Source organism: Mycolicibacterium llatzerense, assembly GCF_025331195.1.
Classification (GTDB): Bacteria; Actinomycetota; Actinomycetes; order Mycobacteriales; family Mycobacteriaceae; genus Mycobacterium; species Mycobacterium llatzerense.
Genome location: NZ_LXOV01000001.1, coordinates 551,536 through 607,202 on the forward strand (window position 1 = coordinate 551,536; position 55,667 = coordinate 607,202).

At 66.9% G+C, this 55,667-nt stretch carries 60 protein-coding genes and 4 tRNA genes (2 of these 64 only partly in view); 32 read left to right on the forward strand and 32 right to left on the reverse strand.

Annotated features, from left to right (window positions below):
- The 5 genes from A7G45_RS03020 to A7G45_RS03040 form a co-directional block, all read right to left on the reverse strand.
- Positions 1–452: the 5' portion of an aspartate/glutamate racemase family protein gene (locus A7G45_RS03020; RefSeq protein ID WP_260933510.1), read on the reverse strand. It extends 271 nt beyond the left edge of the window; only the first 452 of its 723 coding nucleotides appear in the window; its start codon is at positions 450–452; its stop codon lies beyond the left edge, outside the window.
- On the reverse strand, positions 449–1,996 hold the full coding sequence (locus tag A7G45_RS03025; protein WP_260933513.1) for an NCS1 family nucleobase:cation symporter-1: 1,548 nt from the start codon (positions 1,994–1,996) through the stop codon (positions 449–451). The genes A7G45_RS03020 and A7G45_RS03025 overlap by 4 nt, the downstream gene beginning before the upstream one ends.
- A gap of 84 nt (positions 1,997–2,080) precedes the next feature.
- Entirely contained in the window at positions 2,081–2,782 is a 702-nt protein-coding gene (locus A7G45_RS03030) for a GntR family transcriptional regulator (protein WP_260933515.1), read from the reverse strand.
- Positions 2,783–2,848: 66 nt separating this feature from the next.
- Positions 2,849–4,399, reverse strand: a complete 1,551-nt coding sequence (locus A7G45_RS03035; RefSeq protein WP_260933518.1) for a phytoene desaturase family protein — start codon at positions 4,397–4,399, stop codon at positions 2,849–2,851.
- 63 nt (positions 4,400–4,462) lie between these two features.
- Entirely contained in the window at positions 4,463–5,047 is a 585-nt protein-coding gene (locus tag A7G45_RS03040) for a TetR/AcrR family transcriptional regulator (protein ID WP_260933520.1), read from the reverse strand.
- Positions 5,048–5,117: 70 nt separating this feature from the next.
- Here A7G45_RS03040 and A7G45_RS03045 point away from each other — a divergent pair, with 70 nt between their 5' ends.
- Complete coding sequence (locus A7G45_RS03045) at positions 5,118–5,618, forward strand: DUF2834 domain-containing protein (protein ID WP_260933523.1); 501 nt, start codon at positions 5,118–5,120, stop codon at positions 5,616–5,618.
- A gap of 11 nt (positions 5,619–5,629) precedes the next feature.
- Positions 5,630–6,790 carry a pyridoxal phosphate-dependent aminotransferase gene (locus A7G45_RS03050; protein ID WP_260937923.1) on the forward strand — a complete coding sequence of 387 codons (1,161 nt, stop codon included), beginning with the start codon at positions 5,630–5,632 and terminating at the stop codon, positions 6,788–6,790.
- Between the two features lie 52 nt (positions 6,791–6,842).
- Here the strand turns inward: A7G45_RS03050 and A7G45_RS03055 are convergent, their stop codons facing one another.
- From A7G45_RS03055 to A7G45_RS03080, 6 genes are all read right to left on the reverse strand, one after another.
- Positions 6,843–7,550 carry a GntR family transcriptional regulator gene (locus A7G45_RS03055; protein ID WP_260933525.1) on the reverse strand — a complete coding sequence of 236 codons (708 nt, stop codon included), beginning with the start codon at positions 7,548–7,550 and terminating at the stop codon, positions 6,843–6,845.
- Between the two features lie 27 nt (positions 7,551–7,577).
- Complete coding sequence (locus A7G45_RS03060) at positions 7,578–8,015, reverse strand: SRPBCC family protein (protein ID WP_260933528.1); 438 nt, start codon at positions 8,013–8,015, stop codon at positions 7,578–7,580.
- Between the two features lie 64 nt (positions 8,016–8,079).
- On the reverse strand, positions 8,080–9,159 hold the full coding sequence (locus A7G45_RS03065; RefSeq protein WP_043390476.1) for a CaiB/BaiF CoA transferase family protein: 1,080 nt from the start codon (positions 9,157–9,159) through the stop codon (positions 8,080–8,082).
- A 47-nt stretch (positions 9,160–9,206) separates the two neighbouring features.
- Positions 9,207–9,647 carry an SRPBCC family protein gene (locus tag A7G45_RS03070; protein WP_043390474.1) on the reverse strand — a complete coding sequence of 147 codons (441 nt, stop codon included), beginning with the start codon at positions 9,645–9,647 and terminating at the stop codon, positions 9,207–9,209.
- Positions 9,648–9,714: 67 nt separating this feature from the next.
- On the reverse strand, positions 9,715–10,413 hold the full coding sequence (locus A7G45_RS03075; protein WP_260933537.1) for a sensor domain-containing protein: 699 nt from the start codon (positions 10,411–10,413) through the stop codon (positions 9,715–9,717).
- Between the two features lie 25 nt (positions 10,414–10,438).
- The gene (locus tag A7G45_RS03080; RefSeq protein ID WP_043988261.1) at positions 10,439–10,966 is read right to left on the reverse strand and encodes an Rv2240c family protein; all 528 of its coding nucleotides are present in this window, start codon (positions 10,964–10,966) and stop codon (positions 10,439–10,441) included.
- A 417-nt stretch (positions 10,967–11,383) separates the two neighbouring features.
- On the opposite strand from A7G45_RS03080, the gene A7G45_RS03085 reads away from it, so the two are divergent.
- The 5 genes from A7G45_RS03085 to A7G45_RS03105 all read left to right on the forward strand — a co-directional run bounded on the left by A7G45_RS03085 (position 11,384) and on the right by A7G45_RS03105 (position 17,036).
- Positions 11,384–12,070, forward strand: a complete 687-nt coding sequence (locus A7G45_RS03085; protein ID WP_377042105.1) for an MspA family porin — start codon at positions 11,384–11,386, stop codon at positions 12,068–12,070.
- A gap of 250 nt (positions 12,071–12,320) precedes the next feature.
- Entirely contained in the window at positions 12,321–12,992 is a 672-nt protein-coding gene (locus A7G45_RS03090) for an MspA family porin (RefSeq protein WP_260933547.1), read from the forward strand.
- 59 nt (positions 12,993–13,051) lie between these two features.
- Positions 13,052–13,699: a hypothetical protein gene (locus A7G45_RS03095; protein WP_260938197.1), complete on the forward strand. Its 648-nt coding sequence runs from the start codon at positions 13,052–13,054 to the stop codon at positions 13,697–13,699.
- Between the two features lie 143 nt (positions 13,700–13,842).
- Entirely contained in the window at positions 13,843–16,362 is a 2,520-nt protein-coding gene (locus A7G45_RS03100; protein WP_260933550.1) for a cellulase family glycosylhydrolase, read from the forward strand.
- A gap of 26 nt (positions 16,363–16,388) precedes the next feature.
- Positions 16,389–17,036, forward strand: a complete 648-nt coding sequence (locus A7G45_RS03105) for a pyridoxamine 5'-phosphate oxidase family protein (protein WP_260933553.1) — start codon at positions 16,389–16,391, stop codon at positions 17,034–17,036.
- On the opposite strand, the gene A7G45_RS03110 is transcribed toward A7G45_RS03105, so the two are convergent.
- On the reverse strand, positions 16,994–18,022 hold the full coding sequence (locus tag A7G45_RS03110) for a hypothetical protein (protein WP_260933556.1): 1,029 nt from the start codon (positions 18,020–18,022) through the stop codon (positions 16,994–16,996). The two genes, A7G45_RS03105 and A7G45_RS03110, sit on opposite strands and share 43 nt — an antisense overlap.
- A gap of 506 nt (positions 18,023–18,528) precedes the next feature.
- On the opposite strand from A7G45_RS03110, the gene A7G45_RS03115 reads away from it, so the two are divergent.
- Entirely contained in the window at positions 18,529–18,657 is a 129-nt protein-coding gene (locus A7G45_RS03115; protein ID WP_260933559.1) for a hypothetical protein, read from the forward strand.
- Between the two features lie 94 nt (positions 18,658–18,751).
- The gene (locus tag A7G45_RS03120; protein WP_260933562.1) at positions 18,752–19,438 is read left to right on the forward strand and encodes a hypothetical protein; all 687 of its coding nucleotides are present in this window, start codon (positions 18,752–18,754) and stop codon (positions 19,436–19,438) included.
- Between the two features lie 477 nt (positions 19,439–19,915).
- Here A7G45_RS03120 and A7G45_RS03125 read toward each other — a convergent pair.
- From A7G45_RS03125 to A7G45_RS03135, 3 genes are all read right to left on the reverse strand, one after another.
- Positions 19,916–19,989: transfer RNA gene (locus A7G45_RS03125), tRNA-Phe, on the reverse strand.
- A 25-nt stretch (positions 19,990–20,014) separates the two neighbouring features.
- Positions 20,015–20,091: transfer RNA gene (locus A7G45_RS03130), tRNA-Asp, on the reverse strand.
- Between the two features lie 34 nt (positions 20,092–20,125).
- Positions 20,126–20,198: transfer RNA gene (locus A7G45_RS03135), tRNA-Glu, on the reverse strand.
- Positions 20,199–20,362: 164 nt separating this feature from the next.
- Here A7G45_RS03135 and A7G45_RS03140 point away from each other — a divergent pair.
- Both A7G45_RS03140 and A7G45_RS03145 read left to right on the forward strand, forming a co-directional pair.
- Positions 20,363–20,438 (forward strand) — tRNA-Lys (locus A7G45_RS03140).
- A gap of 61 nt (positions 20,439–20,499) precedes the next feature.
- Positions 20,500–20,964 carry a PaaI family thioesterase gene (locus A7G45_RS03145; protein ID WP_260933565.1) on the forward strand — a complete coding sequence of 155 codons (465 nt, stop codon included), beginning with the start codon at positions 20,500–20,502 and terminating at the stop codon, positions 20,962–20,964.
- Positions 20,965–20,974: 10 nt separating this feature from the next.
- Here the strand turns inward: A7G45_RS03145 and A7G45_RS03150 are convergent, their stop codons facing one another.
- A complete protein-coding gene (locus A7G45_RS03150) occupies positions 20,975–21,697 on the reverse strand; it encodes a MerR family transcriptional regulator (RefSeq protein ID WP_260933568.1) in 723 nt (240 codons plus the stop codon).
- An 80-nt stretch (positions 21,698–21,777) separates the two neighbouring features.
- Here A7G45_RS03150 and A7G45_RS03155 point away from each other — a divergent pair, with 80 nt between their 5' ends.
- From A7G45_RS03155 to A7G45_RS03165, 3 genes are read left to right on the forward strand one after another with little or no spacing between them, the layout of a single operon-like run.
- Complete coding sequence (locus A7G45_RS03155; protein WP_260933571.1) at positions 21,778–22,569, forward strand: SDR family NAD(P)-dependent oxidoreductase; 792 nt, start codon at positions 21,778–21,780, stop codon at positions 22,567–22,569.
- A 32-nt stretch (positions 22,570–22,601) separates the two neighbouring features.
- On the forward strand, positions 22,602–23,591 hold the full coding sequence (locus tag A7G45_RS03160) for an SDR family NAD(P)-dependent oxidoreductase (protein WP_260933574.1): 990 nt from the start codon (positions 22,602–22,604) through the stop codon (positions 23,589–23,591).
- A gap of 13 nt (positions 23,592–23,604) precedes the next feature.
- Positions 23,605–25,227, forward strand: coding sequence for an AMP-binding protein (locus A7G45_RS03165; RefSeq protein WP_260933577.1), 1,623 nt, complete (start codon positions 23,605–23,607; stop codon positions 25,225–25,227).
- A gap of 15 nt (positions 25,228–25,242) precedes the next feature.
- Here the strand turns inward: A7G45_RS03165 and A7G45_RS03170 are convergent, their stop codons facing one another.
- The 3 genes from A7G45_RS03170 to A7G45_RS03180 are packed head-to-tail and all read right to left on the reverse strand — an operon-like array spanning position 25,243 to position 27,136.
- Positions 25,243–25,902, reverse strand: a complete 660-nt coding sequence (locus A7G45_RS03170) for a cation efflux transmembrane domain-containing protein (protein ID WP_260933579.1) — start codon at positions 25,900–25,902, stop codon at positions 25,243–25,245.
- The gene (locus tag A7G45_RS03175) at positions 25,899–26,240 is read right to left on the reverse strand and encodes an ArsR/SmtB family transcription factor (RefSeq protein ID WP_043390440.1); all 342 of its coding nucleotides are present in this window, start codon (positions 26,238–26,240) and stop codon (positions 25,899–25,901) included. The genes A7G45_RS03170 and A7G45_RS03175 overlap by 4 nt, the downstream gene beginning before the upstream one ends.
- Before the next feature lie 53 nt (positions 26,241–26,293).
- A complete protein-coding gene (locus A7G45_RS03180; RefSeq protein ID WP_260933581.1) occupies positions 26,294–27,136 on the reverse strand; it encodes a MarR family transcriptional regulator in 843 nt (280 codons plus the stop codon).
- 82 nt (positions 27,137–27,218) lie between these two features.
- On the opposite strand from A7G45_RS03180, the gene A7G45_RS03185 reads away from it, so the two are divergent.
- Together A7G45_RS03185 and A7G45_RS03190 are read left to right on the forward strand one after the other, a co-directional pair.
- On the forward strand, positions 27,219–27,545 hold the full coding sequence (locus A7G45_RS03185) for a putative quinol monooxygenase (protein WP_260933584.1): 327 nt from the start codon (positions 27,219–27,221) through the stop codon (positions 27,543–27,545).
- Between the two features lie 3 nt (positions 27,546–27,548).
- Positions 27,549–28,166 carry an NADPH-dependent F420 reductase gene (locus A7G45_RS03190; protein ID WP_260933587.1) on the forward strand — a complete coding sequence of 206 codons (618 nt, stop codon included), beginning with the start codon at positions 27,549–27,551 and terminating at the stop codon, positions 28,164–28,166.
- Positions 28,167–28,203: 37 nt separating this feature from the next.
- Here A7G45_RS03190 and A7G45_RS03195 read toward each other — a convergent pair whose 3' ends face one another.
- Together A7G45_RS03195 and A7G45_RS03200 are read right to left on the reverse strand one after the other, a co-directional pair.
- Positions 28,204–29,352, reverse strand: a complete 1,149-nt coding sequence (locus tag A7G45_RS03195) for a serine/threonine-protein kinase (RefSeq protein ID WP_260933590.1) — start codon at positions 29,350–29,352, stop codon at positions 28,204–28,206.
- An 88-nt stretch (positions 29,353–29,440) separates the two neighbouring features.
- The gene (locus A7G45_RS03200; RefSeq protein ID WP_260933591.1) at positions 29,441–30,451 is read right to left on the reverse strand and encodes an oxygenase MpaB family protein; all 1,011 of its coding nucleotides are present in this window, start codon (positions 30,449–30,451) and stop codon (positions 29,441–29,443) included.
- Positions 30,452–30,514: 63 nt separating this feature from the next.
- Here A7G45_RS03200 and A7G45_RS03205 point away from each other — a divergent pair, with 63 nt between their 5' ends.
- The 5 genes from A7G45_RS03205 (at position 30,515) to phoU (ending at position 36,260) form a co-directional block, all read left to right on the forward strand.
- Positions 30,515–31,102 (forward strand): TetR/AcrR family transcriptional regulator, encoded by a 588-nt coding sequence (locus A7G45_RS03205; RefSeq protein ID WP_043988313.1) that lies wholly within the window; start codon positions 30,515–30,517, stop codon positions 31,100–31,102.
- 126 nt (positions 31,103–31,228) lie between these two features.
- Positions 31,229–32,230, forward strand: a complete 1,002-nt coding sequence (locus tag A7G45_RS03210) for an acyl-ACP desaturase (RefSeq protein WP_071289376.1) — start codon at positions 31,229–31,231, stop codon at positions 32,228–32,230.
- Positions 32,218–33,399, forward strand: coding sequence for a tRNA dihydrouridine synthase DusB (dusB, locus tag A7G45_RS03215; RefSeq protein ID WP_260937925.1), 1,182 nt, complete (start codon positions 32,218–32,220; stop codon positions 33,397–33,399). Before A7G45_RS03210 ends, dusB begins: the two co-directional genes overlap by 13 nt.
- Positions 33,400–33,401: 2 nt before the next feature.
- Complete coding sequence (locus A7G45_RS03220; RefSeq protein WP_260933600.1) at positions 33,402–35,510, forward strand: LCP family protein; 2,109 nt, start codon at positions 33,402–33,404, stop codon at positions 35,508–35,510.
- Between the two features lie 78 nt (positions 35,511–35,588).
- On the forward strand, positions 35,589–36,260 hold the full coding sequence (gene phoU, locus A7G45_RS03225; protein WP_133762372.1) for a phosphate signaling complex protein PhoU: 672 nt from the start codon (positions 35,589–35,591) through the stop codon (positions 36,258–36,260).
- A gap of 3 nt (positions 36,261–36,263) precedes the next feature.
- On the opposite strand, the gene A7G45_RS03230 is transcribed toward phoU, so the two are convergent.
- Entirely contained in the window at positions 36,264–36,776 is a 513-nt protein-coding gene (locus tag A7G45_RS03230; protein ID WP_260933602.1) for a MarR family winged helix-turn-helix transcriptional regulator, read from the reverse strand.
- 75 nt (positions 36,777–36,851) lie between these two features.
- Here A7G45_RS03230 and A7G45_RS03235 point away from each other — a divergent pair, with 75 nt between their 5' ends.
- The gene (locus tag A7G45_RS03235; RefSeq protein WP_260933606.1) at positions 36,852–37,826 is read left to right on the forward strand and encodes a quinone oxidoreductase family protein; all 975 of its coding nucleotides are present in this window, start codon (positions 36,852–36,854) and stop codon (positions 37,824–37,826) included.
- A gap of 346 nt (positions 37,827–38,172) precedes the next feature.
- On the opposite strand, the gene pstB is transcribed toward A7G45_RS03235, so the two are convergent.
- From pstB to A7G45_RS03265, 6 genes are all read right to left on the reverse strand, one after another.
- A complete protein-coding gene (gene pstB / locus A7G45_RS03240; RefSeq protein ID WP_043987936.1) occupies positions 38,173–38,949 on the reverse strand; it encodes a phosphate ABC transporter ATP-binding protein PstB in 777 nt (258 codons plus the stop codon).
- Between the two features lie 16 nt (positions 38,950–38,965).
- The gene (pstA, locus tag A7G45_RS03245) at positions 38,966–39,880 is read right to left on the reverse strand and encodes a phosphate ABC transporter permease PstA (protein WP_260937927.1); all 915 of its coding nucleotides are present in this window, start codon (positions 39,878–39,880) and stop codon (positions 38,966–38,968) included.
- Positions 39,881–39,888: 8 nt separating this feature from the next.
- Positions 39,889–40,920, reverse strand: coding sequence for a phosphate ABC transporter permease subunit PstC (gene pstC / locus A7G45_RS03250; RefSeq protein ID WP_260933610.1), 1,032 nt, complete (start codon positions 40,918–40,920; stop codon positions 39,889–39,891).
- A 75-nt stretch (positions 40,921–40,995) separates the two neighbouring features.
- Positions 40,996–42,105 carry a phosphate ABC transporter substrate-binding protein PstS gene (gene pstS / locus A7G45_RS03255; RefSeq protein WP_260933612.1) on the reverse strand — a complete coding sequence of 370 codons (1,110 nt, stop codon included), beginning with the start codon at positions 42,103–42,105 and terminating at the stop codon, positions 40,996–40,998.
- A gap of 147 nt (positions 42,106–42,252) precedes the next feature.
- Positions 42,253–43,143: a mycothiol synthase gene (gene mshD / locus A7G45_RS03260; RefSeq protein WP_260933615.1), complete on the reverse strand. Its 891-nt coding sequence runs from the start codon at positions 43,141–43,143 to the stop codon at positions 42,253–42,255.
- Positions 43,140–43,916 (reverse strand): winged helix-turn-helix transcriptional regulator, encoded by a 777-nt coding sequence (locus A7G45_RS03265; protein WP_043390405.1) that lies wholly within the window; start codon positions 43,914–43,916, stop codon positions 43,140–43,142. Before A7G45_RS03265 ends, mshD begins: the two co-directional genes overlap by 4 nt.
- Before the next feature lie 208 nt (positions 43,917–44,124).
- Between A7G45_RS03265 and lmeA the strand changes: the two genes are divergently transcribed.
- The 7 genes from lmeA to A7G45_RS03295 all read left to right on the forward strand — a co-directional run bounded on the left by lmeA (position 44,125) and on the right by A7G45_RS03295 (position 48,145).
- Positions 44,125–44,922, forward strand: coding sequence for a mannan chain length control protein LmeA (gene lmeA / locus A7G45_RS03270; RefSeq protein ID WP_260933622.1), 798 nt, complete (start codon positions 44,125–44,127; stop codon positions 44,920–44,922).
- Positions 44,919–45,344 (forward strand): thioredoxin family protein, encoded by a 426-nt coding sequence (locus A7G45_RS03275; protein WP_260933626.1) that lies wholly within the window; start codon positions 44,919–44,921, stop codon positions 45,342–45,344. Before lmeA ends, A7G45_RS03275 begins: the two co-directional genes overlap by 4 nt.
- A 29-nt stretch (positions 45,345–45,373) precedes the next feature.
- Positions 45,374–45,466, forward strand: coding sequence for an Ms5788A family Cys-rich leader peptide (locus tag A7G45_RS32660; protein ID WP_366663813.1), 93 nt, complete (start codon positions 45,374–45,376; stop codon positions 45,464–45,466).
- Positions 45,467–45,569: 103 nt separating this feature from the next.
- On the forward strand, positions 45,570–46,037 hold the full coding sequence (locus A7G45_RS03280; protein ID WP_260933629.1) for a DUF4395 domain-containing protein: 468 nt from the start codon (positions 45,570–45,572) through the stop codon (positions 46,035–46,037).
- A gap of 38 nt (positions 46,038–46,075) precedes the next feature.
- Positions 46,076–46,912, forward strand: coding sequence for a sulfurtransferase (locus A7G45_RS03285; RefSeq protein WP_043390397.1), 837 nt, complete (start codon positions 46,076–46,078; stop codon positions 46,910–46,912).
- A 1-nt stretch (position 46,913) separates the two neighbouring features.
- Positions 46,914–47,216 (forward strand): DUF1416 domain-containing protein, encoded by a 303-nt coding sequence (locus A7G45_RS03290; protein ID WP_020098804.1) that lies wholly within the window; start codon positions 46,914–46,916, stop codon positions 47,214–47,216.
- Between the two features lie 287 nt (positions 47,217–47,503).
- Positions 47,504–48,145 carry a heme-binding beta-barrel domain-containing protein gene (locus tag A7G45_RS03295; protein ID WP_260937930.1) on the forward strand — a complete coding sequence of 214 codons (642 nt, stop codon included), beginning with the start codon at positions 47,504–47,506 and terminating at the stop codon, positions 48,143–48,145.
- A gap of 268 nt (positions 48,146–48,413) precedes the next feature.
- Here the strand turns inward: A7G45_RS03295 and A7G45_RS03300 are convergent, their stop codons facing one another.
- Entirely contained in the window at positions 48,414–49,217 is an 804-nt protein-coding gene (locus A7G45_RS03300; RefSeq protein ID WP_260933650.1) for an aminodeoxychorismate lyase, read from the reverse strand.
- 42 nt (positions 49,218–49,259) lie between these two features.
- Between A7G45_RS03300 and ygfZ the strand changes: the two genes are divergently transcribed.
- On the forward strand, positions 49,260–50,324 hold the full coding sequence (gene ygfZ / locus A7G45_RS03305) for a CAF17-like 4Fe-4S cluster assembly/insertion protein YgfZ (protein WP_260933652.1): 1,065 nt from the start codon (positions 49,260–49,262) through the stop codon (positions 50,322–50,324).
- Between the two features lie 16 nt (positions 50,325–50,340).
- Here ygfZ and A7G45_RS03310 read toward each other — a convergent pair whose 3' ends face one another.
- The 3 genes from A7G45_RS03310 to A7G45_RS03320 form a co-directional block, all read right to left on the reverse strand.
- Positions 50,341–51,819 (reverse strand): APC family permease, encoded by a 1,479-nt coding sequence (locus A7G45_RS03310; protein ID WP_260933655.1) that lies wholly within the window; start codon positions 51,817–51,819, stop codon positions 50,341–50,343.
- A 73-nt stretch (positions 51,820–51,892) separates the two neighbouring features.
- Positions 51,893–53,359, reverse strand: coding sequence for an aldehyde dehydrogenase family protein (locus tag A7G45_RS03315; protein ID WP_260933658.1), 1,467 nt, complete (start codon positions 53,357–53,359; stop codon positions 51,893–51,895).
- A 171-nt stretch (positions 53,360–53,530) separates the two neighbouring features.
- Entirely contained in the window at positions 53,531–54,055 is a 525-nt protein-coding gene (locus A7G45_RS03320; protein ID WP_036419968.1) for an Lrp/AsnC family transcriptional regulator, read from the reverse strand.
- 288 nt (positions 54,056–54,343) lie between these two features.
- On the opposite strand from A7G45_RS03320, the gene A7G45_RS03325 reads away from it, so the two are divergent.
- Both A7G45_RS03325 and A7G45_RS03330 read left to right on the forward strand, forming a co-directional pair.
- Positions 54,344–55,219 (forward strand): transketolase, encoded by an 876-nt coding sequence (locus A7G45_RS03325; RefSeq protein ID WP_260933667.1) that lies wholly within the window; start codon positions 54,344–54,346, stop codon positions 55,217–55,219.
- A protein-coding gene (locus tag A7G45_RS03330) for a transketolase family protein (RefSeq protein WP_260933670.1) crosses the window boundary here: on the forward strand, positions 55,216–55,667 show its start. The gene runs 565 nt beyond the window's last position; the window shows 452 of its 1,017 coding nt (coding positions 1–452); it begins with the start codon at positions 55,216–55,218; its stop codon lies beyond the right edge, outside the window. The genes A7G45_RS03325 and A7G45_RS03330 overlap by 4 nt, the downstream gene beginning before the upstream one ends.

Sequence of the window (55,667 nt, forward strand, 5' to 3'; positions counted from 1 at the left end):
AGATCGAGCACCGGAATGTCGCAGGCGTGTATACCCAGGCAGAACCGTTGCATCCCATAGCGTTCCGCCAGATCGGCGGCTCGTCCCATGGTCCGGGACAGCGTCGTCACCACCGAGAATCCCCGGCCCAGATGGCTGGCGGTCTGCATCGCGGCCTCGGCGATGCCGATGACCGGGCCGGTGGCGATCTCGCGGGCCGCGTCCAGACCGGGATCCCCGAAGCACGCGATCACGTACCCGTCCACCCCGGCGTCCTCACCGCGCCGGATCATCTCGAGCAGACCCGGCACACTCATGGCCTCGTCGTAGTGACTTTCGATCGAGGGCGGACCCCATTCGGACGTCACGGCAACGACGTCAACGCCGGGACCGGCCACTGCCTGTGCGCAGCGGCCGATCCCGACGGTCATGGATTCGGTGGTGTTCGGGTTGATCACCCAAATCCGGCTCACGACAACGACTTTGCGACGAACCGGTCGCGGGCAGCCAGTAGACGGTAGAGGCCGAATGCCGCGCCGCAGCCGATGAACCAGCTGTACTGAGCGGCGGTGTACATGCCGTAGACGGTACCCGCGAGGAGCACCGGAAGCGCGGCGAGCACCGCGCCGACCACGGTGGCGATGACCGCGACCTTGTTGTATCCGTTGGTGTACCAGTACTTCCCGGACTCATTCATGGTGAACAGGTCGTCGACGATCACCTTCTGCTTGCGGACCAGGTAGAAATCGGCCAGCAGCACGCCGAACAGTGGGCCGATGAAGGCGCCCAGGGTCTCCAGCGTGTAGTGGATCACCTCCGGGTTGTTGTAGAGGTTCCACGGGGTGATCAGTACCGAGCCGACCGCGGCGATCATGCCGCCGGCACGCCAGCTGATGCGCTGCGGGCTGACATTGGAGAAGTCGAATGCCGGGCTGATGAAGTTGGCGACGATGTTGATGCCGATGGTCGCGATCGTGAAGGTCAACGCTCCCAACACAATTGCGAACGTGCTGTCGATGCGGGCCACGGTTTGCACCGGGTCGGTGAGCAGTTCGCCGAACACCGGCAGCGTCAGCGACGCGGTGACCACCACCAGCACCGAGAACACCAGGAAGTTGACCGGTAGCCCGAGGAAGTTGCCCTTCTTGACCGCGGCGAACGACTTGCCGTAGCGGGAGAAGTCGCCGAAGTTGAGCATCGGACCAGAGAAGTAGGACACCACCAGCGCGATCGCGCCGAGCATCACCGGAATCGAATCGAGGCCCGTGTACTTGACCGCGCCGAGGTTGAGATCGATTGCGCCCCAACCCGCTTTGTAGATCAGGTAACCGCACAGAATGAACATGACGACGTAGACAGCGGGGCCACAGAAGTCGATGAACCGGCGGATGGCCTCCATGCCGCGCCAGAACACGCAGGCCTGCAACACCCACAGCAAAAGGAAGCTGGCCCAGCCCAGTACCGGCAAGCCGAGGAAGCCGTGGGTGCCTAGGTCCGCATACGGCGCCAGCCCGGGAAAGAGCTTGAGCAGCACCACATCCAGGGCGGCCGACGCCAGGTAGGTCTGGATGCCGTACCAGGCCACCGCGATCAGGCCACGGATGACGGCCGGGACGTTCGCCCCCAGCACACCGAACGCGGTGCGACAGATCACCGGATACGGCACACCGGCAACCTGGCTCGGCTTGGCGACCAGGTTGCACAGGAAGTAGACGAGGGTGATGCCGATCAGCAACGCCACCAGCACCTGCCAACTGGCCAGGCCCAGCGCGAACAGGCTGCCCGCGGTCACGTAGCCGCCGACACTGTGCACGTCGGACATCCAGAACGCGAAGATGTTGTAGGAGCCCCAACTCTGTTTACCCAACGGGGCCAGATCCTCATTGGTCAACCGCGGGTCGTACTCCGGTTTGATGACGCCGCCACCGATTGGGTGGCCGGCGGCCTCGACGAGGTCACCTGCGCCGACCACCGCGCCCGGTGGGATGATTTCCTTGGGAACGAGGGTGTCAGTCATGCTGGAAAACGCTAGAAATGCAACGTTTCCCTGCTGTTTCACCTGAGATATGCGGCAATTGCGGAAAAGATATATGTTTCGCGGCTACGCCAGCAGCCCGGTGTCTGTCGGCAATTTGGCGATCACCGCGTTGAGCCGGACGGCGTGGTCCGCCGCGACCGCGATCAGGCGCTCGGCATCGCCGGCGACGAAGGCGTCGACCATCGCGCAATGATCGGCATGCAGGCCCGCCCGGTCGTCATGGCTGACATGCACCATCGACTGCACCGGTTCGGTGACATTCCACGCCGCCTCCAGCATGTGCAGCAGCCGGTGCATGCGCGACGGGCGGGTGAGGGCGGCATGCAACTCACGGCTCTGCCGGTGGTAGGCGCCCGCGTCATCGTCGCGGATCGCCTGCTGCAGCCTGACATTGACCGCGACCGCAGCCGCGCGGTCCGCAGCGGAGGCGTTGGCCACGGCGACTGCCAGCGACGCTGACTCCAAAGCCTCACGCACGATGTACATTTCGCGCAGTTCCTGCGGTGTCAACAGGGCCACCGTGTAGCCGAAATTGAGCCGGTGCTCTACCAGCCCCTCCCCGATCAGGGTTTTGAGCGCCTCCCGCACCGGAATCTGGCTGACGCCGAACACGTCGGCCACGTCGGCCAACGGGATGGGCGTGCCGGGCGCCACACCGCCGTCGAGGAGCGCACGGCGCAGTTCGTTCAACACCCCCTGCTGTGATGGCGCAGCCCGGTCTGCGACCAGCTGTCCGAGCAGGACTGAACGCCGGTGGGGCCGCATACCCGCAGACTAGGTCGCCGTTGTTCCCGAACCCGTTTCGGCGAAGTTTCCACCTTGTTAGCGGCGTCAGGTGTTGAGCACGGCGTGGGCGGCGTTGTAGCCCGGGATGAAGTTGACGGCCGGGCCACCGTGGCAGCCGGCGCCGCCCAGGTACAGCCCTTCGACCGGCAGCTCCTGGTCGAGGTAGCCGCGCGGACCGGGCCGGTTCGGGCCCATCTGTTCGGGGTGGATCAGGCCGTGGCAGTAGTCGCCTCCGGGGGCACCGAACATTCGCTCCATGTGCCGTGGGGTGAAGGTGGTGTGGCGCAGGATCAGCTGCTCGAAGTTGGGTGCCACGCGGGTGATCTTGTCGATGACCCGTTGTCCCATCTCACGTTTCATCGTGCCGTAGTCGCCGTCGCCTTCGACCGGGAACCACAGCGCGAACGCCGACGACGCATGCTTGCCCGGCGGCGCCAGCCCGGGATCCTGCACCGACGGAATCTGCCAGGCGATGGACGGATCGGCCGGCACGATACCCCGGCGACTGTCCTCCCACTGCTGCTGCAGCTCCTCCGGAGTGCTGAAAAGTCCGATGGTGCCCTGCAATTCGGGGTTGTTCAAAATTTCGTAGGGCTCGTCGAACTCCGGGATGCCGTCGAGCGCGAAGTGCATCTGCAGGTAGCTACCCCGGTGGTCGACGCGCGTGTAGCGGGCCCGCACGTCGTCGGGCACGGCGCCGCCGAGCAGCCGGTCCACGGTGTACGACGGTGCGAGTGACGAAACCACCACGGGCGCAGTGATTTCCGTGCCGTCTTCGAGCCGGACGCCGGTGACTCGGCCGTCGTCGACGGTGACGGCGGCGACGGCACTGCGCAACCGGACCTCACCGCCGTGCGCGACGAACGTGTCCTCGAGGTGCTTGGACAGTGCCCCGATGCCGCCCTTGAGCTTTCTCATGAGCGACGCACCGTCGGTGGGGATGGCCAGCCCGAACGCCAGTGCGGCAGCGCTGCCCGGAGTGGCCGGGCCGCGGTAGGTGGTGTTGCACGCCAGTACCGACAGCATGCCGCGGATGGCGCCGTGCTTGTCCTTGTCCGGCAGGTAGCGGTCCAGCACGTCGGTCACCGAACCGAACAGCATGTCGGTGATGGCCGAGCGCTCGAATTCGTTTGTGGCGCAGGCGTACATCTCGTCGTAGGTCTTGGGCGGCAGCCCCGCGTCGAACCGGCCGAGGGCCCGGGCGGGCGCCATGCTCCAGGCCATCAGCCCGGCCATGCCGTTGACGGCCTCGGCGCCGTGCAGCTCGTTCATGTGGGTGAGCAGCTTCATCGGATCGGAGTAGAAGAGGAACGGCTCGTCGCCGATCCCCCGCATGTTGACCGACATGACCTCCTGCTCGACGCTGGGCACTTCGTCGAGGCCCAGCTCCTGGCTCACCTTGAGAGATGTCGGGAACTGCTCGGACCCGGCGATCTCGAACTTGAAGCCGTCGAACAGCTCGACGGTCGAGGCCATGCCGCCGGAGTAGAGCTTGGACTCCAGACACAGCGTGCGCAGTCCCGCCTTCTGCAGCATCACCGCCGAAGCCAGCCCGTTGTGCCCCGCTCCCACCACGATCGCGTCGAATTGCGCCATGTCCGCAGACTCGCACCGTCGGACCAGTTGTGTCAATAGTGACAAAACTTTGACCGACGGGACTCAGACCGGTCCGGCCGCCAGCTGATCCAACGCCTGGTGACACATGCGCGCCAGATCGGCCAGCGACCGCTCCGCGCCCAGCATCCACACCTCCATCGCGCCGAACACCGCGGCCGCGATGGTCCGCGAGGTCACCGCGATACGCAGCCGGTCCTCGGAGCCGCCGCGCCGAGCCAGGTGCTCGGCGATGGCGTCCGCGAAGTCCGCCTCGACCTGGCGGATGTGGCTGACGATCCGATCGGCGTCGAGTTCCTGTTCGCGCAGCGCCGCAATCTTGGTGACGGCGCCAAAGTCGTACGGAAAGGCAAAGATCGCGGCTTGCACGGCCACCAGTACCGGCTCGTCGGCGGGCCGTCCGGCCAGCGCCGTCCGGAACCAGTGCAGGCCGGCGTCGTAGTCGGCGAACAGCAGCTCGTGCTTGGAGGTGAAATGCCGGTAGAACGTGCGCAGGGACACCCCCGCATCCGCGGCGATCTCCTCGGCGGTGGTGCCCTCCACGCCCTGCGCCAGGAAGCGGACCAACGCCGCCTGTTGCAACGCCTCACGCGTGCGCTCACTACGAACGGTCTGCGGCGGGCGTGGCATCCCAGTACGGTACCGCAGAATGTTTTGTCATGATTGACAAAACATTGGGCGGCGAGCAGACTCCGCTGGCATGGTCTCGCTCATCGTCCACGGCCTCCTCGGACTGATCACCATCGCGTTCATCGTCAAGCTCAATCCGGCGGTATTTCGCAAGCCCGCCGACGGACCTGCGTTCTCGGCACTCGAGGTGGCCTACTACGTGATCGGCGTCGCCTCGATCGCGCTCGGCTACTACTTCAACACCAAGTTCGTGATGGATTACCAACCGCCGAACGGCAATCCGATCACCGGGCCGGGCAGCTGGTCGGACTACATCCGGCTGATGTTCGTCAACCCCGCGGCGTCCTCTGCCGGCCAGGACTACACGATCATCAATGTGATCCTGCTGCCGTTGTTCACCATCGCGGACGGCCTGCGGCGCGGCATCCGGCATCCGTGGCTGTTCTTCGTCAGCAGCCTGTTCACCAGTTGCGCCTTCGCGCTGGCGTTCTACTTCGCGGTCATCGCACGGCAGCAGCGGCATCAGGGTGCGGCCGACAACGTCAGGGGTTCTGCGACAATCTCGGGGTGACGCCCCCGAGGATGGTCGCCCGCCTGCGGCCCTACGCCTCCACCATCTTCGCCGAGATGTCGGCGCTGGCCGCGCGGGTCGGCGCCGTCAACCTCGGCCAAGGTTTTCCCGACGAGGACGGCCCGGTGCCGATGCTCGCGGTGGCGCAGCAAGCCATCGCGGACGGCGTCAACCAGTACCCGCCGGGCCCGGGCATCCCCGCGCTGCGCCACGCCATCGCCGCCCAGCGAAAACGGCACTACGGCATCGAATACGACCCGGACACCGAGGTACTGGTCACCGTCGGCGGCACCGAGGCCATCGCGTCGGCCGTGATCGGACTGGTCGAGCCGGGGTCCGACATCCTGATCATCGCGCCGTTCTACGACTCGTACTCCCCGGTGATCGCCATGGCGGGTTGCCGCCGGGTCGTCGTCCCGCTGGCACCGGACAACCACGGCTTCGCCATCGACATCGACCGGCTCCGCGCCGCGATCACCCCGCAGACCCGCGCCCTGATCCTCAACTCACCGCACAACCCCACGGGCATGGTCGCCAGTCACGACGAGCTGACGGCCATCGCCGCACTCGCCATCGAGCACGACCTGCTGGTGATCACCGACGAGGTCTACGAGCAGCTGACGTTCGACGGCCATCAGCACCGACCGCTCGCGGGTTACCCCGGCATGGCCGAGCGCACCGTCACCATCTCCAGCGCCGCGAAGATGTTCAACTGCACCGGCTGGAAGATCGGCTGGGCCTGCGGGCCCGCCGACCTGATCGCCGGCGTCCGCGCCGCCAAGCAGTACCTGACATACGTCGGGGGCGCGCCGTTCCAGCCGGCCGTCGCGCACGCGCTCGACCACGAGGACGCCTGGGTCGCGGCGCTGCGAAAGTCCTACCGCGGCAAGCGGGACCGGCTGGCGGGCGCCCTGACCGACATCGGATTCGATGTGCACGACAGCTTCGGCACCTACTTCCTGTGCGCCGATCCCCGGCCGCTGGGCTACGACGACAGCACGGCGTTCTGCGCGCAACTACCCGAACGGGTCGGCGTCGCCGCCATCCCCATGTCGGCGTTCCTGGATCCCGGTTCACCTGACTCGGCGGGCTGGAATCACCTGGTGCGCTTCGCCTTCTGCAAGCGCGACGACACCCTCGATGAGGCCATCAGCCGGCTACGCACCCTGTGATTTGTGCACGAAAATCCGCGCTCGCCGCGGAAAATCGTGCACAAATCACCCGCTACTCGTCGTGGAGTAGTCCGGTATCGGTGGGCAGGGTGCCGATCGCGGCGTCGACGCTGTCGTTGTGCCGCTGCGCCACCGCATTGAGCCGCTCGGTGTCCCGGGCCAGGAAGGCCTCGAGCATCTCGTCGTGATCGTGGTTGAGCTTGGCCCGGTCGTCCGGGGTCACGTGCATCATCGCCTGCACGGGTTCGATCATGTTCCACGACATCTCGAGAATGTGCAGCAGCCGATGCATGCCCGACGGACGCACCAGCGCCATGTGGAAGTTGCGGCTCTCCCGTTGGAACGCCGCGCCGTCGGAGTCCTGAATCGCCTGCGCCATGCGGTCATTGGCCTCGACGGCGACGGCCCGCTCGTAGTCGGTGGCCCGCTCCGCGGCCACCGCGAGCGCCGCGCCCTCCAGCGCGGCACGCACGACGTACATCTCGTGCAGCTCCTGCTTCGTCATCCGCGAGACGGCGTACCCCGAGTTCGGCCGGTGGGTCACCAGGCCTTCACTGATCAGCGTCTTGAGCGCCTCCCGGACGGGAATGTGGCTAACACCGAACAGCTCGGCAACCTCGGTCAGCGGCACCGGCGTTCCGGGCGGCGCGTCACCGCGCAGGATCACCCGACGCAGTTCTGTCACCACGGTCTGCTGCGGCCCACCGTGCCGCACCACCACCAGCTTCTCCAACAGCGGAGAAGGTGGGCGGTCTGCCATACAAGCTCCCTACCGACAGAGTGTGGACTAGCCGTAGAGCCGAGTCACCCGGGCCCGCAGCCGGTCGACCGCAGCATCGAGCACCAGTTTGCGGGCTCGGCGCAACAAGAACTCCGGAATGGGGGCAACCAGGTCCACGATGATGTCGAACCGCACCCGGGTCCGATCGCCCTCACGAGTCAATTTGTACTCGGCATGCTGACTGCGTTGTTGGAACGTGTCGGCCGCGTCCCACACCATCCAGTCATCACCCCAGTGGTATTCCAGGAGCTCCTTGTCGGTGATGCCCATGATCTTCACGGTCGCTTTGACGTGGTGCGGACGACCGTCGGGATATCGATCTACTACCTTTAGTTCCCGGTGCAAGCTGCGCCATTGCGACGCCTCGTCCATATCGGCCAGCGCATCCATGATGGCTTCGGGCGAGGCGTCGATCACCAGCTCTCGGGACGCCATAACTGCCATAAGAGCAAATTTAGTCCTCTACACCGGCCTCGGGTAGGGAATACGTCAGCTAACTTCGCAACCGTTACCAACCGACCTCGTCGATCGGCGTGGTCTGCTGCGGCGGGGCACCGACCGGGCCGGACGGTGTGCGCGAGAACCGCGGCGCCGGTGCGGCCTGGTCGACGCCGTCGACGGTGACGATGGTCGACCTGGCCCGGAGGTGGTCACCGGCCGCGGCCTCGGTCCAGTTGAGCACGGGAGTGACGCAGGCGTCGGTGCCGGCAAAGGTCTCGGCCCACTCGGCGCGGGTCCGGCTCGCGAACCGGGCAGCAAAGATGTCGCGCATCTCGTCGTAGCGCGCGAGGTCGAACTGGTTCGGTACCTCGGCCGGATCCAGGCCGAGGCCCACAAGTAGCTGGGCGAAGAACTGCGGCTCGATCGAGCCGACCGCCATGTAGCCGCCGTCGGAGGTCTCGTACACGCGGTAGTACGGGGCGCCGCCGTCGAGCAGGAACGACTCGCGCTGGTCCTTCATCACGCCGGTGGACTTCATGGTCCACATCATCTGGGCGAGCATGCTGACACCGTCGACCATCGCCGCGTCGACCACCTGGCCGCGGCCGGACTGTTCGCGTTCGTACAGTGCCGTCACGATGCCGATCAGCACCAGCATCGAACCGCCGCCGAAGTCGGCGACCAGGTTCAGGGGTGCCACCGGCGGGCGGTCGCGGTAGCCGATGGCCGACAGCGCGCCGGTCTGCGACAGGTAGTTGATGTCATGGCCCGCGGTCTGCGCGAGCGGTCCGTCCTGCCCCCAGCCGGTGATCCGGGCGAAGATCAGCCGCGGGTTGACGGCCTCGCACTCGGCCGGCCCGATGCCGAGGCGCTCACAGGTGCCGGGGCGGAAACAGTCAAGCAGCACATCAGCTTTCGCGGCCAGCGCGAGCAGCGCGGCCGGGTCGGACTTCACGTCCAGGTCGACGATCCGCTTGCCGCGGTGCAGCAGGTCGACGTTCTCGGCAGGCATGGTCAGACCGCCGGGGCGACGGACCCGCACCACGTCGGCGCCGAGGTCGGCCAGCATCATGGCGGTGTGCGGCCCGGGGCCGATCCCGCCGAGTTCGATCACCTTGACACCGGCCAGTGGCCCCGCATTCGTCATCCCGCGACGTTAGCCCATGGGTCGACGAGGCTGAATCCCGGTGCGCGTCAGCCCTTCTTGTTCTTCGCCATGAACTTTTTCAGCCCCTCGGTGGCGGTCTCTGCGCCGCCGCTGACGCTGCGCTTCAACAGGAATCCGGGGATCGGCACCACCGGGTCGACGGTGATCTCGAACTTCACCTTGGTCTTGTTGCCCGCCGGGGTCAGCGTGTAGCGCGCTTCCTGCTTCTTCAGCGACGACGACCTGATCAGCACCCAGCTGCCCGTCAGATCGGTCCAGGTGTATTCCAGGATCTGATCGTCGGCCATGCCGGCAGCCTTGATGGTCATCTTGGCCTGCTTCGGCCGGCCGTTGTCGTAGGTGGCCAGCACCTCGGCCTTGGTGTACTGCGGCGACCACACAGGTGTCTGCGCCAGGTCGGCGATGACATCCATGATCTCTTCTGGGGTTGCCTCGATGGTCACTTCGTGCGACGCGCTGACTGCCATGGCGCGACGATAGACCACAGTGGCGAGCGTCGTGGCCGGGATGGTGCAACCAGCGGGACGATCTCCGCTAGTGGATACCGGCCTGGATCTTCGTGGCGATATCCGCGGCCGCCGTCACCGGCGCCTTGGGAGTGCATGCCTCGACGTCGATGATCAGGTTGGCGACCAGCTGCAAAACATGTTGGCACCAACGGGTTTCGGGTCCGGTGCCACGGGTGATGGGCATCGCGAGTTTGGTGTCGGTGCGCTCCAGGTCGCCGGACAGCCACTTCGGCAGCGGCTTGTCGTTGAGCCGGATGTTCACGTGGTGGTTGGTGCATTTGGACCACCGCTCGGCCGAGAGGTTGAAGAAGTTACGGGCCGCCGCGGACGTCGGGTAGTAGACGACCGACTGTGCCGCCAGGTAGTTCCACTGATCGACGTCGGGCGTCCGCAGCATCTGCTGCCGCATGACCTTCCAGTCCTGGCCGCTCTTGACGTCCTTGCCGTCCTTCGAATAGATGACGGCCTCGTTGATCTGCCAGACGCCGAGGCAATTCAGGTTCGGCAGCATGTTGCGGTGATCGTCCATCACATCAGTCGGCGGCTGGCCGACCAGGCCGGTGGTGCCCATCGTCTTGTTCAGCTCGGCCGGGGTCAGCAACAGATCGCTGATGCTCGACTCGGCAACCGCCGACGGGGTGGCGGGCGTCGGCGTCCCGGTCTTACCGCCGCAGGCAGCCAAGGCCAGGCACAGCACGGCAACGCCCAAGGCGTGTCGCTTCACGTGTTCCTTATATACCGGCGCGCGCTCAGGCGTGGGTACCGGCCGCGGCGCACCCGCGCTGGACGGCCTCGGCGTTGGTGTTGACCTCGGTGGCGGTGCTGTCGAGGCTGCCGCCTGTCATCCCGATGCCCATCTTCACCAGCAGCTTGGCGGCACCCACCGACCACGACCGCATGGGGCCGGCGATGTCCGGCGCCAGGCCGGGCGTGTTCGCCGCATCCATCGCAACCGCCGCGGACTGACGCAGGCTGGTCCGGCCCGCCACATTGCTCTGGTGGACGTACGGGTCGTTTGCGTCGAGGCTGTCGGCGAAGCCCTCGTAACCGGAGGCCGCGCCGTCAAGCGCAGACGCGAACTGCGAGCACGCCACCACCGCGGCCGGGTCGGCGTTCGACGACGTGACACCGGAAGCCTGCACACCAGCGCCGGCATCAATAGGACCGATCGGACCCGCTTCGTCGTCGGCCGCCGCCGCGGGCAGGTACATCGCCCCGGCGCCGAATACGACAGCAGACGCGGCAACCAGCCGTACCCAGGTGCGTGAAGACTTCACCGTTTCCTCCAAGTCATTCGGTGTGACCGCCGCATCCTCCGGAGACGATCGCCTCCGGCAATGACGGACGCTCGGCGTTCGACCCTCTCACGGTCAGGCGTCTACATGGCCAGTTGGTTAACGACAGACAAACCAGCGCTTGCCAATCTCCGTCGGTTGCATTTCATTGGCGGTCGAATGACCTAGATCACAGTCGCTGAACTGCGCATTCTTTAGTCGGCTACCACGACAAATGATTCCAGCAATACACGCATATTCCCGCTTCGCCCAGTAGTTGATAACGCAGGGGCAAGTTTTTGCAGTCCGTTAACCGTCCGGCAACCCAGCCAGTAGATGCTCCGCAGCGACACAAATTCAGCAACGCTCAGCGATCCGCAGCGACGCTGATTACCCGATACGAGAGGCGCGCTCATCACCATGTCGAACCGTTATGCCATGTTGGCAGCCCTTTGCGTGGTGCTCCCGGTCGGCACCGCGCCGCTGGCACTCGCTGACCCGCCCGCCGATCCGGCCGTGCAGCCGGCCGGCAACCCGGGTCCCCCGCCTCCGGGCGAAGGCGCCGTACCGTCGGGCCCCGCCGGAATCCTGGACACCCCGGACGGCTGGCGCCTGTCGGTCGTCGGCACCAACGAGACCCAGCTGCCCGTCGCCCCGCTGACCACCGCGATCTCCTCGCGCGAGTACTGGGTCGCCGGCACCTTCACCGGCACCGTCACCGGTGGCGGAAAGACCAAGCTGGCTGGTGGAACGCTGGAAGCCGGAGAGCAGATCGGCTGCGGCATCATCTCCGACGAGGCCGAGATCAACCCGGGCGCGAGCTTCACGCCCGGTATCAAGATCCCGTTCGCCGGCACCGACCCCAGCCTGGGTACCGGTATCAGCTTGCAGGGCAAGGTCTACCTGAAGCCCGGCACCGTGACCACCGTCGCGATCGACAAGAAGTCGTTCAAGGGCACCACGGCCCGCGTCACCATCACCGGTGTCCGGATCAAGACCGACCAGTGCGCCGGCCAGTCCTTCATCCGGTCGTACGCCACCCTGACCAGCTCGACCGACAACACCGACGACGTCATCACCTACCTCGGGGTGACCAAGTCCGTCTGACCCTGATGTCCGGTGCGGGCAAAGCAGCTCACCAGGAGCCCGTCCGCACCGGGCACAGACACCGGACGTGAATTTAATCAGTCAGAACAAAAATATTGTCACTGATTAAAGAATTTGATCGTCACGCATCACAGAGCCAGTTCCGAGTAATTGGCCAGTTGTTCACCAATTCGAAATACGACTATTGAATGCTCCGGGAATCGAAATTGTTCCGTTCTCGGATTCCAACCACGAGAGGCGCCGTAACCCCATGTTGAACCGACTTGCCACATTGGCTGCCGCAGCAGGCGTGCTGCTGTCGGCGACCGTTACGCCGCTCGCCCTGGCCGACCCGGTTGATCCTGCCGGCTTCGACGGCCCGCCGCCGGACACCGGCATCGTGGCCTCCGACGAGCCGGCGCGCATCACCAGCCCGGACGGCTGGAACCTGGAGGTCGTCGCCAAGAACGAGACCCAGCTCCCGGTCGCCCCGCTGACCACCGCGGTCAGCTCGCGCGAGTACCTGGTGGGCGGCACGTTCAGCGGCACCGTCACCGGCAACGGCAAGACCAAACTGGCCGGCGGAACGCTGGAGGCCGGCTACCAGATCGGCTGCGGTATCGAGCTGGGCCAGGTCCGTCTGATCGGTCAGATCGGTATCAGCACCTCCGGGTCCACCCTGGCCGGCCTGCTGCCCACCGGCATCAGCGTCCCGATGTCGGGCACCATCGAGATTCACGCCAAGCCGGGCACCGTGACCCAGGTGCCGGTCGACAAGAAGACCTTCAAGTCGGCGCCGGTGCGTGTCACCCTCAAGGACACCCACATCAAGATCGACGGCTGCGTCGGACAGTCCTTCCTGCGGTCCTACGCGGTGCTGACCAGCTCGACCACCGACACCGACGACATCGTCGCCTACTACGGCATCACCAAGTCGGTCTGATGCACCGCATTACACGCGGAGTTGTCACCGCCGCAGCGGTTTTCGCTGCGGCGGCGGCAATGACGCAGACAGACATCGCATCAGCGGATCCCGTGCCCACGCCGGTCCCGGCGCCCGGCCCCGCCTTGCCGCCACCGGCCCCCGTCGCAGCCGACGGTCCGGGGGCGAACCTGGCGGTGCCGATCGCGGGTGCGAACCTGGGCCCGCAGGGTCTGAACGTCCTGGGACAGACCAGCGACGTCAACCCGCTCGCCGCCGCGCTGGGCGCACCGTCGGACCTGACCGGTCTGGACCGCGGCTCCGTTCTCGGCCAGTACGCCGCACCCTCGGCTCCTGGCACGGGCGGGCCCGTCACCGCACCCAACCTGCGCGCATTCAACAACGGCTATGGCCCGCAGCAGTGCCTCAAGCCGTCGGCCCCCGGCAAGTGCGAGCAGTTCGGCGTCGAAGCCGGCCAGGAGAACGAGGACGTCACCGGACGTCAGTGGCTGGGCCGCTACATCGACATGTACCGCGACGGTCGCCTCAAGGGCGGCCTGCTCGGACAGATGCCGCGCGAACAGCTCGGCGAATCCCTGCCCGGTACCGCTCCGCCGCCGGGCACCAACATCCCGCCGGGCCTGGTCGAGTTCCGACCGGACCCCGCCGATGTCCCGCCCCCGCCAGGGGCACCGGTGCCGCCGGTTCCTCCGGCCCCGGCCAACTGAATACGCGATTTGGGCCCGTCAACTCCGGTTGACGGGCCCAAATCGTATGTGCCGGACCGCTCCCGACGGTCGGAACATTCTGCAATTCGGACAGCCTCGCCAATTAAGCCGCAACACGAGCAGCCGTCACGTATACACAGACGATGACGGTAAGCGCCGGTCTATGGGGCATCGGCGGACTGGCAGCGGCCATCATCGGGGTAGGACTCACCACCGGGACAGCCGTCGCATCGGCCGACACCGAATCCGGCCACGACACTGCCGGCGGTCCCGCCGCTTCGGCCGTCAGCTCCACCGCGCACGCCAGCAGTAACCGCGCGGCCCCACGCGCGAGTGGCAGCCGATCCCCCGCCAGCATCAAACCCGCGACGAAGTCGGCTGGTAAGCAGTCGCCCGGAGCGGCCACATCAACCACCGGCGCATCCTCGTCGCGACCCCGCGCCACGTCGAATCCCCTTGTCACCAAGCCCAAGCCACCAGCCAGGGTTTCGGCCGTAACCCCGACCGACACCAGCACTACGCCTGCCGCGGTCGCCGCTGCGCTCCCCTCGACGACGACCCAGAACGCCGTGCCGGCGCCGCCCAACAACCCGGCCGGTTGGATGCGTGCGCTGATCTACAACCCGCTGCACACCGGCATCGAAGGCTGGATCAACAGTCCCCTCGGGCAGGGCGTCGACGGCGTCATCAACAGGCTGGCCGGCACCTACGTGATCGGGAACGGCCGAACCGGCACCGCTTCCGCACCGAATGGCACGGCCGGCGGATGGCTGCTCGGCGACGGCGGGGCCGGCTGGGACAGCACCGAGGCCGCGGTCTCCGGAGGCAACGGCGGCGCAGCGGGCATGGTCGGCAACGGCGGGCGGGGCGGGATCGGCGGCGCCGGAGCGTCCGGCGGCACCGGTGGCGCCGGCGGCTTCCTGATGGGCATTGGCGGTCACGGCGGAAACGGCGGTGCGATGTCCGGGGGCACCGGCGGAGCGGGTGGACGGGGCGGCCAGGGTAAGGGCCTGCTGTTCGGCGCCGGTGGCGGTGGCGGCCGAGGCGGCGACGGGGCCGACGGCGGCCGCGGTGGGAATGGCGGCTCCGGCGCCTTCATTCTGGGCATCGGCGGTGCCGGCGGAGATGCCGGAAACAGCGGCGTCGGCGCCGTGTCCACCGGGTTGCCGGCGCTCGGCGGAGCAGGCGGCAACGCGGGCCTGCTGGGCAACCACGGCTCGGTCGGTAAGTCCGGTACCGGAGCCGCGCTCGTCCAGACAGGTGCCAACGGCTCCATGCTGTCCGTGACGTCCACTGGTGTCTGGTTGACCAACAGCGACGGGCAGGTTGTCCTGCTGCACGGATTCAACGAGGTGTACAAGCTCGCGCCGTACGAACCGTCGGCCAGCGGATTCAGCGAGGACGACGCTGCATTCCTGGCGGCCAACGGCTTCAATGTGGTGCGGCTGGGTGTCATCTGGGCCGGGGTGGAGCCCGAGCCCGGGGTGTACAACGCCGCTTACGTCGCGTCGATCCAGCAGACCGTCCAGATGCTCGCCGCACACGGCATCTACACGATCATCGACATGCACCAGGACCTGTACAGCTCATCACTCGGCGGCGAGGGCGCCCCCGAGTGGGCCACGCAGACCGGTGGACTGCCCAACCAGGGATTCGGCTTCCCCGGCAGCTACTACCTGAACCCCGCCGAAACCGCGGCGTGGGACGCATTCTGGAACAACTCGAACGCCTCCAACGGAATCGGGCTCCAGGACAACTACGCCAAGGCCTGGGAAACGGTCGCTGCCGCAATGGCGGGCAACAACAGCGTCATCGGGTACGACATCATGAACGAGCCCTTCCCGGGCACCTCCTGGCTGCCGACCCTGCTGGGCAGCCCGTTCTACGCGGAGCAACAGCTGACCCCGATGTACAACCAAGTGGCAGCTGCCATCCGGGCCGTGGATCCGAACACCGCGCTGTTCGTCGAGCCCGCCAACCCCGCGGTCTCCGAAATACCCGCGATCCTCGGCGCGCCGATCCAGCTGGGCACCATCGACGACACGAATGTCGTTCTGGCGTTTCATGATTACTGCGCCGGGTCGGCCACCAGCAGCATCTGCGGGTGGCTGGCGAGGCAGCAGGCCAGCACCGCGAACGCCTACGGGAAGGCCCACAACGTCCCGGTGTTCATGAACGAGTTCGGCGCCTCCAACCTGCCATCGGATCTGAAAGCCGAGATGAGCGCCGCCGACCAATACCTGATGAGCTGGTCCGAGTGGGCCTACTCCGGTGTCGGCGACATCACCACCAGCGGCAGCACCGACGGCGAGTCAGTGGTCTACGACCCGGCCCTGCCACCGACCGGCGGCAACGTCAACATGGGCAGCCTGCAGGTGCTGGCGTCTCCGTATCCGCAGGCGATTTCCGGAACCCCGCTCAAGCTCTCAAATGCCAAGGGCACCTTCACCTTCAGCTACTCGACGGCGGAGGCGGATGGTTCAGGTAACTTCGCGGTCGGTTCACAGAGCACCATTTCGGTGCCCGCCGTCGCATACCCGAACGGATACACGGTCACCGTCACCGGCGGCCACGTGGTCTCAGCCGCGAACGCACCGGCATTGGTGATCGCATCGGACACCGACACTGGCGTCGTTCAGGTCGTGGCGACCGCCGCGCCCTGACGCGCCGCGGGCGTAGCGTGGCCGTTGTGTCGACCGAGCCGAACAACCACTATCACCACCTGGCATTCGGCCCCGATGCGCTGAATCGTCAGCAGCACAACGGCAGCTATCTGGCCTATGGCCGGCACACCGAACGCGCCGACGACGGCCCCCAGCGCCTCGACGACCGTGAGCTGCTGATGATCCGGCGGGCGGACCAGTTCTGCTTGGCCACCGTCACCCCCAACGGCTGGCCCTATCTCCAATACCGCAGCGGCCCAGCCGGATTCGTCCGGTACCTGCCCGAGACTGGCCGGCTGCGGTTCATCGATCTGCCGGGCAACAACCAGTTCGTCACCCTCGGCAACCTGGCGGCCGACGACCGGCTGGCGATGTTCTTCGTCGACTACCCGCGGCGCAGCAGGCTCAAGGTCTTCGGCCGCGGAACAGTCGTCGAAGACGGGCCGCAGCGGGAGATCGAGATCGCGGTCGAGGCCTTCGACTGGAACTGCTCGCGCTCCATCATCCCGCGCTTCGATCGCGAGTACCTGCGTGAGCTGGGTGAGGCGTACCAAGCCAAGTTCGACGGGCGAGAAGCCGAGCTGCAGGCCGAGATCGACGCGCTCAGGGCGCGAGTGGCGGAGTTGGAGGCTCAGCCGCCCGCCAACGCCTCCCGGAACTCATCCGAGACGTAGAACGGGATGAGCCGACGGCGCAGTACCGACTCCAGATAGCCCCGCTCGTCGAGCAAGGCGATGACCGGAGGGCCGAAACGGAGGGCTTCCTCGATCATGTCCTCCCGCCCCACTCCGAGATCGAGCAGCAGCTCGTAAAGGCTTACCTCGCCGTACTTTTCGAAGACGTGGTCGATGCCCTCGTCGAGCAGCGCCCGGAAGTAGTCGGTGTCGCGAAAGGTGCGCCAGAATTCGTAGACCGGCACGACCGCGTCCTCGACGTCGCGAGCGGAAATCGCCGATGCCGCCGACGACAGCGGGGTGTCGAGGTTACTGCGCCACAGCTCGTTGACCGCATCGGCGAGCACGTTCTCGTCCGCATGCGTGTGCGCGAGGAGAAAGCGGGCGCCACGGCGCGCCAGGCCCTCTGCCCGAAGCTCCAGCCGTTCGACCGCAGACTGCGGCATCCGGGCGCCGAGTCCGCCAATGATGCGGCCCACCCGGCCGCGGGCCAATGACTTGCCACCCTCCGTGACAGATTCCGCGAGCGAGTGCTGAACCAGCGTCACGCAGAATTCCGCGAACGCCTCGCTGCTCAGGATTCGCTCCAGCACGCGCTGGGTGACCCCCATCTCGACCACCATCGCGCTGAGCTCACCGAAACGCCGCCCGTCGATGACGTCGCCGAAGCTGGTGTCCGTGGTCGCGGTGAGCTGATACAGCCGCAAGGCAACCTCACTGACCAGTTCCGCGATGCCGCCTTCCACCGGCACCTGCACGGCGTACTTCGCGGCAACATTCTTGATCATGGTGGGCGTGACGGCGTCAGACAGCGTGATCTCCGACGCCTCCAGCAGGGCGTGCTCGATCTCGTCGAGCACCAAGCTGTGGTAGTTCTCGCCGCGCAGCTGCTGCATGGCGAACGCCACCTGCGCGTCGAGGAGGCGGGCGGCGACCGGTTCGAGCTGCGGCTCGAGGTCGTCGACCGGCTCAGGGAAATTGGTCATCACCAGCACCTTACCCAGCTGAACTCAGCGGCCGCGGGTTGCAAGACCGGCCGGCACCTCGATACTCAGCGACGCACCGCCGGACTGTGCCCCACCCCGGACTGCGGCACCGACATGGGCGGACGGTTCTGCCTCATACTCAGGCAAGCGCCCAGGCCGCCGCCTACACATGGCACACCGTTGATGGTCGGTACCGGTCCACCTGATCGGTTCCCGGTTGGATCGAAAGCAGCGTCGGCCGCCGCGGGCGATGCAAGGCCGATCGCCAGTGCCCCGCATGCCGCCAGGTACGTGCCCATCCGAAAGAGACCGGCCATCATCGCCACGCTTTCACCCGTTCAGTAACCAACGTAGCCCGACGCCCACGGTTAGAGGTACACCCGCGAGTTGACTGAGTGAGTGCGCGTGTTCCGTCCTGCTGTCACCTCAGCGGGAGACGCCCAAATCTCCGCGGGAACCATGCCGGTGATCCCTTTATCCTTGGATTTCGGGGGCAGGGGGATGCGATGGACTACCTGGCGGGACAGCTCGTCTTCTTAGCGATCGTCGCGGCGCTTATCGGCGGCGTGATCTGGGCAGTGGTCGTGATGCGCAAGCCACGCCCGCGGTTTGAAGACGAAGACGACGAACTATGACTCGCTGGTCCGCAGTCGCAGCGATCGTTGCCTCGGTTGCCGGAGTTGCCGCGCTGTCGGCTGCCCCCGAGTCCACCGCCGAACCGATGACGGTGTGTCCTCCGAACCAGTCGACGTACTGGAACGGGCAGCCGTGCTTCCCGCAGCCCTGCGTGCCCCCGTACGCGCCGGGAATCCCGCCGTGCTTCATGCCGGCGCCACAGATCGGCCCGAACGGCGCGCCGGTATTCGGATGAGCTGCGTTGAACTCCACGGTCGGCGCTTCGTTACGGCGCAGATCGCTCACGTCACCGGGGCCGTGTCGTGGTGGGTGTTCGTCGTCGCTCGTCTTATGACGGAGATGAATTCAGCGCCATTGAACTTCGGCCTGCCGCGGCGGTACGCCGACTACGACGAGTCGATATTCGGAGTCGGGTTGGGGCACAAAGACTCTGGCTGGACGGCGTACGAGCCGCTGACCAACCATCCGCCCTCGCCGCTGAACGATGTGTTCTTCATCGCGAACGTCATCGCGAGCGTCGCGGTCGTGGCGCTGGCTATCGCTGCGATTGCCGCCACGGTCGAGGCGACAACCGTCGCGAGATGGCCAGCAGGCATTGCCACGATTCTCACGCCGATCACCGGCGCGGTCATCATCCTCAGTGCGCTCCACTACGGCACCCGCTTCGGCGGTGGTTTCCAGTTGAACCTGGTGATCGTGTTCGTGCTGGTGCTGGTCGGCATCGCGATTCGTGAAGTGTGGAGCCGGGTGTGGGCGCCTCGCCCGACCCGGGCCGAATAATCTCCACCCGGATTGGCGGTGACGCGGTTCTCCACGGCGCAGAGGGCCGCATTGAACGACGCGTCGGGTGCCGAGTGACGGCGATGAAGGTACGCGGCGAGTACGACACCGGAGTTGGGATCGGTAGCGCTGCGGTGATGGTCCGCTTCGTCCCGTAAGTGCGTACACGATGCGGAGGACGCGATCATGTGGTGGACGATTCCGGTAGTGGTCATCGCGTTCGACGCGGCGCTCATTTTGCTCTTCGTAACCGTCAAGCGACGGGGGCTTCAGCGCCTTGGAACTACCCGCGGCGGGAGCTTCGGGCCTGTTGCCGACGCCGGAGCTGCCGGCTGGGCGGCCGGTGCCGACTTCTCCGGCTGCGGCGAGGGAGGCCACGGGGCGCACTCGGGTTGCGGTGGTGGGCACAGCGGCTGACAATCACGGCACGCGCCCCAAATACGAGAAAAACCACCCGTCTCCAGGTGGTTCTTGAAGTGGCCAGGGCCGGGATCGAACCGGCGACCTTCCGCTTTTCAGGCGGACGCTCGTACCAACTGAGCTACCTGGCCGGAAGGGCAAGTTGCCTCGCCGTTCTGGCGACCCTGACGGGACTCGAACCCGCGACCTCCGCCGTGACAGGGCGGCGCGCTAACCAACTGCGCCACAGGGCCTTACGCACTGCTTGCTCCGCGTTTCCGCGTTGCGTACCCCCAACGGGATTCGAACCCGTGCTACCGCCGTGAAAGGGCGGCGTCCTAGGCCACTAAACGATGGGGGCCAATCCGAATCTCTTCGGGGGCACTCTCAACGTTTCCGTTGGGAGCTTCGATAGCTTAGGGCACGACTGCCTCACGGCCCAAATCGGCACTACAGACCCCTCGGCGCCGCACAACCGGCCACCCCCGAAGGCTGCCGCGCGGGACGCAGTATCCTGTCTCCCACGCCCCTATAGCTCAGTCGGTAGAGCTACGGACTTTTAATCCGCAGGTCCCAGGTTCGAGCCCTGGTGGGGGCACCACAAGCACCACAAGCCCGCGAAATCAGTAGCCGCGTTCATCGCGGTGGATAGTCTTGGCAACGTGACGAACACCGCCGATGCAGCCCAGCTCGAGTTCATGAACTCGGCGTTCGCGACCACCATCCCGTCCGCTCACGGCCTGGGCGTCCGAGTCGTCGAGGTCCGCCGCGGGTTCGCCGCCACCACCGCCCCAATCACGGGTAATGGCAACCACTTTGGCGTGATGTACGCCGGCGTGCTGTTCACCGTCGCCGAGGTGCTCGGCGGGATTCTCGCCCTCACCGCATTCGACCAGAGCCAGTTCTATCCCCTGGTCAAGGACATGTCGATCCAGTACAAGGCACCGGCGAAATCCGATGTGCTGGCACAGGCCGAGATGAGCGACGCAGACATCGCGCGGATCGAGGCCGAGGCCGCACAGAACGGCAAGTCCGAGTACGTCGTCGAAGCGGTCGTGACCGACGCCGACGGCACGGTCGTGGCCACCACCCAGGCGACCTGCCAGCTGCGCCGGCACGCGAGGTAGCCGACGCGAATTACTTCGCCGGAATCTCCAGCTCCGCCACGCGTTCCTGCACCGCCTGACTGATCGCGGCGGTGAACCGGTCGGCCATCATCTGCGCCGCGAGCGGCCGCAGGTTGGGCACCACCTTGGCGATCCGCCCGAGGTACACGTTGGGGTCCTCAGCCTCCCGAATCCGGCTGAAGACGACGTCCGTCACCTCGTTGGCAAGGGCGTCGATGTGCTTGTCGACGACGCCGGCCAGGCGCCGGACATCCTCGGCAGGCACGTTGGTGTCGCGCAGGTTCATGGCCGCGCCCAGGACCGACTGCCGGACGCTGAACGTGCCGTCATCCAGGCGCCGGATGGCACCCAGCGCCTCGAGCGTCTGCAGCCCCCGGTCGTCCAGCGAGAGGCCGGCACGTTGTTCGAGTTCCCGTAGGTCCACGGTCTCGTCTTCGGCCGGGCTCCACGGTGTGAGAAGTGCCGCACGCACGGCGAGGTCGTGGGCCGTCGCGCCCTCCGGCAGCCGCGCCAGCACTTTGGTGATGGCCGCCAGGGTGTAGCCGTGCTGCTGCAGCTGCTGCACCAACTCGAGCCGAATGCGGTGCGGCGCACCGTAATAGGCGAGGCGTCCGCGCCGCTCGGCCGGCGGCAGCAGGCCGCTCTCGTTGTAGAAGCGAATGGTCCGCACCGTCATTCCGGTGCGCGCAGCGAGTTCGTCGATGGTGAATTCCTCGACTGTGACATCTGTCATTCCACGAAGTATAGACACCAACATTCACACTGTGCCAGTGTTACTGGCACAGTCACACGTCGACATGAAATGAGAGCCACATGACTCTGCCGAAGCCCTCTGGCACCACCGAGGTCGTCATCACTGGTGCCTCGTCCGGAATCGGAACCGAACTGGCCCGGGTGCTCGCCGCCCGCGGCTACAGCCTCTTTCTGGTCGCACGTCGCCAGGACCGACTCGACGCCCTCGCCGAGGAACTGCGCGCCGAACACGGCGTCGGCGTGACGGTGCGGCCGTGCGACCTCGCCGATGCCGCCCAGCGCCAGACCCTGATCGAGGAGCTGCGCACCCGGCCCGTCGCCGGCCTGGCCAACTCCGCCGGCTTCGGCACCAGCGGCGCCTTCCACACCCTGCCCATGGATCGCGAGCGCGAGCAGGTCGAGCTCAATGTTGTTGCGCTGCAGGAACTCACTCACGCCGTCCTGCCCGGCATGGTCGAGCGTGGCGCCGGCGCCGTCCTCAACGTCGCCTCCGTCGTCGCATTCCAGCCCATGCCGTCGATGGCGACCTACGGAGCGTCCAAGGCGTTCGTCAACTCATTCTCGGAAGCCGTGCACGAAGAGCTGCGCGGCACCGGCGTCTCCTGCACCTCGCTGTGCCCCGGACCCGTCCCCACCGAATGGGCCGAGGTCGCCTCGGCCCACGAGTTCAGCCTGCGACCGGCGCAGGTCTCCCCCGTCGACGTCGCGACCCAGGCCGTCGACGGCATGCAGGCCGGCGCCCGGCAGATCGTGCCCGGCCCCGTCGTGAAGCTCATGGCCATCACCGGCTCGATCACCCCCCACGCCCTGCTGCTGCCCGCCCTGCGCCTGGCCCGCCGGGCTCTGGGCTGACCACCAACCACACTCAAGAAGGGACCCCAGCCGTGAACCTGTCCGATATCACCGCACTGGCGACCAAGCCCGTCGCCGCCGTCACCGCCAAGCCGCTCGCCGTCTTCGCCAGCGTCATGAACACCCCCATCAAAACCCGCCCCATCTACCTGCAGACCGTGGTCGACGCCATCACCGGCTACACCCTCGAGGACGCCGTCGCCGGCAAGATCGTCGTGATCACCGGCGCCTCGGCGGGTATCGGTGAGACCACCGCCCGTCGCATCGGCGCTGCCGGTGGCGAGGTCGTGCTGGTGGCCCGGACCCGAGAGAACCTGGACCGCGTCGCCGACGACATCCGCGCCGACGGCGGCACCGCGCACGTGTACCCCTGCGACCTGAGCGACCTCGACGCCATCGGCGCCATGGCCGACCAGGTGCTGGCCGACCTGGGCCACGTCGACATCCTCATCAACAACGCCGGCCGCTCCATCCGCCGCTCACTGGAGCTGTCGCACGACCGGATGCACGACTACCAGCGGACCATGCAGCTCAACTACTTCGCCCCGGTCCAGCTGATCCTGAAGTTCACGCCGGGCATGCGCGAGCGCGGCTTCGGGCACATCATCAACGTGTCCTCGATCGGCGTCCAGACCAAGCTGCCGCGCTTCGGCGCCTACATCGCCAGCAAGTCGGCACTGGACGGACTGTGCGACACGTTGCAAGGTGAGACGGTGTCGGAGAACATCACCTTCACCACGGTGCACATGCCGTTGGTGCGGACCGCGATGATCGCCCCGACCAAGATGTACGACCGCTTCCCCACCCTCACCCCCGAGCAGGCCGCGGCCACGCTGTGCGACGCGATCATGCACCGCCCGCGCCGGCTGAGCCCGCCGTCAGGACAGCTCACCGCCCTCACCGACGCCCTCAGCCCGCGGCCGTTCGACATGGTGCGGAACAAGGTCTACTCGATGTTCGGTGACTCCGCCGCTGCCCAGTCAGCACCGGAAGAGTCCACCGAACCCGTTGCGGCCGAATAGAAAAAGGACTGACATGGACCTGAACTCATTGCTTGCCGAGCCGGCCCGGCGGGCCGGCCTCGAAACCCGCGCCCTCGTGGCACTGGTCCGGGCCGGCGCCATCGGCGTCGATCTGCCGCACCGGTTGTTGCAGGTCCTCCAGGCACTCGACACCTACGGACCGTTCGGGGCCGCGCCGCGCATCGCCGCGATCCGGCACGGCGCTTATCCGGCGATCGCCGACGAACGAGGCGAGCTGACGTACGCCGAATTCGACGAGGCAGTCGACCGGATTGCCAACGCATTGCGGCAGCGACTGGCTCCGGGCGACACCGTCGGCATCCTCTGCCGCAACCACCGCGGACCGCTGATCGTGGCGTTCGCCGCGTCCCGCGCCGGGGTCAACGCGGTGTGGCTCAACACGGCGTTCTCGGCCCGCCAGGCGGCAGAGGTCGCGAACCGCGAAGGTGTCGATCTGCTGGTGCATGACGTCGAATTCACCGATCTGGTCGCCGATATCGAGGCCAGGAAAGGCACGTTCGTCGCCGACATCGACAGCGCCACTGACGATCTCGACGCACTCGCGGCCGATGCGTCGCCGAAGGCGCCGCCGGCACCGGCCAAGCAGGGCCGGATCATCCTGCTGACGAGCGGCACGACGGGCACCCCCAAGGGCGCGCCGCGCGCGGAGCCGCGCAGCTTCATCCTCCCGGGCGGCCTCCTGGAACGCCTGCCCATGCGCGCTCGCGAAGCCACCATCATCGGGCCGCCGCTGTTCCACGGCACCGGGCTGCTGATCGCCATCATGACGATCGCCCTCGGCTCGAAGTTGGTGCTGCGGCGCAAGTTTGACGCCGAGCAGCTCGTGTCGGACATCGAGAAACACAGTGCGACGACGGTGTGTGTCGTGCCGGTCATGCTGCAGCGCGTGCTCGGCCTCGGCGATGACACCGTCCGCAGCTACGACACCTCGAGCCTGCGCGCCATCTTCTGCGCCGGCTCTCAGTTGCCGGCCGCCGTCGCCACCGCGGCGCAGGACCTGCTCGGCGACGTGGTCTACAACCTCTACGGCTCAACCGAAGTCGCGTTGGCGACCATGGCGACGCCGGCCGACGTCAGCGAAGCCCCCACCTCTGTGGGTAAGCCGATGCTCGGTTGCCGGATCAAGATCATCGACGACAATGGCAAGGAGGTGCCGACGCCCGGGACCGGGCGGATATTCGTCGGCGCGGCAACACAATTCGAGGGCTACACCGGCGGCGGCACCAAGGAGTTCATCGACGGGCTGATGGCCAGCGGCGACGTCGGGCACTTCGACGACAAGGGCCGGCTCTACATCGACGGCCGGGACGACGACATGATCGTCTCCGGTGGCGAGAACGTATTCCCGGTCGAGATCGAGGAACTCCTGGTCACCCATCCCGCGATCGTCGAAGCATCGGCCATCGGCGTGGACGACGAGGAGTTCGGAAAACGCCTGCGCGCCTTCGTGGTTACCGTTTCCGGCGCCGAAGTTTCGGAGGCGGACCTCAAGCAGTTCGTCAAGGACAACCTGGCCCGCTACAAGGTGCCACGTGAGGTGCTGTTCCTCGACGAGTTGCCGCGCAACCCGACCGGCAAGGTGCTCAAGCGGGACCTGGCCAACCGAACGGACTGAGCACGACCCGCGGGCCTAGTCGCAGCATCCGCAGCCATCGGACACCGCGGCAGGCTCGCGCACGGCCGGCGCACAGCAGACGTCGCCCCGCCAGGCGTTGATGCCTTCCTTCACCGCGATCCCGGCGATCACCAAGGCGGCGATCGGGTCGGCCCAGGACCAGCCGAGGACGCTGTTCACCAGCAGGCCGATCAACAGCACGGCCGACAGGTAGGTGCACAACAGCGTCTGTTTGGAGTCGGCGACCGCCGATCGTGAGCCGAGCTCACGGCCCGCGCTGCGCTGCGCGTACGACAGCACCGGCATCACGAGCAGGCTCACCGCGGCGAGCACGATGCCGATGGTCGAGTGCGCGGCTTGCCCGAATCCAAGCAGGGCCCGGATCGCATCGACGGTGACGTAGCCGGCCAACGCGAAGAACGAGTACGCGATGATGCGCAGCGCGGTCTTCTCGCGCGCTTCAGGGTCGGCCCCGGCGAACTGCCAGGCCACCGCGGCGGCCGAGGACACCTCGATCACCGAATCCAGGCCGAAGCCGACCAACGCCACCGAGGAGACGCGAGCCCCCTCCGACAGCGCGACGACGGCCTCGATGACGTTGTAGGAGATGGTCGCCGCGACCAGCCACCTGATGCGCCGCCCGAGCTGACCGCGGCGCACGTCGGTGAGCGTCATTGCCCGCACCCACAGGGCTCGCCGTCCGCGCCGACGCAGGCGCAGTTCGGATCAACCGCCAGCACGAGACCCATGAGGTCGTCCAAAGCGCGGCCGATGCGGCTGTCCGCCAGTTCGTATCGCATGCGACGTCCTTCGGGCACCGCCACCACCAGACCGCAGCCACGTAGGCATGTCAGGTGGTTGGAGAGAATCTGCCGGGAGACGCCCAGCTGGTCGGCCAGATCCGACGGATAGCCAGGAGTCCCGTTCAGGCTCAACAGGATTCGCGTGCGCGTCGGGTCGGACAGGGCATGGCCGAAACGTGACAACGCATCGGTGTGCTGCGCCGTGGTCATGCCAGAACAGTACATCAAATTCTGTATTCAGAAAATCATGTACTGCATGGCGATCACTCCGGCAGTCGCCGCAGCGTCATCCGGTGCGGCTCGTCGCCGCGCAGCACAGCAAGCTCGACGGCCTCTCCGCCACCCAGATCAGCGAGCGTCGCCGCCAGGGCACCCAAGTTGGACACCCGAGTTCCCCCAACCTCCGCAATCAGATCTCCGCGCTGCAGCCCGGCGGCCTCAGCGGGACTGCCGGCTTCGACCCCCGACACCAGCAGCCCCGCGGTGTCACTCAGGCCCACTGCCGTACGCAGGCTGCGGGCGACATGGGCGGATTCCAGCGACATCCCGAGGTACGCGCCGGGTGCCGGCCGCGGCGGTTCCAGCGAGACCAGGAGGTGACGGAGCAAGCCGGCGAGTTCTGTGCGCTCGTCAGCCGTGAGTGCCGACAAGAGCCGGTCCTCGTTGTCCAGATGCTCGGGCGCCACTGCGTCGAAGAGCCGCAGGCCAGAGTCGCTGAGCCGAATGATGCTGCCGCGCCGGTCATCCGGATCGGGCTCGCGGATCACGCTGCCCGCTTTCACCAACCGGTCGAGCCGCAGGCTGACAGTGCCAGAGGTGAGACCCAACGCGGCCATCAACCGAGCCTGCGCCATTCGATAGGGCTGCCCGGCGCGACGCAGGGTGACGATCACCAGGAAGTCAGCGGCGGTCAGTCCATGCCGGGCGAATACGTCCGCCATGCGCTGTTCCAACCGCCGGCGCACCTGCCCCATCCGATACACGACAGCCAGCGGACTGAAATCCAGGTCCGGACGCTCCCGGGCCCAATCGGCGAGCAGATAGTCGACGCTGTCCCAGGTCGCTTCACACTCCGGGATGTCATAGGACCGCCGCGCTTCACCCACGGCGACGACGATACCGCCAGGTCACCCCAGAATTCGGCCACAAGGCGTTGCAACATTGCTTGAATTCAAGCATTGTTATGCCATGAATATCTCGGACCCGGAGGCCAAGCCGTCCGTCGTCGAATACATCCGCTACCGAATTCCGCCCGAACGCGCCCGGGACTTCGTCGCGGCGTACGAAGCCGCCGCCGTTCCACTACGGGAGAGCGACCACTACCTCGGTTACGAGCTGACCCAGTGCGTAGAGGAGCCGGACCGCTGGATTCTGCGGATCCGCTGGACCTCGGTCGCCGATCACCTGGAGAAGTTCCGCCGTAGCCCGCAGTTTCGGGCGTTCTTCTCCCACATCGCGCCGTTCGTCGACCAGATCGACGAGATGCAGCACTACGTCGTGGCACTGGCGGACTGACCGATGCGTATCGCGATCATCGGCGCCGGAAATGTCGGCAGCACACTGGGACGCGCATGGCAGCAGCGCGGGCACGAAATCACTTACGGCGTACGCCATCCCGATGACAGCAGATACACCGAACTCGGCGCGGCGGTGACCGACAACGCGACGGCCGCAGCCGACGCCGACGTCGTGGCGGTGTGTACCCCGTGGCAGGGCACCCGGGCGGCCGTCACGTCCTGCGGCGACCTGTCGGGCAAGGTGTTGATCGACTGCACCAATCCGCTGACGCCCGACTTCACCGCCCTCGAACTGGGCCACACCACTTCCGGCGCCGAGCAGATCGCCGGCTGGGCTCCCGGCGCGCGGGTGTGCAAGGCGATGAACCAGATCGGCGCCCCCATGATGGACGCGCCCACACTGCCGTCGCCGCCGGTCATGTTCGTCTGTGGCGATGACGCCGACGCCAAAGACGTTGCGGCGCAATTGGTCCGCGAGTTGGGTTTCGAGTCGCTCGACGCCGGCGACCTCACCGCCGCGCGGCTGCTCGAGCCGCTGGCGCTGCTGTGGATCCACCTGGCGCTGCGCCGTGGCCTCGGTACCGGATGGGCGCTCGGGGTACTACGCACCGGCGACTGATCAGTCCAAAACTGTTGGCTGCCAAGCGAACAATGCGTCAGTCACCATGGTGCTTGTTCTTGGGACCTTTGCCTCGCCCGTTGCCCGGGCCGGTGGACGGAGGGACATCAGCAGCCGACGTCGGGGTCGACGTCAGCGGCGGAGCCGACGTCGAGGTCGGGACCGACTCCGTCGTGCTCGTCCCCACCGGCGCCGGCGTCCCCGCCGGGCGCGACGCGGCGTCGACGATCACCGCAATAACCGTCACCAGCACCGCGATGACCGCCGCACCCCACAGCAGGATCCGCGAGCGACGCCGCGGAGCGACAACCGGCAGCAGCGACGTCGTCGGATCCGGCAACGGTTGGCCGAGCACCATGGTCTGCGGCCGAGCGATGGGCACGGCTCCAGACAGAACTGCACGCATCTCGTCGGCGCTGGTGAAACGCATCCGCGGGTCGCGGGTCATCGCCCGTTCGACGGCCACCGCCAGGGCCGGTTCGGCATCGGGCCGCAGCGCGTGGAGCGGCACCGGATGCCCGTCGGCGACGGCGCGGGCCAGAGCGACCAGATTGTCCTGCGGGAAGGGTCGTCGGCCGGTCAGCGCCTCGTATCCGACGACGCCGACGGCGTAGAGGTCGTCGGCGACGGTGGCCGGTCGCCCGGACAGCCGGTCGGCGCTGAGATAGCCCATCGTTCCGACGACCTGGCCGGCCACCGTGTGGTTCGAGTCGGCACTCTTGGCGATGCCGAAGTCGGCGAGCTTCGCCGCTCCCGAATCAGCCAAGAGAATGTTCCCGGGCTTGATGTCGCGATGCAGGATGCCGGCCGCATGTGCCATGGCCAGCGCCGACAGCACGCCGTCGAGGACGGACCGGACGAGGTCTTGCGGCAGCGGACCCGCGGCGATCGCATCCGCCAACGTCCGGCCCGGCAGCCGCTCCATGACGATGTACGGCGTGCCGTCCTGCTCGCCGTAATCGTGGACCGCGACGACGTGTGGATGGTTCAGCCCGGCCGCGGCACGGGCCTCGACCTGGAACCGGCGCCGGAAATCCGGCTGATCGCTGAACTGCGCATAGAGCAGTTTGACGGCGACCGGACGCTGCAGCTGGGTGTCCCAGGCGTCGCGTACCTCGGCCATGCCGCCGCGCCCCAGCGTCCCCCGCAACTGGTATCGATCGGCAAGGACGCCCGGGGCTGGCATGGCCCCAACGCTAGTCCTGATGCCGGTCAGCGGACTCCGGCGGCCGCATTGGCATCGCAGACCCCTCGCGCTGCGATGCCGGCAGGTCTCAGTCGACCTTCGGGCAGTAGAAGTTGGGGCTGTCGCGGTACTCGACCGGCGGCAGATTGCGCGCGGGCGTCTGCACCAGCGGCGCGTCGACCGGCAGCCGGCCCGACGCCCGATCCACCGCCGAGCGCTTGCGCGGATGCATCAGCGCCCGCTTGGGGCCGTACTTGGCGGCCAGCGTGATCACCGTGCACAGCCGGTCATGCAGCCGCTGCTGCCGGGGCGACCAGGTGTACCCCATCAACTCGCGCACCGGCTCGTCATACAGCGCCACCGTCATAAAGGTCAGGAACCGCTGCATCACCGACAGGTTCAGCTTCCACAACCGATCCGGAACCCATTGCAGCGAAGGATGTTTGGGCATCGTCGACAAATCCATCACCGTCGTCGCGGCCCAGTTCTTCTCCAGCACATTGCGGCACATGTGATCCCAGTACTCCTGGAATTCCTCCCAGCTCTTCGGCACCGGCCGCATGCTCATGCCGTACATGCAATACCAGGTGACATGTTCATCGAACAGCTGCCGCTTGTCGGCCTCGGTGATACCGCCACCGAACTTCTCGGCCGCCAGCAGCGTCGACTTGAAGAACGTCGCGTGCGCCCAGTAGAAGACCTCGGGATTCAGTGCGCTGTAGCGCCGCCCCTGCTTGTCCACCCCTTTAATGCCGACGTGGTAGTCGCGGACCTCGGCGCCGGTCTGCGGTGCGCGGTACCCGTCGAACACCACCCCGCCGATCGGATAGATCGACCGGAACAACCGTGGCATCCGTTCGATGAAGAAGATCGAGTGCTCCTCGACTGCGGCGCCCAGCTGCGGGTGCATGTTCTGCATCGAGCCGGCCCAGGTGCCCTGGAACAGCCCGGTCCATTGGCCGAAGTACTTCCAGGTCAACGAGTCCGGCCCGAGTGGCACTGCGTCGTAGCCGCCGGGCGCAGCCGGACAACCGGCGGACACAGGGGCAGAGTCGCTGGTCACGGGGCATACGTCGGAAGTATTTTGGGTCACCGGCATTCTTTCCTGGATGTCAGCGGGTATCCTGACTACACGCGTTGTCAGCCATAGCCTAGGAGTCACGTGCCTTCCGGTCAACGACAGGGCCGCTGGTCCACCGTCCCACTGGCGGACCGCCCGACACGGCGCCGCGAGGCGCTCATCGACGCCGGCATCGCCGCGCTCGGCCATGCCGCCGGCCCGGCGGCGACCGTCCGCGCGGTGTGCCGGACCGCCGGCCTCACCGAACGCTATTTCTACGAAAGCTTCACCGACCGTGACGATTTCGTCCGCGCCGTCTACGACGAGGTGTGCACGACCGCCATGGCGGCGCTGACCACCTCACAAAACGCCCGCGACGCCGTCGAGCGGTTCGTCACGATGATGGTCGACGACCCGACCCGTGGCCGGGTGCTGCTGATCGCCCCGGCCCAGGAACCGGTGCTGACCAGGTCAGGCGCCGACTGGATGCCGAGCTTCATCGAACTGGTACAGCACAAGATGTTCCCCGATGGCGACCCCGCCCGCCGAACCTTGGAAGCGACCAGCCTGATCGGCGCCCTGACCGCGCTGTTTACCGGATATCTGGGCGGGAAGCTGCCCGTCACCCGGGAGCAATTCGTCGATTATTGCGTCGACATGCTGCTCAGCCGGGTCCCGTCACGCCAGTAAGACAAGCAATTCCCGAGATAACAGTTCAGATTCACCAGTCCGACATGCGTCACAGCAACTTGATGTCACTACCCGACACAGATACTCTGACTGCTACCAACAGGTACAGATACATCGGGAGGCGCGATGACAGCGGAAATGACCGACCTGCAGCTCCTTCATGAGCTCGAACCGGTCGTCGGGACGCTCATCGACCGGCACATGAACATGCGCAAGGACTGGAACCCCCACGACTACATCCCGTGGAAAGAGGGCAAGAACTACTACGCCCTCGGCGGCCAGGACTGGGACCCGGAGCAGTCCAAGCTGTCCGAGGTCGCGCAGACCGCCATGGTGCAGAACCTGCTGACCGAGGACAACCTGCCGTCCTACCACCGCGAGATCGCGATGAACATGGGCATGGACGGCCCCTGGGGCTTCTGGGTCAACCGCTGGACCGCCGAGGAGAACCGGCACGGCATCGCCCTGCGCGACTACCTCGTGGTCACCCGCAACTGCGATCCGGTCGAGCTGGAAGAACTGCGCGTCGAGCAGGTCACCCGCGGCTTCTCCCCCGGCCAGAACGGACAGGGCGACCTGTTCGCCGACAAGCTGTTCGAGTCGGTCATCTACGTGTCCTTCCAGGAGCTGGCCACCCGCGTCTCGCACCGCAACACCGGCAAGGCGTGCAACGACCCGGTCGCCGACCAGCTGCTGCAGCGCATCTCGGGTGACGAGAACCTGCACATGATCTTCTACCGCGACATCTCCGCTGCGGGCCTGGACATCGCACCCAACCAAGCGATGGAGGCGCTGCACCGCGTGCTGCGCAACTTCAGGATGCCCGGCTACACCGTGCCCGACTTCCGCCGCAAGGCCGTCGTCATCGCCGTCGGTGGCGTCTACGACCCGCGGATCCACCTCGACGACGTGGTGATGCCGATCCTGAAGAAGTGGCGCATCTTCGAGCGCGAGGACTTCACCGGTGAGGGCGCCCGGCTGCGCGACGACCTGGGCAAGCTGATCGAGGAGCTCGAGGACACCTGCGACAAGTTCGAGGTCGCCAAGCAACGCCGTCTGGAGCGCGAGCGCAAGGTCGCCGAGAAGAAGGCGATGAAGAACCTTTTGGTGTCGTCATCAACGTCGTAACTCCACCGCTAGACGCGGCGCCTTCGGCCCGATCCCTTCGGATCGGGCCGATCTCGTTGCGCTCCCCGGTCGTGCTCGCCCCCATGGCGGGTGTGACGAACGTCGCCTTCCGCACCGTGTGCCGCGAGCAGGAGCTGGCCCGCGTGGGCACCGTGAGTGGCCTGTACGTCTGCGAGATGGTCACCGCGCGTGCGCTGGTCGAGCGGAACGCCTCGACTCTGCACATGACGACGTTCGCGCCCGAGGAATCACCCCGCTCGCTGCAGCTCTACACCGTCGACCCGGCCACCACCTACGCGGCCGCCAAGATGATCGTCGACGAGAACATGGCCGACCACATCGACATGAACTTCGGCTGCCCGGTGCCCAAGGTCACCCGGCGCGGCGGTGGTTCGGCACTGCCCTACAAGCGCAAGCTGTTCGGCCAGATCGTCGCCGCCGCCGTGCGCGCCACCGAGGGCACCGACATTCCTGTCACCGTGAAGTTCCGGGTCGGGATCGACGACGCCCACCACACCCACCTCGATGCCGGCCGGATCGCCGCCGAGGAGGGTGCCGCGGCCGTCGCGCTGCACGCCCGCACCGCGGCGCAGCGCTACTCCGGCACGGCCGACTGGGACCAGATCGCGGCATTGAAAGCCCACGTCACCGGTGTCCCCGTGCTCGGTAACGGCGACATCTTCGACGCCGACGATGCACTGCGGATGATGGCCGAGACCGGGTGCGACGGCGTCGTCATCGGCCGCGGTTGCCTGGGCCGGCCCTGGCTGTTCGCCGAATTGTCGGCGGCATTCAACGGGCAGCCTCGCCCCACTCCGCCTACCCTCGGCGAGATCGCGAACATCATCCGCCGCCACGGCCAGCTCCTCGCCGATCATTTCGGCGAGGACAAAGGCATGCGCGACATCCGCAAGCACGTCGCCTGGTACTTGCACGGCCTGCCCGCCGGCACCGATCTGCGCCGCGCACTGGCTCTGGTGAAGACCCTGGCCGAGCTGGATGAGCTGCTCACCCAACTCGATTCGGATGTACCGTTCCCGGACTGCGCCGAAGGCCCACGAGGCCGGCAGGGTTCACCGGGTTCGGTGGTGCTCCCCGAAGGCTGGCTCGACGATCCCGACGACTGCACGGTGCCGTTCGGCGCCGACCTGGTCAACTCCGGCGGGTAGACGTGAGCGACCGCGACCGGACCACCCCCGGTGAGGGTGACGGCGATGCTGCCGGCGAAAACCCCTGGGTAACGCGCACGACGCGGGCCTCGGGGCCGGTCCGGGCGCCGTGGGAACGGGCCGGTCACCTGCCGGATCAACCGGACGACGAGGTCACCGGCAGCCACGGCGGTGGTGGCGTCACGGTCGCCGAACTCATCGCGCGACTCTCGGGTGGCTCGGCGCCGCCGGCGCAGGCCATCGAAGCGCCCTCACCACCCAAGACACCGGCGCCGCGGCAGCCTGCCCCGAAGCCGGTACCCCCGCCGCGGCCCGCACCGAAGCCCGAGCCCGTCAGCCCGGCGCCGGCGGCCGAGGCGCCTGCGCGCCCCACCCGCCGTCAGCCCGAATCCGACCCCGCCACAGAGGTTTTCGGCGCGCTGGTGCCGTTGGCCGACCCGGTCGAGCTGCCCGAGCGGCCGCGCGCCGTGGTGCGCACCGACGTGCGGAACTACATCGACCATCCAGAGCGCGACCATCCGGAGCGGCCGACGCATGCCGACGCTCCCCCGCCCGTCGATCACCACACCCGCCATCGGTTCGCGGTGGCAGGTCGCGTCATCATCGCGCTGGCCGCCGTCATCGCGCTCACGATGACCGGTGCTGCCTGGCAGTGGCAGAACATCAAGAACAACAGCATGAACCGAGTCTCGGCGCTGGACCTCAACTCCCGCGACATCGTCGACCCCAAGGCGCAGTTCGGCGACGAGAACTTCCTGATCGTCGGCGTAGACAGCCGCTACGGCCAGAACGCCGACATGGGTGCCGGTACCACCGAAGAGGCGGGTGGCGCGCGCTCCGACACGATCATGCTGGTGAACATCCCGGCGAACCGCAAACGTGTTGTGGCGGTGTCGTTCCCGCGCGACCTGGCCATCAAGTCGACGCTGTGCGAAGCCTGGGATCCGAAGACCGGCGCCTACGGGCCCATCTACGACGAAGACACCAAAAGCTATGGGTCCGACCAGGTTTACACCGAGACCAAGCTGAATTCGGCCTACTCCTTCGGTGGCCCCAAGTGCCTGGTCAAGGTGATCCAGAAGCTCTCGGGCCTGTCGGTAAACCGGTTCATGGCAGTCGATTTCGCCGGCTTCTCCAAACTCGTCGATGCCGTCGGCGGCGTCGAAGTCTGTAGCCCCACACCCCTCGAGGACTACGAGCTGGGCACCGTGCTGGACCACTCCGGCCGCCAGGTCATCGACGGTCACACCGCGTTGCAGTACGTCCGCGCCCGCCAGGTCACCACCGAGGTCAACGGCGACTACGGCCGGATCAAGCGCCAGCAGATGTTCCTGTCCTCACTGCTGCGGTCCATGATCTCCAAGGACACCTTCTTCAACCTCGGCAAGCTCAACAACGTCGTCAACCTGTTCATCGACGACTCCTCGGTCGACAACGTCACCACCAAGGATCTCGTTCAGCTGGGCCAGTCCATCCAGGGCGTCAGCGCGGGCCGCGTCACCTTCGTCACGGTGCCCACCGGCGTCACCGACTCCGAAGGCAACGAACCCCCACGGGTCGACGACATGCGCGCGCTGTTCGACGCCATCATCAACGACGACCCGCTGCCCGAGGAGCGCAACGCCGACAGCACCCCGGTACCCAGCACGCCGGCCGCGCCGAGCACCACGTCAGCCAACTCGGACGCCGAACAGGTCGACACCACGACGACCGATCCGAGCCAGGTGACGGTCCGAGTGTCCAACTCGACCGGTCAGGACGGCCTGGCCGCAACCGCGACCAAGGAACTCGAGCAGCACGGCTTCACCGTCACCTCCCCGGACGATTACCAGGGCCAGGTGACGTCGACGACGGTGTTCTTCTCCGCCGGGCACGAACAGGCGGCCGCGACGGTGGCTTCGTCGCTGCCGAACGCCCACGTCGAGCGGGTGTCCGGCCTGGGAGACGTGGTGCGCGTGGTGCTCGGGACCGATTTCACCTCGGTGGGCACCCCGGCAACCAGCGGCTCAGCGGCCCAGATGCGGGTGACCCACGGCAGTCTGTCCGGCGAGCCCACCAAGCTGCCGGAAGACCTCAGCATCACCAATGCGGCCGATACCAGCTGCAAATAGCATCTGCCCTATCCCATTCACCGGGCGTTCATTGCCAGATCACGGCATGTCCAAGGGCCAGAAAGTAGGCTGGAGCGCATGCGTACCGCGTACCACGAGCAACTTGATAGCCTCACCAACCGCCTGGGCGAGATGTGCGGCCTGGCCGGCGTTGCCATGGAGCGCGCGACCCAGGCCCTGCTGCAGGCCGATCTGGTGCTGGCCGAGCAGGTCATCTCCGACCATGAACAGATCGCCGCGATGAGCGCGCATGCCGAAGAGCAGGCGTTCGTCCTCCTGGCACTGCAGTCGCCCGTCGCCGGTGACCTGCGGTCCGTCGTCGGCTCCATCCAGATCGTCGCCGACGTCGACCGCATGGGCGCGCTGGCGCTGCACGTCGCCAAGATCGCCCGCCGGCGCCACCCGCAGCACGCGCTGCCCGAGGAGGTCAACGGCTACTTCGCCGAAATGGGCCGCCTGGCAGTCGAATTGGGCAACACCGCACAAGAGGTACTGCTCACCCGGGACCCGGAGCGCGCCGCCCGTATCCAAGAAGAAGACGACGCGATGGATGACCTGCACCGTCATCTTTTCAGCGTGATGATGGACCGCGAATGGAAGCACGGAGTGACCGCGGCCGTCGACGTGACGCTGCTGAGCCGCTTCTACGAGCGCTTCGCCGACCACGCGGTCGAGGTCGCCCGCCGGGTGATCTTCCAGGTCACCGGCCGTTTCTCCGACGACAACGACGGCCTGCCCACCATCCGCTAGGTTTCACGTCCGCTCAGCCGGTACCAGCCGCACGCCGTCCCGGCCCGCGGCCAGCAGGTCCTGCAGCATCTTCGCCAGCACCGACAGTTCCGCAGCGGTGTAGCGCGACAGGAAGTCGTGCCGGCCGGCATCCATTTCGTCGTGCATGCGCTGGTGCACCTCGATGACCAGCTCCCCGTCTGCGGTGGGGGTCAGCTGCAGCTCCTTGCGGTTACCAGGCACCGGCGAGCGGGTGACCAGACCGGCGTCGACCAGGCGCTGCACATGCTTGGATACCGTGCCCTTGAGTTGGTCGGTGCGGGCTGCCAGGCCCACCACGCTGACCGACCCGTCCGCGAGTACCGCCAGCAGATGCATGCTGAGTGTGGGTAGTTCACGCGCGGTGCGTTCCAGCCGCGGTGGGCAGTGTTCGGCAAGGTAATCACGCTCGGCATCGGCCTCGTCGTTGTCGAACTTGTCCCCGACCGCACCGACCAGCGCACCGATCTCGGCGATCAGCGCTGACTTGGTTTTCACGGAAACCATCTTGCCATCCGGACGGCGCTCGCCATATAGTTTCCGTAGAAACTATTTCTGAGCCGAGGAGCGCACATGAAGGCAGCGGTCGTGCACGAGTGGGGCCAGCAGCCCCGGTACCTGGATTTCCCCGAACCCCAGCCGCGCGACGGCGCCGTCGTCGCCGCGGTGGAGGCGTCAGCGCTGACCAACCTCAGCCGCATGGTGATCATGGGAAAGCACTACAGCAGCAAGGAAATTCAGCTGCCCGCCATCGCCGGAGTGGACGGCATCGCCCGCCTCGACGACGGCACCCGGGTGTACACCGGGTCGCTGACACCGTACGGGCTGATGGCCGAACGCACCCTCGTCGTCCCGGCCGACGGCGTCCCGGTGCCCGAGCACGTCGACTCGGTGACGGCCGCCGCGGTGCCCAATCCCGGTGTGTCGGCATGGATGAGCCTGGATTACGCCGCGCAGACCAAACCCGGCGACCACGTGCTGATCCTCGGCGCCACGGGCGTCACCGGGTCGCTGGCCGTGCAGTTGGCCAAGTTCGTGTTCGGGGCGGGGCGCGTCGTGGTGGCCGGCCGCAATCCCGAGCGACTGGACTGGCTGCGCACCGTCGGAGCCGACGACGTCATCGCGCTCGGCACCGACGATCTCACCGAAACCGTTGTGGCCCAGCACTCGGCGCGGCCGTTCGACGCCGTCATCGACTACCTGTGGGGCACGCCCGCACAGCAGACCCTGGCAGCCCTGGCGGCCGCGCATTCGTCGACGCATTTCCACGCCACCCGCTTCATCCAGGTCGGCTCGATGACCGGCGCGAGCATCAGCGTCGACGCTGCGACGTTGCGCAGCACCGGAATTACCCTCCAGGGCGTGGGCATCGGCAGCGTCCCGCCCGAGGCCCTGCTGCGCGCCCGCACCGAGGGCTTGCCCAGGCTGTTCGCCATGCTGGCGGCCGGCGAACTTCAATTGACCACCGTCGCCCGCCCACTGGCCGAAATCGAAAACGTCTGGGCGGCAAAGGAACCCTCCGGCACCCGCGTCGTCATCACGCCCTGAGGGTCATGTCTCTGTGCCGGACCCCGGGAAAAGGTCCGTGAGTTCAATCTTGGTAGCAATGTGCCGTTGGTGATTGAACTCAGGGACCCCTGACAGGCCGAAAAAGTACCTGTGTTCAATCAACGCGGCCGCGCCTCCATGGTGATTGAAACCATGTACTTCTGTGGCCAGTCTTTCGTTGAGCTATGGCGCCACTGCAGTTGATCGTGTACCGACGCTGACAAAAGTTCGCACCGTCGGCGTACCACCTACCGATATGCGCGCGAGCGGTCCCGCAGAGGGAGGTACCCCCAGCGAAAACCCCCAAATCCCGCAAGATTTGGGGGTTTTCGCGTCTGCTCGGGGATTACCCGAAGCGGCCGGAGATGTAGTCCTCGGTGGCTTTCTTGGACGGGTTCGAGAAGATCTTCTCGGTGTCGTCGATCTCGACCAGCATGCCGGGCTTGCCGGTGGCTTCGAGGTTGAAGAACGCCGTCTGATCACTCACGCGCGCAGCCTGCTGCATGTTGTGCGTGACGATCACAATGGTGAAGTCCTGCTTCAGTTCTGAGATCAGGTCCTCGATGGCGAGCGTCGAGATCGGATCCAGCGCCGAGCAGGGCTCGTCCATCAGCAGCACATCGGGCTGCACGGCGATCGCGCGGGCGATGCAGAGCCGCTGCTGCTGACCGCCGGACAGGCCACCACCCGGCTTCTCGAGCCGGTCCTTGACCTCGTTCCACAGGTTGGCACCCTTGAGCGACCGCTCGGCGACCTCGTCGAGCGTCTTCTTGTTGCGCACACCCTGCAGCTTCAGCCCGGCCACCACATTGTCACGAATGGACATGGTGGGGAACGGGTTCGGGCGCTGGAACACCATGCCGATGGTCTTGCGGACGCCGACGGGGTCCACGCCCGCGGCGTAGATGTCGTCACCGTCGAGCAGCACCGATCCAGTGGCGCGTGCGCCCGGAATCACCTCGTGCATACGGTTCAGGGTGCGCAGCACCGTGGACTTGCCACAGCCCGACGGCCCGATGAACGCGGTGACGCTGCGCGGCTCCACCGACAGCGAGACAGACGCCACGGCGTGGAACGAGCCGTAGTAGATATTGAGATCCTTGAGATCAAGCCGTTTGGCCATTAACCCGCACTCCTGCTCAAACTTTTTTCGGGGCAAAGAACTTGGCGCACAACCGCGCTGCCACATTCAGCAGAGCGATCAGCAGCACCAGGGTCAGTGCCGCTCCCCACATCCGGTCGGTGGGGACCTCGTTGGCGCCCGCGCCGGCGCCGATCTGGTCGTACATCATGCCGGGCAGCGAGCCCATGAAGCCGCCGAACATGTCGAAGTTCATGGCTTGGGCGTAGCCCACCAGAACCAGCAACGGCGCCGTCTCGCCCATGACGCGAGCCAGGGACAGCATGACGCCCGTGAGGATGCCCGACAGCGCTGTCGGAATGACAATGCGCACAATGGTTTTCCACTTGGGAATGCCCAGTGCGTAACTGGCCTCGCGCAGATCCATCGGGACGATGCGCAGCATCTCCTCGGTGGACCGCACGATGACCGGGATCATCAGCAGCACCAGCGCCAGCGACACCGCGAAACCGGTGCGCTGGAAGCCGAGAGTGGCCACCCACAGCGCGTAGATGAACAGTGCGGCGACGATCGACGGGACACCGGTGAGGATGTCGACCATGAAAGTGGTGAGCTTGCCCAGCTTGGTGCCGCCGCCGTACTCGACCAGATACACCGCGACCAGCACGCCGATCGGGATGGAGATGACGGCGCACACGAGAGCCTGCAGCACGGTGCCGACGATCGCATGGTAGGCACCGCCGCCCTCCACGAACGCGGTCATGCCGGACTGCGAATTGGTGAACCAGTCCGCCGACGTGAGGGCCTTATAACCCTTGGTGACAACGGAATACAGCACCCACACCAGCGGGATCAGCGCCAACAGCACCGACATGCTGACCAGCACCGTGGCCAGATTGTCGACCACCTTGCGGCGCAGGCCCACCCCTTCGAAGGAGTGGTGCTTGACCGGCCGATCCAGCATCGCGGCCATCTTGGCGTTCATTTCGCTCCCCTACCGGCCACCGCGGCGCGCGCCGCGGAGTTCACCACGAAGGTGAGAATGAACAGCACCAGGCCGGCGGCGATGTACGCGCCGGCCTTGAACTGGTCGTTGAATTCGCTTGCGGTGGCGGCGATCTTGCTGGCGAACGTGTAGCCGCCGTCGAACAGCGTCCAGCTGAACTGGGTCTGGGTGCCGCGCAGGATGATCAGCAGCGCGATGGTCTCACCGAGCGCGCGGCCCAGGCCGAGCATGGCACCGCTGATGTAGCCCGACAGACCGAACGGCAGCACCGTGGTGCGGACGACTTCCCAGCGGGTGGCGCCCAGCGCCAGCGCGGCTTCGATCTGGCCGCGCGGTGTCTGAATGAAGACCTCGCGGGTCACGGCGGTGATGATCGGCAGAATCATCACCGCGAGCACGATGCCCGCGGTGAAGATGGTGCCGCCACCGGCGACCGAGGCGTTACCGGTCTTGAACAGGAACAGCCAGCCCAGATCCTTGTTGAGCCACAACGCAAACGGCTTGATCACCGGGGCCAGCACGTACAGGCCCCAGACGCCGTAGACGATCGACGGCACCGCGGCCAGCAGATCCACCATGTACGACAGCGGACCGGACATCTTGCGAGGGGCGTACTGCGTCACGAAGATCGCGATACCCAAGGCGACGGGCATTGCGATCAGCAGCGCGAACACCGACACGAAGACGGTGACCTGCAGCAGATCGAGGATGCCGAAGTGCATCGCCGAGGTGTCGGTGGTGACCCAGTTGCCGCCGAAGGTGAAGAAGTTCTCCTTGTTGCGGGCCAGCGCCGGGATGGCGCGCCACAGCAGGAAGACGCCGATGGCCGCGATGAGCGCGACGATCAGTACGCCGGAGCCCTCCGCGAGCAGGCGGAAAACCCGGTCGCCCAGGCGAACTTTCGAGCCCTTCGATGGGTCGAGAGACACCGGCGTCGGCTCCGGGAAGGGTGCGGCGAGCGCCTCACCCGACCCCGCGTCGGCTGGATTCGGTGTTGTCACTGTCATCCTGTCAGGAACCTAACGGTCGTGGGCTCCGGTTCCATCCTCACCGGGATGGAACCGGAGCGCCAGCAGTACTGCTTAAGCGATTGCGTCGACCGACTGCAGCAGACGCGCCTTGAAGGCGTCGGGCAGCGGGATGTAGCCCGCCTTCGACAGGTTGGCCTGGCCCTGGTTGGCCGCGACCTTCAGGAACGACTTGACCGCAGCGGCGGTGTCGGCGTCGTAGCCCTTGGAGCAGACGACCTCGTAGGTGGCCAGCACCAGCGGGTAGGCGCCGGCTTCCTTGGTCGAGTACAGCGACTTCAGGTCGAGCGCCAGGTCGTTGCCGTCCTTGGCGAACTTGGCGGAGGCAATGGCCTTCTTGGCGTTGTCATCGGTCAGTTCGACTGCGCCGGAACCGGTGTCGATCTGCGCGAACGGCAGGCCCGCGGCCGCGGCCGGGCTCTTCTCGACGTAGCCGATGGCACCCGGGGTGGCCTGCACGGCCTGCACGACGCCGGCCGACTTCTGCGCGCCTTCACCGGCGCCGCCCTGGAACTCGCTGCCGGCGCCCTTCTTCCAGCTCTCCGGAGCCGCGGCGGCCAGGTACTTCTGGAAGTTGTCGGTGGTACCCGACGAGTCCGAGCGGTAGACCGGCTTGATGTCGGTGTCCGGCAGGGTGGTGCCGGCGTTCAGCGCGGCGATGGCCGGGTCGTTCCACTTCTTGATCTCGCCCTGGAAGATCTTGGCCAGCACGTCGGCGTTGACGACGAGCTTGCTCACGCCTTCGAGGTGGTAGGCCATGGCGACGGGTCCGAAGACCAGCGGCAGGTTCCACGCCGGGTTGCCGCCGCAGCGCTCGGCAGCCTTCTCGATCTGCTCCTTGGCCAGCGCCGAGTCGGAGCCGGCGAAGTCGACCTGCTTGGCGATGAACTGCTGGCGGCCGGCGCCCGAGCCGGTGCCGTTGTAGGACAGGGTCTTGCCCGAGCAGACCTGGCCCCAGGCCTTGTTGAACTCGGCGATCGCGTTCTGCTGTGCGGTCGAGCCCTCGGCGGTCAGCGCGTTCTTGCCGCCGCACTCCGCGGCGGAACCGCCGGTCGACGACGCGGTGCCGGACTTGTTGTCGTTGCCACACGCGGTCATGCCAACGGCAAGCGACGCGGCCGCTGCGGTGACGACGAGTGCTTTACCGATGATGGTGAACTTCACGGGTCCTCTTTCGGTGTCGGCCGATGGTCGGCTTCAAGGGTCGGCTTCCGACTCCCGCGCAACGTATGCGGCCGTGGTGGACGAATTCCTGATGCGGAATGAACACGGGGTGAACACGGTCAGCGACTTTTCAGCCAACTCGCTGTTTCAGCTAACGGTCGACGCTCCGGCGTACGCGACATCGGCGCTGTAGAGCTCGAACCCGAGACGTTGATACGTCTTCACCGCCGCAGTGTTGTCTGCCTCGACATACAGCAGTACTGTCCCGTCGGTTCCCAAGCGGTCGGCCAGATAGTGCAGCCCGGCCAGCGTCAGCAACGCACCGAGCCCGCGGCCCTGCGCGTCGGGGCCGACCCCGACGACGTACACCTCGCCGAGCCCGGAGCCCGGGTGAATCTTCGTCCAGTGGAAGCCGAGCAACCGTTCCCCGGCGAGATCCGCGGCGTCATAGGCCAGGAACAACCCCGCCGGGTCGAACCACGACTCACCCCGGCGCTCGTCCACGTCAGCCTGCGTCCAACCGCCCTGCTCGGGGTGCCAGTGGAACGCGGCGTTGTTGACGCGCAGCAGCTCGGTGTCGACCTCGGGACCCGGATAGGTCGTCAGCCGTACCCCGGGTGCATCGGACAGCGGCGGCAGCGCCGACAACGAGCGGCGCATCTGCCACAGCTCGCGCACCGCCGTCAGCCCGAGCGCCGAGGCAGTGGCGCGCGCGGCATCGAGGTTGCCGTGCGCCCAGATTCGGGTGTCCGGGCCACTGGCAGCCAGGCCCGTGCGGATCAGGTCGCTGCCGATCCCGCGGCGCCGCGCCGGGACGGCGACGACGGCCTCGGCCATGTCCGGCGCCAGGTTCAGATAGCCGACCAACTCACCGGAGTCATGGGCCAGCAGATGCCGGGTGCGGTCCAACGGCAACTCCCGCAGCACCTGGTCCCCCACCGGGGCCACCCCGTCAGCGGCAGTCGCGGCCGCGACGAGTGCGCGGATCGCTGCCTGATGGTCAGCACTCAGCGCGGTGTGCCAGGTCAGTTCCGTCACTGGGCGGGCAGGGTCTGGCGAGCATCAGGCCCGGTTTCGACGTCGTCGGCGTCGTCCTCGTCTTCGACGTCGTCGACCGCCTCGGCGGCACCATTGGTGCGGCCGCGCGCGGGCCGGACGGCCTTGTAGCCGACGTTGCGGACGGTGCCGATCAGCGACTCGTAGTCGGGGCCGAGCTTGGCGCGCAGGCGCCGCACGTGCACGTCGACAGTGCGGGTGCCGCCGAAGAAGTCGTAGCCCCACACCTCCTGGAGCAGCTGGGCGCGGGTGAACACTCGGCCGGCGTGCTGAGCCAGGTACTTCAGCAGCTCGAATTCCTTGTAGGTCAGGTCAAGGGGCTTGCCACGCAGCCGAGCCGTGTAGGTGCCCTCGTCGATGACCAGCTCACCGAGGGTGATCTTGCCGGCGCTCTGCTGGTCGGCGACGCCGTTGCGGCGTCCCACCAGCAGTCGCAGCCGGGCGTCGATCTCGGCGGGCCCGGTGCCGGGCAGCAGGATTTCGTCGATACCCCACTCGATGTTGACGGCCACCAGACCGCCTTCGTTGACCACCGCCACGACGGGTACGGATGCGCCGGTGCTACCCAGCAGACGACAGAGTCCGCGGGCGGCCGCGAGATCGGTGCGCGCGTCGACGATCGCCACGTCGGCGTTGCCAGCTTCCAGCAACGACGACACCTCGGTGGGTGCCGGCCGCACGTTGTGCGGCAACAGCGCCAGCGCCGGAAGTACCGACTCCGGGTGCGGGTCGACGGTCAATAGCAGAAGATCCAACGGGTCCTCCAGTGCGTCCGGAGCCGCACCGGACCGTTCCCGGCGACGACGCTGTCGCGGTTCGATCCAGCTTGACTCCGGAGAATCATGGCTGACACATGGCCGTTACCGGCCAAGATCACCTAACGATAGCTTGCCACCTGCGATTTAGCGGCTTGGAACGGCCGGTCGCGGCACCGCGTGGCTGGGCGTACGCCAGAATGTCCGGATGCGCAAGGTGATGACTCGGCTGCTGATCCCGGTGGCCGTGCTGATCCTCGTGGTCGTCGGCACCGATTTCGGGTTCGCGATCTTCGCCGAATACCGGATGGCCCGCAGCGTCCGGACCGCGGCGCACCTGCACTTCGATCCGTGGGTCGCGATCCTCGGGTTCCCGTTCGGACCGCAGGCCGCGCGCGGCGAGTACGACGAGGTGGAGATCAAGGCGGGCAGCGTCTCGCATCCCGTCGCCGGCAAGGTGTCGCTGGAAGCCACCATGTACGACATGGTCTCGTCGCCGAAGTCCTGGCTGATCGGACCCGACGCCAAGCTCTCGGCGTCCAAGCTGGAGAGCCGCATCATCATCGACTCCACCCACGTCGGCCGCTTCATGGGTATCAAGGATCTACTGGTGGAGGCCCCGCCGAACGAGACCGACGATGCGACCGGCGGCACCACTGAGTCCGGCATCTCCGACAGTCACGGGCTGGTGTTCACCGGCACCCCGACCGCCGCGGGCCTCGACAAGCGCGTCAGCGTCGCGGTGGATCTGTCGATCACCGGCGCCGACCACACCAACCTGGTGTTCACGGCCACCGAGGTGCTCACCGGCCCGGGTACCGCCGAGCGGCAGGTGCCCGACGACAAGAAGGCTGCGGTGTTCCGCGCCTTCTCCACCACGATGCCGGGGATGAAGCTGCCGTTCGGGCTGGCCCCGACCAGCGAGGGCGCCCGCGGCTCCGACGTCATCATCGAAGGCATCACCACGGGAGTAACCGTGCCCCTGGATGGGTTCAGACAGTCATGAACTCCACCGTTCTGGTGCTGACGGTCCTGGTCGCCGCCCTCGGGATCGCGTACATCGTGGGCCGGCTGCTCACCCTGCGTGCCGGGCTGATGAAGGAAGTCCCGCCGGCCGAACCGTCCGCCGAAAACGACAACTCCGACCTCGGCCTGTCCACCACCGGCCCGACCGTCGTGCATTTCAGCGCAACGTGGTGCGGACCGTGCGCGGCCGTCCGCCGCGTCGTCGACCAGGTGTGCGGCGAGCTCGGGGTCGCGCACGTCGAGATCGACCTGGACGCCAATCCTGTTGCGGCCCGACGACTGTCGGTGCTCTCACTGCCGACGACGTTCATCTTCGACGCCTCGGGGCAGCAGCGGTACCGCACCGCGGGGGTCCCGAAATCCGCTGACCTGCGGGATGCCCTGCTACCGCTGTTGGCTTGAGCACCCCGTCGTTGGGTAAGCTGTCTGCCGTGTTGTCCCCCCGCGAGCTCCTGCTCACCAAGCGTCGCGCAGTTGATCTGTGCCGCGTTGCGGGTTGTTGCTGTTGTTGTTGTAGCTGCTGAGAGTCGCGCCGTCGTTTCGTGTTGCGCTCCGAGGAGCTTTCCGCGGCGGGCCGCGAATCAGACTCTGCGGCCGCCTCCTTTTACCAACAACAGGAGCTTTCCCATGTCAGACAATTCCATCGAAACCCCGCAGGTCGACGTGCGTGGACCCCGCTTCGCAGCCTGGGTCACCACCGGCGTGCTGATCGCTGCGCTGCTGGTCTCGGCCGCGAGCCCGATCGCCGCAGCCGTGATTCTCGGCACTCAGGCCGTGGTGTTCGCGATCGGTGCGGTCGGCGGACCGCGCAAGCACCCGTACGGCCGCATCTTCGCCACCTTCATCGCGCCGCGGCTGGCACCGGTGACCGAGAAGGAACCGGTCGCGCCGCTGAAGTTCGCCCAGCTCGTCGGGCTGCTGTTCGCCATCGCCGGTACCGTCGGCTTCGCGACGGGCATCACCGCACTCGGCCTGGGTGCCACCGCCTTCGCGCTGATCGCCGCATTCCTCAACGCCGCCTTCGGCATCTGCCTGGGCTGCCAGATCTACCCCCTGGTGGCGCGACTGCGCCGCACGGCGATCCCCGCCACCTGACCCGCTAGAGCTCAAAAGCAACCGAAAGGAATTCGTACATGGCACGTTCCGACGTCCTGGTCTCGACCGAATGGGCCGAGAACAACCTCGACACCGCAGGCGTGGTGTTCGTCGAGGTCGACGAGAACACCAGCGCCTACGACGACGAGGGGCACATCCCCGGCGCCGTCAAGCTGGACTGGCGCGATGATCTGCAGGACTCGGTCAAGCGTGACTTCGTCGACCAGCAGCAGTTCTCGAAGCTGTTGTCCGACAAGGGCATCAGCAACGACGACACCGTCGTCCTGTACGGCGGCAACAACAACTGGTTCGCGGCCTACGCCTACTGGTACTTCAAGCTGTACGGCCATGGCGACGTCAAGCTGCTCGACGGCGGCCGCAAGCGCTGGGAGCTCGATGACCGGCCACTGGTCAAGGACGCGACCGTCCGCGCTGCCACGTCGTACGAGGCCAAGCCGATCGACAACAGCATCCGCGCGTTCCGCGACGAGGTGATCGACGCGATCAACACCAAGAACCTGGTCGACGTGCGTTCCCCCGACGAGTTCTCCGGCAAGATTCTGGCTCCGGCTCACCTCCCGCAGGAGCAGAGCCAGCGCCCCGGCCACGTGCCGAGCGCCATCAACGTGCCGTGGAGCCGGGCCGCCAACGACGACGGCACCTTCAAGTCCGACGAGGAGCTGGCCAAGATCTACGCCGACGCCGGCCTCGACGGCGAGAAGGAGACCATCGCGTACTGCCGCATCGGTGAGCGTTCGTCGCACACCTGGTTCGTGCTGCAGGAATTGCTCGGCCACCGGAATGTAAAGAACTACGACGGCAGTTGGACCGAATACGGCTCCCTGGTGGGTGCCCCGATCGAGTTGGGAAACTGATATGTGCTCTGCACCCAAGCAAGGCCTGACGCTGCCGGCCAGCGTTGATCTGGAGAAGGAAACCGTCATCACCGGCCGCGTCGTCGACGGCTCGGGCCAGCCGGTCGGTGGCGCGTTCGTGCGGCTGCTGGACAGCACCGACGAGTTCACCGCCGAGGTCGTCGCATCGGCCACCGGTGACTTCCGGTTCTTCGCCGCGCCCGGCACCTGGACGCTGCGTGCACTGTCCAAGGTCGGCAACGGCGACGCCGTGGTGGCCCCGACCGGTGCCGGTATCCACGAGGTCGACGTCAAGGTCGCGTAACTCTTTTTGCCGCGAGCGGCCGTGTTTGTACCCCGACATTCCCTGTCCGGACGTACAGATGCGGCCGCTCGTCGCATTTGAGGGACCGGTGCGGCGCACGTCACACCGGCATCGCGAGTAATCTGTCTCCCCGTGGTGCTTTTCTTCGAGATCCTGCTGGTCGTGGCCTCGCTGGCCATCACCTGGTTTGCGCTCTACGCGCTGTACCGACTGATCACCGACGAGTTGTGACGTCCGCCCCGGACCCTGAAAACGGCCCGGGCGATCCGAGCTCCGAGCTCGGCGCACTGGCCAGTTCCGGCGACCGCGCCATCGCCGCGGCAGCCGATCGCGCCAAGGCCACGGCCGCGCGCAACGTGCCAGGGTTCGACGACCTGCCGCTGCCCGCCGATACCGCCAACCTGCGCGAAGGCGCGCACTTCAACGACGCCCTGCTGGCCCTGCTGCCACTGGTCGGCGTCTGGCGCGGCGAGGGCGAAGGCCGCGATGCCGCCGGCGACTACCGGTTCGGCCAGCAGATCATCGTGTCGCACAACGGCAACGACTACCTCAACTGGGATGCCCGCTCGTGGCGGCTTGACGAGAACGGCGAGTACGCCGGTCCGGGTCTGCGCGAGACGGGCTACTGGCGGTTCGTGAACGACCCGACCGATCCGCATGGACAGGACGAGTCGCAGGCCATCGAGCTGCTGCTCGCGCATTCGGCCGGCTACGTCGAGCTGTTCTACGGTGGCCCGCTGAACCAGTCCTCCTGGGAACTGGCGACCGATGCCCTGGCCCGCAGCAAGTCGGGCGTTCTGGTCGGCGGCGCGAAGAGGCTCTACGGGATCATCGAGAACGGCGACCTGGCCTACGTCGAAGAGCGCGTGGACGCCGACGGCGGCTTGACCCCGCACCTCTCCGCGCGCCTGGCACGTTTCGTCGGCTGACCCTCCAGCGGCGCAGCCAGCTCACAGCTGACCCCGGACATGAGGCGACCCCCGAGCCAAGGTTCCTGGTTGGACAAGACCGGGAGGCTCGGGGGCCGGGTGGCTGCGGGATTTCGCGAGTGCGCTCGGACGAAATACCCGGCGCTACTAGCGGGCAGCCACCTCACATGTCCTCAAAGTTTCAATCAATTTGTCGGACCACCTCCTTCCCTGTGTACGTGCGACCGTACTCCCAGGTCCGAGCCCCGACAACCGATTTTTCTCGGGCTCAGAACTGCCCGTCGATCAGCTCGGCGACCACCGACTCGAACGGCGATGCCGCCAATGCGCGCCCATTCAAGGTATGCACCCGCGCCGCCAGCGTGATCGCCGATAGCAGCCAAACACCTTGTGCGGCAAGCAAATCCGACACCTCCACCCGCCGGTACACGCACTCGACACCCCGCGCCTCGGCGGCCGCGAACAGCGCGCGCTGCGTGGTCGACGGCAGGATCGACGACGCATCCGGCGTCACCAGAACCGGCTCGCCGCCGGAGCCGGAGACCGCCAGCACGACGGCGGACCGCGGCCCTTCGAGCACCGCGCCCGTGGCATCGACGAACACCGCGTCGCCCGCGCCGGCCCGTTCGGCATGCCGCAGCGCGGCCACATTCGCCGCATAGGACAAGGATTTCGCGGCGGCCAGCGGCCAGTGCGGCCGCACCAGCGTCACCGCTGTCACACCCTCCCGGCGGGCCGCCGCGACGCGATCCGGCACTTCGGAGATCAGCACGAAGGCCACCACACCGTCGACACCGCGTCCGAGCACCAGCCGCAGCACCGCGTCCGCTTCGGGCCACTGACCGACCGCCGCCGACACAGCCGCCCGCCATCGGACAGCATCGGGACCCGGCAGGCCTGCCAGCGCAGCCGACGCCGTCAACCGCGCCAGATGCTCGTCGAGCAGGAAGACGACGCCGCCACGCACCAACGCCGTCTCGAAGACACCGTCACCGCGGGAGAACACCGGATCGTCGACGCAAACCGAGGCCCGGCAGCCGTCGACCGGGACGACGAGCGGCGGCGGGGTCATGGGCAAAAGGCTAGTCGGGGCCGCACTCACTAGGCTCGAAGGATGAGCGCTGTTCCTGCCCCCGAATCCGGACCCGACGCCGGCGCCGTCTGGCACTACGGCGACCCACTCGGGGAGCAGCGCAGTGCAGCGGTCGACGCCATCATTGTGGACCGCGGCCACCGCGCGACCATCGAACTCACCGGCCCCGAACGACAGACTTGGCTGCACACCATCTCCAGCCAGCACGTCAGCGCCCAGCCGGAGGGGTCCGTCGTGCAGAACCTCAGCCTGGATCTGCAGGGCCGCGTCGAGGACCACTGGTTGCAGACCGAACTCGGCGGCGTCACCACGCTCGACACCGAGTCGTGGCGCGGGCAGCCGCTCGCCGACTTCCTGCGCAAGATGGTGTTCTGGTCCAAGGTCGAGGTGAACCCCGCCGACCTCGCGGTGCTGTCGCTGCTCGGGCCTGCCGTCAACGCACTCGACCTGCCGACCCCGGACGCCGAGTGGACCGCGGCCCCGCTGCCCGAGGGCGGTTTCGTACGCCGTGTCGGGCCGCAGGAGATCGATCTGGTGGTGCCGCGGGCCGATGCCCCGGCGTGGCGGCAACGGCTGCTGGATGCCGGCGTCCGGCCCGCAGGGCTGTGGGCCTACGAAGCTCTTCGCGTGGCGGCTCTGCGGCCGCGGCTGGGTGTCGACACCGACGAGCGGACCATCCCACACGAGGTCGGCTGGATCGGCGGGCCGGGCGTCGGCGCCGTGCATCTCGACAAGGGCTGCTACCGCGGCCAGGAGACCGTCGCGCGGGTGCACAATCTGGGCAAGCCGCCCCGCATGCTGGTCCTGCTGCACCTGGACGGCGGCGACGACCGTCCCGCGACGGGTGATCCGGTGCTCGCCGGCGGGCGGACGATCGGTCGCCTTGGCACCGTCGCGGACCATGTCGATCTCGGCCCGATCGCGCTGGCGCTGCTCAAGCGCGGCGTACCTGCGGACACCGAGCTGACCACCGGCGGAGAGTCCGAGGTGCCCGCCGCGATCGACGCGGATTCGCTGCCGGACGCGGACCAGACCGCTGGTGCGGGCCGGGCGGCGGTGGACCGGCTGCGCGGCGGCGCCCGCTAGGGCCTCGCTCTGGGTCCTAGCTGTCCTGTACCAGCGCCTGATAGCGGTCCGGGTGGCGCCGCCTGACCCGTTCGGCGACGACGATGCCTGCGATGAAGATCGCCGCGATGAGCCCGCCGAGCACCACCGCGGTGGTGGTACTGCCGACCAGCAGCGAGAAGTTGCCGATCACCAGCAGCAGAATCGCGGTGAGTGCGACGAAGGACAGACCGGGAGCGATGACGGTGTGCCACACGCCGGCGCCGTGCTGCCGGGTCCGGAAGAAGACGATCACCGCCAGGCTGGTCATCGCCATCAGAGCGATGAGGCCCAGCGTCGAGGCGCCCGAGAACCACATGTAGGTCTGGGTGATCGGGTCCCAGCCGATCAGCGCGACGGCCACCATGGCGGCCAGCGAGATCACCGTGAAGACCAGAGACGACCGGGACGGGGTGCGGTGCCGCTCGTCGATCTCGGCGAGCGCCACGGGCAGTAGTCCCTTCGTGGCCAACGTGAACTGGTAGCGGGTGATGACGTTGTGGAACGACAGCACGCAGGCGAAGAAGCTGGTCACCAGCAGCACCTGGATGACGTCGGTCAGGATCGGTGAGACGTAGGTGCTGGCCAGGTTCTGCACGACGTTCTCGGGCTCGGCGGTGGCCACTTTGACGGCGCGGTCGACGCCCAGCCCCTCGACCACCGCCCAGGCCGCGAGGGCATAGAACAGGCCGATGAAGACGACCGCCGTGTACGTCGCCCGCGGAATGGTGCGGTCGGGGTCCCTGGCCTCGTTGCGGAACACTGCCGTGGCTTCGAAGCCGATGAAGCAGAAGAACGCGAACATCAACCCGAGACTCGGTGCGCCAGTGGCGAATTCGGACGGCGACAGCGGTGCCAGGCTCAGCCCGCCCTCACCGCCGGCCCAGCCGGCCCCGCCGACTCTGATGACGCCGGCGTCGACGAAGACGACGGCCAGCGTCTCGGCGATGAGCAGTACGCCGAGCACCTTCGAGCTGAGCTCGATGTCGCGGTAGCCGAGGACGCCGACCAGACACACCCAGCCGATCGCGCTGGCCCACCAGGGAATTCCGATGTGCACCGCGGTCAACAACTTCGACGTGGCGACACCGAGGTAGGTGTACAGCCCGATGAGCATCACCCCGTAGGACCCCAGCGCCAATGCCGCCGCTCCCACCCCGACGTGACGTCCCAGACCGCGCTGAATGTACGAGTAGAACGCGCCGGCGTTGGGCACGTACCTGCTCATCGCCGTGAAGCCGACCGAGAACAGCGCCAGGATCGCCATCGCGATGAGGAAGAACTGCGGGGCGGCGGCACTGCCGCTCACCGAGATGATGATCGGGACACTTGCGGTCACGACGGCCAGCGGGGCAGCCGCGGCCACCACCATGAACACGATCGATCCCGCGCCCAGCCCGCGCTGCAGCATGGTGTGTGCCCTGGGTGGCTCTGCCGCCAGGGTCGTCGCGGGTTCGGATTGTGGAGTGTTGATCATTGATTTTCGGCTTTCTGACGACGCTGTCGGGTGAATTCAGGGCAGACGGGTCCGGGGGTGCACCGGTCTCTGATCAGTCGGCGAGCACGCCCCGCAGCACGATGCTCTTGACCTGCGTGAATTCGTCGAGCGTGTAGGCGACACCCTCACGTCCCAAACCGCTCTTCTTGTAGCCACCGAACGCGGCCACGTCAGGCCGGTAGGTATTGCCGCCGTTGACCGAGACGATGCCGGCCTTGATGCGCCGTCCGGCTCTGATGGCCTGCGTGACGTCGTTGGTGAAAACCGCTGCGTTGAGACCGAATTGGGAGGCGTTGGCGATTTCGATGGCCTGGTCGAGATCGTCGACGGCGAGCACCGAGAACACCGGCCCGAAGATCTCTTCGTCGGTGGCGATGCCGACTCGGGTGTCGATCTCCAGCAGGGTGGGGTCGATGAAGGCGCCGCGCCGGGTGCCACCGACCAGCACGCGCGCGCCCTGCTCGACCGCCGTGTGGATCTGCCGCTCGACGGTTCTGGCCGCCTCGACGCTGATCAGCGGACCGACATCGGTGGTTTCGCAGCGCTGGTCGCCGACCCGCAGCGCCGCGACGCGCTCGCGGAGGCGGTCCAGGAACTCCTGATATCGCGTGCGGACCACCATGATGCGTTTGGTGGCCACGCACACCTGCCCGTTGGCGTAGGTGCGCCCGGCGACGGCATGGTCGACGGCCGTGTCGAGGTCGGCGTCGTCGCAGACGATGAAGGCGTCGTTGCCGCTGAGTTCGAGGAAGACGCGCACGACGTTGCGGCCGGCGTTGGCGGCGATGACGGCGCCGACCGCGGTGCTGCCGGTGAACGTGACCGCGGCGATGTCGGGGCTACCGGACAGATGGGCGCCGACCACATGGCCGTATCCGGTGACCAATTGCAGTGCGGCACCGGGGACTCCGGCGTTGTGCAGGATCTCGGTGAGCATGACGGTCACGATCGGATCGTCCTCCGGCGGCTTGACGATCATGGCGTTCCCCGCGGCGAGCGCGGCGCCCACCTTGTGGGCGTACAGCTCGGCCGGGAAGTTGAACGGGACGATGCCCACCATCACGCCGAGCGGTTCACGCACGGTGAGCATGAGGTCCGACTGCAGCCCGTCCTGAATGTCCAGCGGGATGGTCTGCCCGAACAGGCGCAGGGACTCCTCGGCGAAACCGTCGAAGATGCGGGCGGTGGTGTCGATCTCCATCCTGGCGTCCGCGATGGTCTTGCCATTCTCCGCCGACAGCATCGCGCTCAGTTCCGCGCGCGCGGCCCGGATCTGCGCCGCCGCCGCCCTGAGAATCTCCGCTCTGCGGAAAGCCGGTGTCGCCGACCAGGTTTCGGCGCCGTCCACGGCTGCATCCAGCGCGTCCTGCGCGTCAGCGACGGTGCCGGCGGGCACGGTGCCGATGAGGTGGCCGTCGAACTTGTCGCGGATTTCGATGACCTCGCCGGAGGCGCTGTCCCGCGCGTGACCGCCGATCGACATGCGGTGTTTGACGAGCAGTTCCATCGGTGCGGTCATCGTCGAAGTCCTCTCGGGGCGGGTCACTGGCACAAGACGCTGCCTATGATGCAGACCACATTTGGGGCCTCGAGAGAATTCCGAACATCGTGCGCCAGGTGGTCCGGAAGTTTCGCTGTCTTTCGAAGCAAGCCCGGCCCATGGGGGTGACCGCCGAAATTTCTTCGGTATTTACCGGATCGGCCGACGCATCTCGTCGTACCCGCTGACGTATTCCATGTGCTGCACCCCGATGTAGTGGTCGAACATGATGCTGGTGGTGGTGGCCGCGACCGGCCCGGAACTGAGCTTGGTGGCGACGAAGTCGCGCAGCTGACTAGTCGAGGTGCAGGCCACGTGAATCAGGAAATCGTCGGGGCCGCCCATGTGAAACACGTTGAGCACCTGGGGAAACCGGATCACGCGACTGGCGTAGCTCTTCACCTGATCGCGCGCCGACGCAGGCAGCCGAACGAAAACGATTGCCTGCACCGGGAATCCGAGCGCCTCGTAGTCCACGAAGGCGTTGATCGACCGGATCACCCCGAGCTGTTCCAACCGCTTGATCCGGGCGTGGCACGTCGACGGTGCGATGCCTGCCTTGCGTGCCAACTCGTTGTTGGTCCGCCGACCGTTGGTGGTCAATTCCCAGAGCAACAACTCGTCGATCTCATCGGTCTTGACCTCGCCCACCCGGTCGTCTTCATACCGCTGCATCTGAACCTCCTCGTCGAACAGCCTGAATCCGCAGCGGCCGCGCCCGCGTTCGGTCGGCACATCTTTCGGACCAACTCGGACAATACGTACCTGCGACGAAAAAAGTGTCTTGTTCGTCCGGATTTCCGAACATAATTCGGTTCTACACCTCTGCCTGCGAAATATCTCCCACCATAGCGTGAGGCCGACCACGTCCGGAGCTGCGATCAGCGCCACACCCTTTGCGCCACAGCACCTTTGGTACATCGCGGTCGGTACGCCACCCGACACACTGCAAGGGAGCAGCAGATGATTCCACCTACGGGAACACCCGAACGCGCCGCCGCGCTGCAGCGGCTCACCGACCGGGCGATGTTCATCCGGCTCGAGACCGTGCGACTGTCCCGGATCGCTGGCGCGGGCCACTACACGTCGTCCTTCTCGGCGGCCGAGCTGTTCGCGGCCCTGTACTACTCGGTGCTGAAATACCGCCCGGCAGAACCGAAATGGGCCGACCGGGACCGCTTCGTGCTGAGCAAGGGCCACGCCGCCATCGGCCTGTACCCGGTGCTGGCCGACGTCGGCTTCTTCCCGCCGTCCGCACTCGACGACTACACGCGGCTGGGCAGCCCGTTCGGCGACCACCCGGACATGAAGAAAATCCCGGGCATCGATTTCAGCTCGGGCTCGCTCGGCCACGGTCTCTCGGTCGCCGTCGGCATGGCCTTCGCCGGCCGCGTCGGCAATCGCCCGTACCGCACGTTCTGCATGCTGGGTGACGGCGAGCTGCACGAGGGCCAGATCTGGGAGGCGGCCAACGCCGCCGGGCACTATCGCCTCGGCCGGCTGGTCGCCATCGTCGACCGCAACCAGCTGTGCATCGACGGCTTCACCGACGACGTGATGAGCGTCGAGCCGATCGAGGGCCGGTTCGCGGCGTTCGGCTGGCAGACCCACCGCGTCGACGGGCACGACCCCGCCGCGCTGCTGGACCTGTTCGAGGCCCTGCCCGACGAACCCGACGGGCCACCACAACTCATCGTGGCCGACACGGTCAAGGGCCGTGGCGTGCAACTCATGGAATACAACCCCGATTGGCACGTCGGCAACCTCGTCGGTGCCGACTACGACGACGTGATCGCGGAACTGCAGGCCGGCCTGCGTCCGCTGGAGGCAGCGAAATGACCGAAACCCAGGACCAGGCAGAGATTTTCGGCGGCGGTGCCACCGAACTGCGCGACAAGCGCTCGTTCGACGGCAGCGACGTCAGTTCGATCCCCGCGTTCGTGTTCGGCGAGGAACTGGCCGACCTGGCCGACATCGACCCGCGCGTCGTCGTGCTGACGGCCGATCTGGCGAGCGCCAACCGGGCCACCGATTTCGCGGAGCGCCACCCGGACCGGTTCTTCAACATGGGGATCGCGGAGAAGGGCATGATCACATCCGCGGCCGGCATGGCCTCGTGCGGCTACGTCCCGTTCGCGGCGACGTTCGCGTCGTTCTCCGCACTGCTGTGCGCCGAGCAGATCCGCACCGACTGCGCCTATCCCCGGATGCCCGTGCGGATCGTCGGGCACCACTCCGGCATGTCCATGGGGTTCTACGGCACCAGCCATCACGCCCTGGAAGACCT

Bases quoted from the DNA above. Each gene is read 5' to 3' on its own strand.
- A7G45_RS03025 (WP_260933513.1), bottom strand. From the start codon at position 1,996: ATGACTGACACCCTCGTTCCCAAGGAAATCATCCCACCGGGCGCGGTG.
- A7G45_RS03030 (WP_260933515.1), bottom strand. From the start codon at position 2,782: ATGCGGCCCCACCGGCGTTCAGTCCTGCTCGGACAGCTGGTCGCAGAC.
- A7G45_RS03035 (WP_260933518.1), bottom strand. From the start codon at position 4,399: ATGGCGCAATTCGACGCGATCGTGGTGGGAGCGGGGCACAACGGGCTG.
- A7G45_RS03040 (WP_260933520.1), bottom strand. From the start codon at position 5,047: ATGCCACGCCCGCCGCAGACCGTTCGTAGTGAGCGCACGCGTGAGGCG.
- A7G45_RS03045 (WP_260933523.1), top strand. From the start codon at position 5,118: ATGGTCTCGCTCATCGTCCACGGCCTCCTCGGACTGATCACCATCGCG.
- A7G45_RS03050 (WP_260937923.1), top strand. From the start codon at position 5,630: ATGGTCGCCCGCCTGCGGCCCTACGCCTCCACCATCTTCGCCGAGATG.
- A7G45_RS03055 (WP_260933525.1), bottom strand. From the start codon at position 7,550: ATGGCAGACCGCCCACCTTCTCCGCTGTTGGAGAAGCTGGTGGTGGTG.
- A7G45_RS03060 (WP_260933528.1), bottom strand. From the start codon at position 8,015: ATGGCAGTTATGGCGTCCCGAGAGCTGGTGATCGACGCCTCGCCCGAA.
- A7G45_RS03065 (WP_043390476.1), bottom strand. From the start codon at position 9,159: ATGACGAATGCGGGGCCACTGGCCGGTGTCAAGGTGATCGAACTCGGC.
- A7G45_RS03070 (WP_043390474.1), bottom strand. From the start codon at position 9,647: ATGGCAGTCAGCGCGTCGCACGAAGTGACCATCGAGGCAACCCCAGAA.
- A7G45_RS03085 (WP_377042105.1), top strand. From the start codon at position 11,384: ATGTCGAACCGTTATGCCATGTTGGCAGCCCTTTGCGTGGTGCTCCCG.
- A7G45_RS03090 (WP_260933547.1), top strand. From the start codon at position 12,321: ATGTTGAACCGACTTGCCACATTGGCTGCCGCAGCAGGCGTGCTGCTG.
- A7G45_RS03095 (WP_260938197.1), top strand. From the start codon at position 13,052: ATGACGCAGACAGACATCGCATCAGCGGATCCCGTGCCCACGCCGGTC.
- A7G45_RS03100 (WP_260933550.1), top strand. From the start codon at position 13,843: ATGACGGTAAGCGCCGGTCTATGGGGCATCGGCGGACTGGCAGCGGCC.
- A7G45_RS03110 (WP_260933556.1), bottom strand. From the start codon at position 18,022: ATGACCAATTTCCCTGAGCCGGTCGACGACCTCGAGCCGCAGCTCGAA.
- A7G45_RS03115 (WP_260933559.1), top strand. From the start codon at position 18,529: ATGGACTACCTGGCGGGACAGCTCGTCTTCTTAGCGATCGTCGCGGCG.
- A7G45_RS03150 (WP_260933568.1), bottom strand. From the start codon at position 21,697: ATGACAGATGTCACAGTCGAGGAATTCACCATCGACGAACTCGCTGCG.
- A7G45_RS03155 (WP_260933571.1), top strand. From the start codon at position 21,778: ATGACTCTGCCGAAGCCCTCTGGCACCACCGAGGTCGTCATCACTGGT.
- A7G45_RS03165 (WP_260933577.1), top strand. From the start codon at position 23,605: ATGGACCTGAACTCATTGCTTGCCGAGCCGGCCCGGCGGGCCGGCCTC.
- A7G45_RS03170 (WP_260933579.1), bottom strand. From the start codon at position 25,902: ATGACGCTCACCGACGTGCGCCGCGGTCAGCTCGGGCGGCGCATCAGG.
- A7G45_RS03175 (WP_043390440.1), bottom strand. From the start codon at position 26,240: ATGACCACGGCGCAGCACACCGATGCGTTGTCACGTTTCGGCCATGCC.
- A7G45_RS03185 (WP_260933584.1), top strand. From the start codon at position 27,219: ATGAATATCTCGGACCCGGAGGCCAAGCCGTCCGTCGTCGAATACATC.
- A7G45_RS03190 (WP_260933587.1), top strand. From the start codon at position 27,549: ATGCGTATCGCGATCATCGGCGCCGGAAATGTCGGCAGCACACTGGGA.
- A7G45_RS03195 (WP_260933590.1), bottom strand. From the start codon at position 29,352: ATGCCAGCCCCGGGCGTCCTTGCCGATCGATACCAGTTGCGGGGGACG.
- A7G45_RS03200 (WP_260933591.1), bottom strand. From the start codon at position 30,451: ATGCCGGTGACCCAAAATACTTCCGACGTATGCCCCGTGACCAGCGAC.
- A7G45_RS03210 (WP_071289376.1), top strand. From the start codon at position 31,229: ATGACAGCGGAAATGACCGACCTGCAGCTCCTTCATGAGCTCGAACCG.
- phoU (WP_133762372.1), top strand. From the start codon at position 35,589: ATGCGTACCGCGTACCACGAGCAACTTGATAGCCTCACCAACCGCCTG.
- A7G45_RS03235 (WP_260933606.1), top strand. From the start codon at position 36,852: ATGAAGGCAGCGGTCGTGCACGAGTGGGGCCAGCAGCCCCGGTACCTG.
- pstB (WP_043987936.1), bottom strand. From the start codon at position 38,949: ATGGCCAAACGGCTTGATCTCAAGGATCTCAATATCTACTACGGCTCG.
- pstA (WP_260937927.1), bottom strand. From the start codon at position 39,880: ATGGCCGCGATGCTGGATCGGCCGGTCAAGCACCACTCCTTCGAAGGG.
- pstC (WP_260933610.1), bottom strand. From the start codon at position 40,920: ATGACAGTGACAACACCGAATCCAGCCGACGCGGGGTCGGGTGAGGCG.
- lmeA (WP_260933622.1), top strand. From the start codon at position 44,125: ATGCGCAAGGTGATGACTCGGCTGCTGATCCCGGTGGCCGTGCTGATC.
- A7G45_RS03275 (WP_260933626.1), top strand. From the start codon at position 44,919: ATGAACTCCACCGTTCTGGTGCTGACGGTCCTGGTCGCCGCCCTCGGG.
- A7G45_RS03280 (WP_260933629.1), top strand. From the start codon at position 45,570: ATGTCAGACAATTCCATCGAAACCCCGCAGGTCGACGTGCGTGGACCC.
- A7G45_RS03285 (WP_043390397.1), top strand. From the start codon at position 46,076: ATGGCACGTTCCGACGTCCTGGTCTCGACCGAATGGGCCGAGAACAAC.
- A7G45_RS03290 (WP_020098804.1), top strand. From the start codon at position 46,914: ATGTGCTCTGCACCCAAGCAAGGCCTGACGCTGCCGGCCAGCGTTGAT.
- A7G45_RS03300 (WP_260933650.1), bottom strand. From the start codon at position 49,217: ATGACCCCGCCGCCGCTCGTCGTCCCGGTCGACGGCTGCCGGGCCTCG.
- ygfZ (WP_260933652.1), top strand. From the start codon at position 49,260: ATGAGCGCTGTTCCTGCCCCCGAATCCGGACCCGACGCCGGCGCCGTC.
- A7G45_RS03310 (WP_260933655.1), bottom strand. From the start codon at position 51,819: ATGATCAACACTCCACAATCCGAACCCGCGACGACCCTGGCGGCAGAG.
- A7G45_RS03315 (WP_260933658.1), bottom strand. From the start codon at position 53,359: ATGACCGCACCGATGGAACTGCTCGTCAAACACCGCATGTCGATCGGC.
- A7G45_RS03320 (WP_036419968.1), bottom strand. From the start codon at position 54,055: ATGCAGCGGTATGAAGACGACCGGGTGGGCGAGGTCAAGACCGATGAG.
- A7G45_RS03325 (WP_260933667.1), top strand. From the start codon at position 54,344: ATGATTCCACCTACGGGAACACCCGAACGCGCCGCCGCGCTGCAGCGG.